The following is a 54,979-nucleotide window of genomic DNA, read 5'->3' as shown; positions in this document are numbered from 1 at the left end:
CCAGCTCGCCGCCCGCACCCACCGATGCAAGGTCCGCTGAAGGAGACCGCCATGGACGTACCGCTCTGGCTCGCCCTGATCGCCGTCGGCTGGCTCGGCGTGAAGCTGATTCGCCCGCCCTGGTGGCTCGTGCTCGTGCTGCTGCTCGGCGGCTACCTCCTCGCCGACAGCCTCCTGACACCCGTGATCGACACCGCCGTCAAGTAACCCCGACTGAAGGGAGAACCGTCATGTTCCGCCCGAGGATCCCCACCAACCCGCTGCCTACAAGAGTCGTTACGGGCACCGCCCGGAGCGACGTCCCCGCCGTGCGCCACGAGACCCCGACCCCAGTGCCGGTCATCGCGGCTCCTGCCCGTCCCACGGTTCAGCTCACGCCGGGTGCCGTCGTCGCCGTCATCGGTGGCGGCACGGCCGTGGTCCTGGTCGTCGGCGCGGTCCTGGTCTCCATGCTCCTCGCGGCCGCCGTCACCGCCGCGTCGCTCGCCATCAGCGCGTTGGTCGTCCGCTCTCTCGTGGCGTCGCAGAACCACCGCTGACCGGCTTCCGGGCGGCCTCGATACCGCCAAGCATCCGCCGCCCGGAAGCCGTGCTCCTGCCCGAACCACAGATCCGGAAGGAAGCACCATCATGACCGACCGCACCGCCCGCCGCCGGGGGAGTGCACGTGCCTGAGTCGCTGCTCGACCGGCTCACCCTCGGCGATCTGTTGAGGGTGGCCTCTGCCCCCGAGTTCCGCCGCTGGGAGGACCAGATCCGCCGTACCGGTGGCTGCTCCAACCCGATCCACCTGACCGGATGGACCCTCACTAAGGACAAGACCACCGGCGAGACCCTTCACCACTACTCGACCGAGACGGAACCCGGCGGACGTCTCCGCCTCGCCTGCGGCAACCGCCGCGCTTCCCGCTGCCCCTCTTGCGCCTGGACGTACGCCGGAGACACCTTCCATCTGATCCGCGCGGGCCTGGCCGGAGACGACCGCCGCGACGTCCCCGCCACCGTGCGGGATCACCCCCGCGTCTTCGCCACCCTCACCGCTCCGTCCTTCGGCCCCGTTCACAACCGTCCCGACCATGGCACCTGCCGCTGCGGTGGCCGGCACTCCGCGGACGCACCCGAACTAGGCACCGCGCTGGATCCCGAGACGTACGACTACGCCGGATCGGTCCTGTTCACCAACCACGCGGGCGACCTCTGGATGCGGTTCACCACACGCCTCCGACGGGAGATCGCTGCCCGCGCCGGACTCACGCAGGCGGAACTGAAGGAGTCGGCCCGACTCTCGTACGGCAAGGTCGCGGAGTTCCAGAAGCGCGGGGCGATCCACTTCCACGCCGTGATGCGGATCGACGGACCCGACGGGCCTGGCACTCCTTCTCCGTCCTGGGCCACCGTTGACCTGCTCACCGACGCAATCCACGCAGCTGCTCGGCACAACTACACCTCGGTGTCCGCTCCCGCCGTCGACGACCAGCCCGCTCGTACCTTCCGCTGGGGCACACAACTCGACGTCCGCCCAGTCACCGCCTTCGGCGACGGCTCCGACATCACCGAACAGGCCGTGGCGTCCTACGTCGCGAAGTACGCCACCAAGGCAGCGGAGAACACAGGCACTCTGGACCGCCGCATCGGTGAACTCTCCGAACTCGATCGCCACGGCGTCCCCGACCACGCCCGCCGCCTCATCGCCGCGTGTCATCTCCTCGATCCGCTCTATCCCGAACGTCGGCTGTGGGCCTGGGCGCACATGCTCGGGTTCCGGGGGCACTTCTCCTCGAAATCCCGCCGCTACTCGACCACCCTCGGCGAGCTCCGCCAGGCCCGCGCCGACTTCCGCGCCGCGCAGGAACGACAGTCCCTTGGCCTGGAGGACCGCGCCCCGGACACCGTGCTCGTTCTGGCCGACTGGCAGTACGCCGGTCACGGCCACTCGCCCGGCGAATCCGTCCTCGCCGCGACCATCGCTCGTGGTCTCCAGCTCAACCGCGAGACCGCCCGTGAAGTCATGGCGGAGCTGGTCGATGAGGGGGAGTGGTGACCATGGCGCATCCTCTGCCGAGCCGCTACCTGACGCCTGACGACCTGGTCGAGATGTTCGAGCTGCCCAGCGTCGAGACGGTCTACCAGTGGCGCCGGAAGCGGACCGGCCCCCGCGGCTTCCGTGTCGGCCGGCACCTCCGCTTCGACCCCGACGACGTACGGGCCTGGGTCGACTCCCGCCGGAGCGAGGCGGCTGCCTGATGGCCGGACACATTCAGGACCGCTGGTTCGTGACCGTGACCGGCCCTGACGGTAAGCCACGCAAGGTGAAGTCGGATCGCTACGGAGTGGGGTCCCGCTACCGCGCGCGCTACGTCGGTCCGGACGGCACGGAGAAGTCCAAGAGCTTTCCGGACCGACAGAAGCGGCTCGCTGATCAGTGGCTTGCCCACACCGAAGCGGACATGGCGCGGGGACAGTACATCGATCCTCGCGCCGCCCGGACCACGTTCCAGCAGTACGCGGAGGGCTGGGTGTCCACACAAGGGGCGGACCCCAACACGCAAGCCTCGATGGAGTCGCAGCTCCGGCTGCACGCGTTCCCGTACCTCGGCACGCGTCCGCTCGGTTCGTTCCAGCCGGCGCACATCCGCGACTGGGTGCAGCAGCTTCAAGCGAACGGGGTCCGTGGCTCGTATGCCCGGACGATCTACTCCAACGTACGGGCGGCTCTCAGCGCGGCCGTGGACGACGGGCACCTTCCACGGAACCCTTGCGCTGCCCGTTCGGTACGGCCGCCGACCGTGGACACGAAGCGCGTCACGCCTTGGACGACGGAACGGCTCTTCGCTGTGCGCGCGGGCATGCCGGAGCGGTATCAGGCGATGGTCGACCTGGGCGGCGGCTGCGGCCTACGCCAAGGCGAGATCCTGGGCATCGCGGTGGACGCGATCGACTTCCCGTCGGACACGTTGCACGTTGTCCAGCAGCTCAAGCTGAGCCGCAGTAAGCCGGTCTTCGCCCCGCCCAAGGGCGGCAAGCTCCGGGACGTACCGCTCCCCGGCCCGGTCGCTGAGGCACTTCGGGCCCACATGAAGCAGTTCCCGCCAGTCAAGATCACGTTGCCGTGGAAGGTCGCGGGCGGACCGCTGGTGACCAAGCGGCTCATCTTCACGGGTCCACGCGGTGGTCATGTCTGGCGCACCTCGCTGAACGAGGAGGCGTGGAAGCCGGCTCTCGCCTCGGCCGGCGTCATCCCGGTCCCGGAGGCTGGAGCTACGCACACCGAGTCACGCGAGAACGGGATGCACGCCATGAGGCACTTCTACGCGTCAGTGCTGCTGGACGCCGGGGAGAACGTCAAGGCGTTGGCCGAGTACCTCGGGCACTCGGACCCCGGCTTGACGTTGCGCGTGTACGCGCACCTGATGCCATCGAGTCAGGAGCGCACCCGCAAGGCGATTGCTGCTGTGTTCGCCTGAGGGGCGGTGCATCGTCGCAGAAACGTTCCGTCCGTTGCCCGGTTTCGGAAGTGCCGCCCCGCAGCATTACGGAAGCTGGTATTTGGAATCACCACACGTGAATGTTCCTCACTCGCAGCATTGCGGAAGCTGGTATTTGGAATCACCACACGTGAATGTTCCTCACTCGCAGCATTGCGGAAGCTGGTATTTGGAATCACCACACGTGAATGTTCGTCGCCCCGCAACGTTTTTCACAGCCCCACTCGCCTTCTGCAGGCCCGTCACCAGGCCTCTTGGCTGGCTTGGTGGTCGCGGTGGATACTGGTTGGGCGGCCTGCTTCCCGTCCGGCGGGGCCACCTACTGTTTCAGTAGGTGGCGTTGACTCGGGTGCCCCGAGGAGCCCCTCGTCACGGTACTCGCTGTGTCGTTGCAAAGCTGGGAGCATACGGCGACTTCGATGTTTTAGGTGCGGATTTGTGAGGTCTCCCATTAGGCCGCTAAAGTCCACTAAGCCGTCGAGAGAACAAGAGGGGCCGCTCACTGGCATGAGCAGCCCCTCGCTCCGTCGGCACACTTATTCGCCAGTGCGATAGGAGAAGTAATGCGCCCTACGGAGAAGCCCATGGTGCCACGACGCGGACTGCGTATCGACCTCATCCCCCGTGAGCTGCCTCTGGTCCTCATTGGCCTCGGTGGCGCGACGCTTGCCGTGTGGGTCGGCGCCGAACCTGTCGCTGTCCTCCCGCTTGCCTTCCTGGTTTCGGTACGAGTGGGGCTCCGCAGCATCTGACCGCGACGGCCCACAGACGGCCCAGCGCACCAAAAAGCCCCCCACCAAGCGGAAAACCAGCAGGTGGGGGGCTAGTTCAGCTCTGCTTACTTCTTCTTGCCCTGGTTCTTCACGGCCTCGATCGCGGCCTTCGCCGCGTCCGGGTCGAGGTAGGTGCCGCCCGGCTTCAGGGGGCGGAAGTCGGCGTCCAGCTCGTAGGCGAGCGGGATGCCGGTCGGGATGTTGAGGCCCGAGATGGCGTCGTCGGAGACGCCGTCCAGGTGCTTCACCAGACCACGCAGGCTGTTGCCGTGGGCGGCGACCAGGACGGTCTTGCCGTCGAGGAGGTCCGGGACGATGCCGTCGTACCAGTACGGCAGCATGCGGATGACGACGTCCTTGAGGCACTCCGTGCGCGGGCGCAGCTCCGACGGGATCGTCGCGTAGCGCGGGTCGGCGCTCTGCGAGAACTCGGTGCCGTCCTCGAGCGCGGGCGGCGGGGTGTCGTACGAACGGCGCCAGAGCATGAACTGCTCCTCGCCGAACTCGGCGAGGGTCTGCGCCTTGTCCTTGCCCTGGAGGGCGCCGTAGTGGCGCTCGTTCAGCCGCCAGGAGCGGTGCACGGGGATCCAGTGACGGTCAGCGGCTTCCAGCCCGAGCTGGGCGGTGCGGATCGCGCGCTTCTGGAGGGAGGTGTGTACGACGTCGGGGAGCAGGCCGGCGTCCTTGAGCAGCTCACCGCCGCGGACCGCCTCCTTCTCGCCCTTGTCGGTGAGGTCCACGTCCACCCAACCGGTGAACAGGTTCTTCGCGTTCCATTCGCTCTCGCCGTGGCGGAGGAGAATCAGCTTGTACGGTGCGTCGGCCATGGGCTCGAGCGTAATCGAAGCCGTGCGGCCTCTGTGCGCCCGGCCGAAGGGCGGACCCGGGGCGAGGACGGGGCGAGGACGGGGTAGGCGCCCGGGTCCGACGATTGACGGGCGACGTCACTCACGCCCCATTCGTACGCGCACGTCCTCGGGGCGGCTCTATGCCTGCCCCGGTCTCAGGAAGGCGGCACCCTCCCGGACCCGGCCGCACCCGCCACGTCCCCCATGCCCGCCACGTCCCCACGCCCGCCGGGTCGGCGGAGGCAGAGCCGGCGGTCCGAGGGGCGCGCGGCCGTGGCGTCCCGCGGCGGACGCGCGTCCGCCGCGGGACGCACCCCGGGTACTGGCCCTGAGCAGCCCTACGCGGACTCAGCCACCGCACTGGCACGGCGCGCCGGACTGGCAGCCGCACCCACAGCCCGAGCCGCAGCCGCAGGCCCCCAGCAGGGGCAGATGCACCACTTCGGGCGGGGTCTCCTGCTGGGGTTCGGTCATGGGGGAATCGGCCATGGTCCCTCCTCAGGGCGTAAGACAGGCTCGCCCCTCTTGCATGCCCAGCCCTGAGGGCGCAGCAACGGCGCACGAGTGCTGGAACGGAAGTACGGCCGCCGTGACCGTTGCGCCCCTACGCTCCCTCCACCGGCGCCGCCGCCTGGATCTCGTCCGCGTGCTCACCCGTGACCAGGTAGACGACACGCTTGGCGACCGACACGGCGTGGTCGGCGAAGCGCTCGTAGTAGCGGCCGAGCAGCGTCACGTCGACGGCCGTCTCGATGCCGTGCTTCCAGCGGTCGTCCATCAGGTGCTGGAACAGCGTGCGGTGCAGCAGGTCCATCTCGTCGTCGTCCTGCTCCAGCTGGAGCGCGAGGTCGACGTCCTTCGTGATGATCACCTCGGCGGCCTTCGCCATGAGCCGCTGGGCGAGCTGCCCCATCTCCAGGATGGTGGCGTGCAGGTCGTGCGGCACCGCCGACTGGGGGAAGCGCAGCCGCGCCAGCTTGGCGACGTGCTGGGCGAGGTCGCCCGAGCGCTCCAGGTCGGCGCTCATCCGCAGCGAGGTGACCACGATCCGCAGATCGGTGGCCACCGGCTGCTGGCGGGCCAGCAGCGCGATGGCGCGGGCCTCCAGGTCGTGCTGTAGGTCGTCGACCTTCTGGTCCGCGGCGATCACGCTCTCGGCGAGCTTGAGATCGGCGTCGAGCATGGACGTCGTGGCCCGTCCGATCGCTGAGCCGACGAGCCGGGCCATCTCGACCAGTCCCTCGCCGATCGAATCGAGTTCCTCGTGATAGGCGTCGCGCATGGAAGTCCCTCTCCAGATCCTTGGACCGACCGGCAGTCGGGGGGCGGCGTCGCCCGCCCTCTCGACTGCCGGTCGGGCATACTGCGGCCGGGGTCTTGGGTCCGACCCCCCACGCTGCCACGGTGCGGGGCCAACGCGTCGGGTTCCGGCCGCCTAAATGAACCACCACTATCCCCTCGGTGAACTCTGGGCGACGAGTGTTCGAGATGGCACCCGGATGGCTGGGAGAGTGTCGGCGCGCCCGCATAACCTTGAAGCATGGACGTGAACGCGGCGGTCGCCGCAGCTGCCGCGATCGCCGGGCTGTGTACCGGTGTGATCGCCATGCTGGCGTTCCGCTGGAGCGAACGAGAGCAGAAGCGGCCCACGCGTACGTCCCTGCGCCCGGACGGCAATGCCGCGCTGCCCCCAGGGGTGGACACGGTCCTGTCCGTGCTCAGCTCGTCAGCCGTCGTGCTCGACGAGAGCGACAGCGTCGTCAAGGCCAGCTCCGCGGCGTATGCGCTGGGCCTGGTCAGGGGCGGGCGCCTGGCGGTCGATCCGATGCTCCACATGGCCAGGGACACACGCCGGGACGGTGAGATACGGCAGGTCGAGCTGGACCTGCCGCGTCGCGGTACGGGCCGGGGCGAGGCGCTCGCGGTCTCGGCCAGGGTCGCCCCGCTGGGCTCCCGGCTGGTCCTGCTGCTGGTCGAGGACCTCACGGAGGCCCGGCGCATAGAAGCGGTGCGGCGCGACTTCGTCGCCAATGTCAGCCATGAGCTGAAGACCCCCACGGGCGCACTGTCGCTGCTCTCCGAGGCCGTCATGGACGCCTCCGACGACCCTGAGGCGGTGCAGCGGTTCGCCGGGCGCATGGAGATCGAGGCGACCCGGCTGACCAACCTCGTACAGGAGCTCATCGACCTCTCCCGGGTGCAGAACGACGACCCGCTCGAGGACGCCGAGCCCGTACGGGTGGAGGAGCTGGTCGTCGAGGCCGTCGACCGGTGCCGGCAGCAGGCAGGCTCGAAGCAGATCACCATGGCCTCGGGCGGCACCGCGGACCTGTTCGTCTGGGGGAACCGGAGCCAGCTCGCGGCAGCCCTCGGCAATCTGGTGGAGAATGCCGTCAACTACAGCCCCGCCCGCACCCGCGTCGGCATCGCCGCACGGAAGATGGCCGCGCCCGGCGGGGATCTGATCGAGATAGCCGTGACCGACCAGGGCATCGGCATCTCCGAGAAGGACCGCGAGCGCGTCTTCGAGCGGTTCTACCGCGTCGACCCGGCCCGCTCACGGGCCACCGGTGGCACCGGTCTCGGCCTCGCCATCGTCAAGCATGTGGCCGCCTCGCACGGCGGGGAGGTCACCGTATGGAGCTCGGAGGGACAGGGCTCCACGTTCACCCTGCGACTGCCCGAGTCGGGCGTCGTACGGGGTCGTACCACCGGCGGACCACTCGTCGTCAACGGTGCTGTTGACGACGACGGGCCGTACGAGACCGATTCCTATGAACCATTTCCTGCCCCGGAGGCCCTTCCGTGACCCGAGTGCTTGTCGTCGAGGATGAGGAATCCTTCAGCGACGCCCTGTCCTACATGCTCCGCAAGGAAGGCTTCGAGGTGGCGATCGCGGCCACCGGCCCGGACGGCCTCGACGAGTTCGAGCGCAATGGCGCCGATCTCGTGCTGCTCGACCTGATGCTGCCGGGCCTGCCCGGTACGGAGGTCTGCCGGCAGCTGCGTGTCCGGTCCAACGTCCCGGTGATCATGGTCACCGCCAAGGACAGCGAGATCGACAAGGTCGTAGGCCTGGAAATAGGAGCTGACGACTATGTGACCAAGCCCTTCTCCTCGCGGGAGCTGGTGGCCCGCATCCGCGCGGTCCTGCGCCGCCGCGGAGAGCCGGAGGAGGTCACCCCCGCTGCCCTGGAGGCCGGCCCGGTCCGGATGGACGTGGACCGTCACGTCGTCACGGTCTCCGGCGGCAAGGTCGACCTCCCGCTCAAGGAGTTCGACCTGCTCGAGATGCTCCTGCGTAACGCGGGACGCGTACTGACGCGCATGCAGCTGATCGACCGTGTCTGGGGCGCGGACTACGTGGGCGACACCAAGACCCTGGACGTCCACGTCAAGCGGCTCCGCGCCAAGATCGAGCCCGACCCCGGGGCGCCGCGTTACCTCGTGACGGTGCGGGGCCTGGGGTACAAGTTCGAGCCGTAAACCGAGGGCTGCGGGCTGCGTGGGGTGTCTCCGCCGGAGACACCCCACGCGCGCGATCAGTGATCGGCGGCCGCGTCGTCCGTTGGCGCGGCCGAGTCGTCCGGCGTGCCCGAAGGGCTCTCGGACTCACCCGGCGCGCCGGAAGCGGAGTCCGTGGGCGTGGGCTCCGCCGACTGCGGTGCGGCCGGGCCGAAATCCTTGTAGGAGCCGGTCGCCGGGACGATGGCGGCGCCGAGCTCGACGTCACCCGTCTCGCTGAACGCGAAGGTGACGGTCTGGACGTTTCCGTCGCGCCCGGCCTGGCGGCCGTTCTCGATCACGGCCGAGGCGTTGTTCTTCCCGCCGATGACGACCCTTCCACCGGCCGGGACCACGAGCGGTCCCTTGCCCTCGGCGGCCTGCAACTTCACCGCGGCGTCGGTGCCCGGCAGAGTGATCTTCTCGACGGTCTCCCGCTTCGTGCCGTCGTTGAACAGGGTCGCGGCGATGACCGCCGGTCCCTCGGCGTCCGGCTCGGGCTGGGTGATGATGTTCAGGTTCTGGATCTTGATGGAGCCGACAGCTGTAGCTGCGTTGTCCGGCCTGACCTGAAGCGTCTGCGCGTCGTTGCCGGCACCGCACGCGGACAGCGCGCCGATCGAGAACACGAGGGCAGTGGCGGCGAGGGCGCCGTGTCGAAGGCTGCGGCTCACGGCGGCGGCAACTCCTTGAACGTTCGGACTGCGGACTTCGGACTCTGCGGACAGGAAGGCCCGAGCGGCCGTCAAGCCGCCCCAAGTGTGTCAGCGGCCTCAGGTTACCGAGTCGCTCTCCCGGGCCCGCACCCGACCCGCCCCACGGGCGGCCCGACCTGTGAACCGGCACCGCCGGCCGTGGCGCGGACACGTCCCGGCCGGGGCGCGGCCGTCTTCCCGGTCATATCGATTCGCACGGTGTTCACAAAGCGCGGGTGATCAGTGCGGTGACCGGCCGATGATCGATTTTCGGGCGGTGGCGCATTTCCCGCGCATAATGCACCCGGCTCCACGCCGTTGATCAATTTCAATGGCCACCGACGCTAAGAGCCGTACGGGTGATCGAGGTCCGAACGGAGTACAGAAAGTTCACCATCCCGAATCCGACAAAACGGGATGTTTGGCCCCTTCTTGAGGTCTTCCGACATCTGTGACGCGTGTGTTTCGGCGTGCCTGCACGCCTGCTCCGACCTGCGAATATCGCCTTCCGGAAGGCTCCCGCAGCACGTTCCTGTCGCAGTTGTCAAGCCCTGAGATATGCCCTGACCTGCGAAAACGCCATTCAGGAGAAGCCGTTCTCGTGTTACTCTGGATAGCCACGGAAGGGGTACCTGTCACATGACGTTCAAGGTTGGCGACACCGTGGTCTATCCCCATCACGGGGCCGCGCTGATCGAGGCTATCGAAACTCGCCAGATCAAAGGCGTGGACAAGACCTACTTGGTGCTCAAGGTCGCCCAGGGCGATCTGACGGTTCGTGTGCCGGCGGACAATGCGGAGTTCGTCGGTGTGCGTGACGTGGTCGGGCAGGAAGGGCTGGACCGGGTCTTCGAGGTGCTGCGCGCGCCGTACGCCGAAGAGCCGACGAACTGGTCCCGACGCTACAAGGCAAATCTCGAGAAGCTCGCCTCCGGCGATGTCATCAAGGTCGCCGAAGTGGTGCGTGACCTGTGGCGTCGCGAGCGCGAGCGTGGGCTCTCCGCCGGCGAGAAGCGCATGCTCGCCAAGGCCCGGCAGATCCTGGTGAGCGAGCTCGCTCTCGCGGAGAACACGAACGAGGACAAGGCCGAGGCCCTGCTCGACGAGGTCCTCGCGTCCTGAACCGGACGACACCGGTGGCCGGGCGACATCGGTGACCGGATGGCGCCGGTGAACTGACGCCGACGTCGAGTAAATGTGCCGCGGTGCCCGCTGACCAGCCGTCTTCACGGTGGGTCGTCGGGCGCTGCGGCATGTTCGGATCCGAAAAGGATCCATCCGGAACCGGAACCGTCCGCGAAACCGGAACCGTCCGGGAAACCGGAACCGTCCGGGAGACCGACCGACTGTTCCCCGGTGCCGTCCCCTCAGCGATTCCACCGACCCTCGCTGTGGCTTGGCCGACCAGGGGTCACGGAAGGGGTCCTGGTCAGGTCAAGGCATCGGGCCCGGCTCTCCCCCAACCTACGGTCGGGGGCACCCCCCAGGCCATACCCATGTCCGCCGTGGAAACAAACCTGCCGAAGCTTCGGAGTGCAACCGATGTCACCGATGTCCCCGACGTCTGATGGACCGAGCCCCTCCCGCACCGCGGCGGTGATCCCCGCAGCGGGCCGCGGCGTCCGGCTCGGCCCCGGTACCCCGAAGGCGCTGCGCGCGCTCGGCGGTACGCCCATGCTCATCCACGCCGTACGGGCCATGGCGGCTTCCCGCGCCGTCACCCTGGTCGTCGTGGTCGCGCCACCGGACGGCGCGCCCGAGGTCAAGAACCTCATCGACGGGCACGCACTGCCCGAGCGCACCGACTACGTCGTCGTCCCCGGCGGGGCGACGCGCCAGGAGTCCGTGAAGCTCGGCCTCGACGCCCTGCCGGACGACGTGTCCGTCGTACTCGTCCATGACGCGGCCAGGCCCCTCGTGCCGGTCGACACCGTGGACGCCGTCATCGAAGCCGTACGGGCCGGAGCTCCCGCCGTCGTTCCCGCGCTTCCTCTCGCCGACACCGTCAAGGAGGTCGAGCCGGGTGAGGCGGGCGCACCGGAGCCGGTCCTCTCGACCCCCGTACGGGCGCGGCTGAGGGCCGTGCAGACGCCCCAGGGCTTCGACCGGAACACGCTCGTCCGGGCGCACGGAAGTGTGGCCGTCGACGGCGAGGGTGCGACCGATGACGCGGGCATGGTCGAACGGCTGGGCTCGCCGGTCGTAGTCGTGCCCGGGCACGAAGAAGCGTTCAAGGTGACCCGGCCCCTGGATCTGGTCCTGGCGGAGGCCGTTCTCGCACGCCGGAGGGCGAACGATGGATTCTGAAGCAGTCAGGCAGCGGCAGCCGGCTCCCGTGATCCCGCGCGTCGGCATCGGGACCGACATCCACGCGTTCGAGGAGGGCCGCGAGCTCTGGTGCGCCGGCCTGCTGTGGGAGGGCGAGGGTCCCGGCCTCGCCGGGCACTCCGACGCTGACGTCGTGGCGCACGCCGCCTGCAACGCCCTGTTCTCGGCTGCCGGACTCGGCGACCTGGGGCAGCACTTCGGCACGGGCCGTCCGGAGTGGTCGGGCGCGTCAGGCGTGACCCTGCTCACGGAGGCGGCCAGGATCGTGCGCGCCGAGGGCTTCGGGATCGGCAACGTGGCCGTGCAGGTCGTCGGCCTCCGGCCGAAGATCGGCAAGCGGCGCGACGAGGCCCAGAAGGTGCTGTCCGACGCGGTCGGCGCCCCCGTCTCGCTGTCCGCCGCCACCTCCGACGGTCTCGGGTTCACCGGCAGGGGCGAGGGAATCGCGGGCATCGCGACCGCCCTGGTCTACCGCGCCGAAGGCTGACCCGCCCGCTGATCCGCCCTGACGGCCGGGCGCGCGGACCGGCCGCCGGGAGCCCCGCCGCCTTATTGCACATCACTTGCACGTAGGCTGGTCCGGCAAGTGACGTGCCGTACGGCCAGGAGCGAGGGGGAGCGTCAGTGGTGAACGCGACCGCCGGGGCGACGAGGGACGCGCGGGCAGGTGCGGACGGATACGTCCTGCGGACCGCCACCGCGCGGGACGTCGGCGGGGCCCGTGCCGTCATGCTGGACACCGTCTACCACGACCTGCGCTCGGGCTACGTACCCCGCTGGCACGCCGACATCATCGATCTCGAGGGCTCCTACCTGCGCCCCGAACGGTGCACCCTCCTGGTCGTCGTACGCGGCGACGAGGTCGTGGCGACGGGCGCCGTGCGGGACCGGGGCCCGCAGGCGCCGCCCAATCCGCAGTGGGTCGCGGACCGTTTTCCCTCCGGCTCGACGGCCCAGCTGTGCCGGATCTACGTACGCCCCGAGCACCGCAGGCACGGCCTGGCCCGCGGGCTCGTCCGGGAGCTCGGGGACTTCGCCGCGCGGGCGGGCGGCTACACGTCGCTCTATCTGCACACCGATCCGGCCGTGCCGGGCGCCGAGCCGTTCTGGCGGTCGCTGGCCCATGAGGTCTGCGACGAACGCACGCTGCCGGGTGGTGGTCACGACGTCATCCATTTCGAGCTGCCGATGCCTGCTCCCAGCGGCCTGAACGCCCCGAACATCTGATGATAATCGTTTTCATATAGGGTCTTTGTCATGCCTCCGTCCCGAAGCCGCCGTTCCCCGCTGCTGGTCGTCGCCGCCTCCGCGGCCCTGCTGTGCCCGCTCGCCGCCTGCTCCTCGTCGAGCGGCTCGGGGCCGTCCGGTGACGCGCAGCGGCTCCGGGTCGTCCTGGCCTTCCCGCCCGCCCAGGCCATGTCCCCGTACGGGGACGACGCGGTCACCCTCAGCCGGCTCGCCGTCATCGAGGGCCTCACCAGCCTGGACAAGAACGGCGCCGCCAAGCCCGCCCTAGCCGCGTCCTGGAAGCAGGACAACCCCACCACCTGGACGTTCACCCTCCGCGACGCCGTCTTCCAGGACGGTGCGAAGGTCGACGCCGACGCGGTCGTCCGCTCCCTCACCGCCGCGAGCGAGGCGTCCCCGCTGCCACGGGTGCTCTCCGACACCACCCTGAAGGCGACCACCGTGAGGGGTGGGGGTGCCGACACCGTGCGGATCGTCACCGAGAAGGCCGACCCGCTGCTGCCGCAACGGCTCGCCAACCCGTCCCTCACGATCCTCTCCGCCGGCGCCTACAAGAACGGCAAGGCGAACCCCGCAGGGCATGCCACCGGCCCGTTCACCCTGACCGACGTCAAGGGCGCGGTCGCCGCCACCCTCGAGCGCAACGACGAGTACTGGGGCGACAAGGCGAAGGCCCCGGGTGTCGACGTCACCTTCGCCGCGGACGGCACCGCCCGCGCCAACGCGCTGCGGACGAAGGCCGTCGACGTCGCCGAATACGTACCGATCTCCCAGGCGTCACTGCTCGGCGACTCCTCCGTCCACGAATTCCCCTCCGCCCGCACCAACGGCCTCTCCCTCAACACCGAGCGTGGCGTCTTCGCCGACCCGGCCATGCGCGCCGCCGCCCGCGAGGCCATCGACTCCGAGGCCCTGGTCGACGGGGTGTACGAGGGCCGCGCCGACTCCGCGCAGGGACTCCTCGGCCCCGGCATCCCCTGGGCCGCCGACAAGCGCACCGCACCCACCGGCCGGACCCCGGCGGCGAGCCGCGGCGAGGTGGCGAAGACGAAGAAGATCGTCCTCGCCACCTACACCAACCGGCCCGAACTCCCCGAGGTCGCGACGCTCGTCCAGCAGCAGCTCGAGAAGCGCGGTTTCACCGTCGAGCAGGTCGTCCGCGACTACGCGCAGATGGAAGCCGACGCGCTCGCGGGGAAGTACGACGCGTTCATCCAGGCGCGCAACACCCTGCTGGACACCGCCGACCCGGTTTCCTACCTCGCCTCGGACTTCACCTGCGACGGCAGCTTCAACATCTCCCAGCTCTGCGACAAGCGCGTCGACGTCGCAGTGGACAAGGCCGCCTCCCTGACCGCCACCGACGACCGCCACGGCGCGGAGATGACCGCCGAGGCCGCCGTCCTCGGCGCCGACGCGCTCGTACCTCTCGTCCACGAGCGCTTCGTCCAGGGCTACGACGACACACGGGTCGAAGGCGTCGCTCTCGACCCGATGGAACGCACCCTCATCACCGCCGACACCCGCGTCGGGTGACCGCGTGAGGTACCTGGCCGGGCGGCTCGGCGCGCTCCTGGCCGTCGTCGCCGTCATCGGCCTGCTGCCCTGGCTGACCCGCACCGATCCCGCGCTGACGATCCTGCACGCCCGCTACGCCGACCGTCCGCCCACACCGGCCGTGCTCGACGCGATCCGCGCCGAGACCGGACTCGACGGCGGCCCGCTGCACGTCCTCGCCGGCTGGGCCTCCGGACTGCTGCGCGGCGACCTGGGGGATTCCTGGGTCTCCGGACAGCCGGTCGGCCCCGACGCGACCTCCGCGCTCGGTGTCTCCCTCACCCTCATGGGCGTCTCGCTCGCCGTCGCCGTCCTCCTGGCGCTCGCCCTCGTCGCAGGAACACTCCGGAGGGGCGCCCGCCGCCGGCTCGTCACCACCCGGGCGGGCGTCGGCGCGGCCGTGCTCGCCGCACTGCCGGAATTCCTCCTCGCCGCGGTCCTGGGCACCGTCCTCGCCGTACAGCTGGGCTGGTTCCCCGCGCTCGGCTGGGGCGGGGCCGACCGGCTCGTGCTGCCCGCCCTCGCCATGGGTGTCCCCGCCGGTGCGCTGCTCGGACGGTTGCTGGACGACGCGCTGCCCGCCGCGTTCGCCGAACCCTGGGCGCGCGCCGCCACCGCCCACGGGATGCCCGCCCGCCGGATCGCGGCCCACGCCCTGCACCGCTCCCTGCCCGCACTGCTGCCTCAGCTCGGCCTCGTCGTCGTAGGACTCACCGGTGGCGCCGTCGCCGTCGAGACGCTCTACGTCATACCCGGGCTCGGCGGCACGGCCCTGGCCGCCGCCCTGGCCCAGGACCTGCCCGTCCTCCAGGCGTGCGTGCTGCTCCTGCTCCTCCTGGGCGTCGCCGCCGGACTCGCGGCCCGGCTCGGCTCCAGGGCCCTGCTCGGTCCCGCCCGGACCGACGGCGCCCTCCCGCCGCTCGTCGCGCCGGCCCTCCCCACCCGCCGCGCCGTGACCCTCGGGGCGGCGGTCCTGGGCGCCCTCCTCGTCGCCGTCGTACTCACCGGCCTGCTGCGGGACCCCCTGTACGCCGATGTCGCCGCCCGCCTCATGTCACCCTCGGCGGCCCATCCGCTGGGCACCGACTCCCTGGGCCGCGACGTACTCGCCCGCCTCGGCCACGGGGCGGCCACGACCGTGCTCACCGCGGTCGCCGTCGGCGCCGTCACACTGCTACTGGGACTGCTCGCCGGGGCAGCCCGCGCAGGTGCCCTCACCGAGACGGCCAACGCGCTGCCCGCGGTCCTGGCCGGTCTCCTCGTCGCGGGGATCGCGGGCCCCGGCGCCTGGGGCGCGGCCGCCGCCGTCGCAGCCGTCGCCTGGGCCCCGCTCGCCGCCCACACCTCCGCGCTGTACGCCCAGGAACGCGCCGCCCCGCACGTCACCGTGGCCCGCGCCCTCGGCGCCGGCCCATGGCACCGGCTGCGCCGCCACATCCTGCCGGGCGTCCTGCCGCCGGTCGTACGACACGCCGTCCTGCGCGTCCCGGCCATCGCCCTGGCGCTCGCCTCGCTCGGCTTCCTCGGCCTCGGGACCCCGGCCCCGGCACCCGAGTGGGGCCGCATGCTCTCCGAGAACATGCCGTACGCCGAACGCGCACCCTGGGCTGTCCTCACCCCCGCCGTCGCCCTCGCCGTCCTCGGCGCGCTCGCGGTGCTGACCTCGGCGGCCGTACGCGGCAGAGGACGTGGATGACGCCGTCCACGGCCGGCACGCCGAGCATCCCGTCCGGCACCGCCCCGGAGCACAGGTCCTACCTCCGGCTCCTGACCGTCACCCAGTTCGCCTTCAACACCGGCTTCTACGCGGTCCTGCCCTACCTCGCCACCCACCTCGGCGACGGGCTCGGCATGGCGGGGTGGCTCGTCGGGCTCGTGCTCGGCCTGCGCACCTTCAGCCAGCAGGGCCTCTTCGTCGTCGGCGGCGCCCTCACCGACCGCTACGGCCCCCGGCCGGTCGTCCTCACCGGCTGCGTCCTGCGCATCGCCGGATTCTGCTGGCTCGCCCAGGCGGGCTCCACCCCCACCGTCATCGGCGCCGTCCTCCTCATCGGCTTCGCCGCGGCCCTCTTCTCACCCGCCGTCGAATCGGAGACCGCCAGGACCGCCGTCGCCCACGAGGCCGGGACCGGGAAGCCGCGCGCCCAGGTGCTGGCCGTGTTCTCCGCCGCCGGCCAGGCCGGGGCCTTCCTCGGCCCCCTGCTCGGCAGCCTGCTGCTGCTCCTGGGCGGCGGATTCCGGACGGCGTGCCTCGCCGGAGCCGTGGTCTTCGTCGGCGTACTCGCCGGGCACGCCCGCCTCATGCCCCGCCGGCCACCCCGCGTCCGGACCGCCCGGGCGGGCGCCTTCCTTCCCCGCCAGGTCTTCGCCAACCGCCCCTTCCTCGTGCTCTGCCTCGCGTACAGCACCTACCTCGTCTCCTACAACCAGCTCTATCTCGCCCTTCCGGCAGAGGTGGAGCGGGCCACCGGCTCCCAGAGCGCGCTCGGCGGGCTCTTCGCGCTCTCCTCCCTGCTCGTCGTCGCCGCCCAACTGCCGCTGACCCGCTGGTCCGCCCGCCGCATCGCGCCCCGGACCGCCCTTGTCGCGGGGCTCGCCGTCGTCGCCGCCGGATTCGCCGCGGTGCCCCTCGCACCGGACGGACCCACCGGGCTGCTCCCCGGTGCCGTGCTCGTCGTCCTGCTCACGCTCGGTCAGATGCTGCTGGTCCCGGCAGCCCGGGGGCTCGTACCCGACCTGGTCGACGACGACCGGCTCGGGCTCGCCACCGGGGCCCTGTCCTCCCTGTCGGGCCTCGCCGTCCTCGTGGGCAGCGCCGCCACCGGAACGCTCCTCGGCACACCCGGCCCCGTCCTGTGGACGGTGCTCGCCACCGTCCCTCTGGCCGGTGCGGCGCTCGCCCTGACCCTGTCCGGAAAAACGCGCACGCCGGAGTCCGGCAGCAACGTCACCGATCAGTTGTGACACGTTTTCCAGAGGGTGCGCCGGGCACGGGCGCGGGCCCACTACCCTTGAGGGGTGACTATTCGCCTGTACGACACCGACGCCCGGCAGATCCGTGATTTCGTCCCGCTCACAGCGGGCTGTGTCTCGATCTACCTCTGTGGCGCGACTGTCCAGGCCGCCCCGCACATCGGGCACATCAGGTCCGGGCTGAACTTCGACATCATGCGCCGCTGGTTCGACCACCGCGGGTACGACGTGACGTTCATCCGGAACGTCACCGACATCGACGACAAGATCATCAGGAAGTCCGCCGACCAGGGCCGCCCCTGGTGGTCCATCGGCTACGAGAACGAGCGCGCGTTCAACGCCGGCTACGACGCCCTGGGCTGCCTCCCGCCCACGTACGAGCCGCGGGCCACCGGCCACATCACCGAGATGGTCGAGATGATGCGCGGCCTCATCGAGCGCGGCCACGCCTACGAGGCCGACGGCAACGTCTACTTCGACGTGCGCTCGTACGAGGGATATCTCGAGCTCTCCAACCAGGACCTCGACGACCTGCGCCAGCCCTCCGGCGACAACGAGACCGGCAAGCGGGACCCGCGCGACTTCGCCATGTGGAAGGCCGCCAAGCCCGGCGAGCCCAGCTGGGAGACCCCGTGGGGCCGCGGCCGTCCCGGCTGGCACCTGGAGTGCTCCGCCATGGCGCACAAGTACCTCGGCACCGCCTTCGACATCCACGGCGGCGGCATCGATCTGATCTTCCCGCACCACGAGAACGAGATCGCCCAGGCCAAGGCCTTCGGCGACGACTTCGCGAAGTACTGGGTGCACAACGGCTGGGTCACCATGTCCGGCGAGAAGATGTCGAAGTCCCTCGGCAACTCCGTGCTTGTCAGCGAGATGGTCAAGGCCTGGCGCCCGATCGTCCTGCGTTACTACCTCGGCACCCCGCACTACCGGTCCATGATCGAGTACAGCGAAGAGGCGCTGCGTGAGGCCGAGTCCGCCTTCGCGCGGATCGAGGGCTTCATCCAGCGCGTGGTGGAGAAGGCCGGGGGGCCGGTCGAGCCCGCCGCCGAGGTGCCGCCCGCCTTCGCCGACGCCATGGACGACGACCTCGGCGTTCCGCAGGCGCTCGCGATCGTCCACACCACCGTCAGGCAGGGCAATTCAGCCCTCGCCGCTGACGACAAGGAAGCCGCCGTCGCCCGCCTCGCCGAAGTGCGCGCGATGCTCGGCGTCCTCGGTCTGGATCCGCTCGACCCCCACTGGGTGGGGGAGAGCGACCGCGGCGAGGATCTGCACGGTGTCGTCGACACCCTCGTACGGCTCGTCCTCGACCAGCGCCAGTCCGCCCGCGAGCGCAAGGACTGGCCCGCCGCCGACGCGATCCGCGACCAGCTCAACCAGTCCGGCCTCGTGATCGAGGACAGCGCCGGCGGACCCCGGTGGACCCTCGGACCGCGCTGAGCGGACCTGCGCACCATGCGTGAGCAGCACAAATGTGCCGCCCGGTCATCCGGGCGGCACACTTTAACTTGACGACGTTTTTCTGAAGCAACGAAACAGGTAGGTCATGGCCGGGAACAGCCAGCGCAGGAACCGCCGCACGTCCAACAAGAAGGGCATGCAGGTCGGCAGCGGCGGTAACCGACGCCGTGCTCTCGAAGGCAAGGGACCGACGCCGCCCGCGTCCGCCCGCAAGGGGCACAAGAAGAACCGGGTGGCGAACGCCCAGGCCAAGCAGGCCGCCGCCCGCCGCCCGGCCCCGCGCCGTGGCGGCGCCAAGGGCACGTCGGAGATGGTCGTCGGCCGCAACCCGGTCTTCGAGGCGCTGCGCGACGGCGTCCCCGCGACCACCCTCTACGTCCAGCAGTACATCGACAACGACGAGCGGGTCCGCGAGGCACTCCAGCTCGCCGGTGAGCGCGGCAACATCCACCTCATGGAGGCCCCGCGCCCCGAGCTCGACCGGATGACGAACGGCCTGAACCACCAGGGCCTCGTCCTCCAGGTCCCGCCGTACGAGTACGCGCACCCGGAGGACCTCACCGCCGCCGCGTACGACAACAACGAGGACCCGCTGATCGTGGCCCTCGACGGCGTCACCGACCCCCGCAACCTCGGCGCGATCGTCCGCTCGGTCTCCGCCTTCGGTGGCCACGGCGTCGTCGTCCCCGAGCGCCGGGCGGCCGGTATGACGGCCGGAGCCTGGAAGTCCTCGGCCGGTACCGCGGCCCGGACCCCCGTCTCCCGCGTCACCAACCTGACGCGCGCCCTGGAGGGCTACCAGAAGGCCGGCCTCACGGTCGTCGGCCTCGCCGCCGACGGCGAGCACACCGTCGAGGACCTGGAGGCCCTGGCGGGCCCCGTCGTCATCGTCATCGGCAGCGAGGGCAAGGGCCTCGGCCGCCTCGTCGGCGAGACCTGCGACTACCGGGTCCGGATCTCCATGCCGGGCGGCGCCGAATCCCTGAACGCCGGCGTCGCCGCGGGCATCGTGCTCTACGAGGTGGCACGCCGCAGGGCGTGACACCCAGGAGCCGCGGGGCCCGGTCCGCCGGGTCCCGCGGGCCGGTCCCGTCACGGGAAGCCGTGCGACGGTCGTCGTCGACGGCAGGAAGAACTCCTCGCTGCCGCCACGCCGTTGCGCCAGGACGTCCTTACGCGCGGGACCCGACAGGTGCGCTACGCCGAACCCGCTACGCCGAAATGCCGTCCGGCCAGGCGCAGTACGTCACCCGTCTGCGAGGCGCCGTACCGGATGCGGCAGTCGATCTCCGCACCGGCTCATCCTCATACGGACGCCCGGGGCGGCACGAAGCGGTATGACTGGACGTCGTCGTCCAGAACACCTCCCTCTCGACTACGGCCCGGGCCACGCCGGCCTGGCGCTCGGAGACGACATCACTTTCCGCCGAGCCGCCATGGCGGACTCGCTGCCTTCCCTCTCTGCGGGCCTCGCGTACCCGGACTCGCCCGGCACCGAAGGCGGTTGACGGGTCTCGGACACTTCGGACGAGTCAAGGCAGTGTCCTAATCACACATCACTCGGTTAGATGAGTGTGGACACCAGAACGCCTCGGTTCGACGACCAACCCGCCCTGAGCATGACGAAGGTGGACAGCGACCCCGCCCAGGTCATCGTCAGCCACGCCAGCTTCCGGGTGCAGCTCGCCCCGGGCCAGCGCACCCGTATGCGCACCGCGGGCTCCGCCGGACCGGTCAGGATTCCCGCCATGGGCGGCGCGGGCGGCCGCAGGCGGGCCCCCGTCGTCTGGAGCGGCAGGTCCGAGCCGGGAGACCCCGGAGCGACCGGTCTCCTGCAGGCCGTACGGAACTCCACCGCCGGCCACCTCGACGCCCGCCCCGGCGGCGACTTCGGCGCCGGCCATGACGACGCGGGCCGTGGCACCCAGGTCATCCCGCGCCTCGACGAGACCCAGCCCAACCCGGTGATCCGGGCCCCCCACCAACCCGGTGGCGGCCGCACCGGACCGCTGCTGCCTCCCATGAGGCAGGCCGTCGGCGCCTACGACACCGTCACCACGCCGTCCCACGACGCGTACGGCTTCACCTACGACGACCGGCCCGACACCGAGGAGCGGGACGGCACCTCCGCCGGGGAACGGCGCCACGCCAACGACACCGTCCGGCACGCCTACTACCCCGGCCGCCGGATGAACCTCGGCGTCGTCCTCCTGCCTCTGCGCGTCATTCTCGGCTTCCTCGCCATCTACAGCGGCATGGGCAAACTCTGCGACCCCGCCTACTTCGACGGCGGCGACCGCGGCTCCATGGTCAAGTGGCTCACCTCGCTGCACCCCTGGACCGCCGCCGAACCCCTGCGCGACTTCGCGCTCTCCCACCCGGTCGCCGCCGGGCTCTCCGTCGCCTTCCTCCAGATCGTCGTCGGCGTCCTCACCGTCCTCGGGCTCTGGCAGCGCGTCGCAGCGGCCTTCGGTGTCCTGCTCTCCGCCGCCATCCTGGTGACGGTCAGCTGGCGCAGCGCCGCCGCATACGACACCCCCGACATCATCCTGCTGGCCGCCTGGAGCCCGCTGGTCATCGCCGGCGCCCCCGTCTACTCCCTCGACGGTCGCCTCGCAGGGGAGGCCTGGCGCACGCTCGGCCCGCGCTCCGAAATCTGGGACCTCCGCCGCCGTGTCCTGCGCCGCGGCTCCGTGGTCGCCACCGTCGTCGTCGGCCTGACCCTGCTGGTCGGCTCCATGCTCGGCGGAGCCGTCCGCTCCACCGAGGTCGTCACCGTGCCGGGCCCCGACAGCCACCCGACCAACCAGCTGCCCGGCTCCCCGCTCCCCGACACCTCCGGGGGCAAGAGGGGCAAGCCCTCCAGGACCCCGGACGGCCGGACCCCCGAGGCGGCTCCCTCCAGCGCCCCCGGTACCCCGTCGGCCGCGGAGTCCACCCAGGGCTCCGACACCACCGGCGACTCCACCCCGACGGCCGGGGCGAGCACGGGCCGGCCCAGCCAGACCCAGGGCACCGGCCAGGTGCCCCCGCAGGAGGCGGCCCCGCAGGCACCCCCGGTCGGCGACGCGGGCCCCAGCTCGTCCGGCTCCGCCGGCTCCGGGGGCTCCGGCGGCACGACCGGCGGCGCGGACGAGGGCGGTTCCACCGGCGGATCCGACAGCGGCTCCTCCGGCGGCGCCGGCCAGAACCCCATCGGCGGACTGCTCGGCTGACATCGGCACCGCACACCACGAGGGCGGTCACCGGGCATCCGGTGACCGCCCTCGCATACGTACGGGTGGCCTCAGCCGCCCGTGTGGGAGCCCAGCTCCCTCGCCGCCTCCGCGAGGTCCTTCGCGGTGTCGATGGCCCGCCAGTACGCCCCGTGCGGAAGCGGGAACCCGGCCAGTCGGCGCTCACGGGCCAGCCGGGGGAAGGTCGTCCGTTCGTGGTCACCGCGGTCCGGCAGCATCCCGGTGAACGCGGGCGCGAAGACGTACACGCCCGCGTTGATCAGATAGGGCGACGGGGGCGACTCGATGAAGTCGGTGATGTGCCCGAACGCGTCCGTCTCCACGGCGCCCCACGGGATCCGCGGACGGGCGAGCGCGAGCGTCGCGGTGGCGTCCCGCTCCGCGTGGAAGGCGGCCATCTCCCGCAGCGAGAAGCGGGTCCAGATGTCGCCGTTCGTCGCGTACCAGGGCTCCGACGGATCGGGGAGCCGGGCCGCGGCGTGCTTGAGACCGCCGCCGCGGCCCAGGGGCTCGGTCTCGACGACGGTGGTGACACGCAACGGAAGAGCGGCCGAGTCCAGCCATTCCTGCAGTACATCGGCAAGATGGCCGCACGAGATCACGGCGTCGGTGACGCCCTCGGCGGCCAGCCAGGACAGCTGATGGCCGATGATCGGGGTCCCGGTCCCCGGGATCTCGACCATCGGCTTGGGGCGGTCATCGGTGTAGGGGCGCAACCGCGAGCCCTGACCACCCGCCAGGATCACGGCCTGCGTCGGATACGTATGCATGCCGGGCACGATATGCCGTGCCCGGACACACCCGGCTCAGCTGAACTGCGCGACGCCCGAGGCGAACGAGGTGTCGCAGACCGGACGGGAGAAGCGGTGGGCGCGCGTCGGGCCGTACTGGTCGACGGCGGCCTTGCCCAGTGCCTTGGCGATCGACATGCAGTGCTTCGCGAGAGAGGGCCGCCCTTCGACGGTGCGCTGGAGGCTCGTCAACGCGACCCCCGGGTCTTCCTCGCGGAGCTCCAGCAGGAGCTTGTCCCGCAGAACGTCGTGGGGGGCCCGGGCCTTCGCCTGCTTGGCTACGGTCTCCGAGGCGGCGGTCAGCAACTGGGTCTCGGTGTCCTGCCCCGACCACTGGACGCGGGTGACCGCGAGGGTCCCGGACAGAACCATGACGACGGGCAGGACGAGAGCTAGGGTTCGGCCGATTCGGCGCGCGGTGTGGGTCACGCAGGCGAGCGTAGCGGGCAGTGATGATCCGGCGACATTTCGTCACCCGCGCGAGGGATGGTTCGAGTGGGCTATTCGAATAAGGCGTTGACGGGCCGGGGCGAATCGGCCGGTGTGCCAAGGAATTCGCCGTCCGCCGGATCCGAAACCCGGTCCGCCCCGCGACACGCGAACGGCCCCGCGTCCTCGGAGGAACGCGGGGCCGTAGCGGCTGGAACGTGAGGATCAGGCGGTCGGACGGATCAGGCGGTCAGGCGCTCACCGGTCGACGTGGCGAAGACGTGCAGCTCGTCCGGGCGCGGCACGACGTGCAGCTCGGTGCCCTTCTCGGGAACGGCGCGGCCGCCGACGCGGACCACCAGGTCCTTGTGCTCGCCACCGACCTGCGCGGCACCGTAGACGAAACCGTCGGCGCCGAGCTCCTCGACGACATTGACGGAGACGGCGAGACCGGCCGGGGCGTCGGCCGAACCCTTGGAGAGGGTCTGCGCGGCGGCGCCGCCGTGCTCGACGATGTCGAAGTGCTCGGGACGGATGCCGACCGTGACGGTCCGGTCACCGCGGTCGGCGGCGGCGGAGAGCGCCGTACGGGAGACCGGGACGACGCTGTTGCCGAACTTCACGCCACCGTCGGTGATCGGGACCTCGATGAGGTTCATCGCCGGGGAGCCGATGAAGCCGGCCACGAAGAGGTTCGCCGGGCGGTCGTACATGTTGCGCGGCGAGTCGACCTGCTGGAGCAGACCGTCCTTGAGGACCGCGACCCGGTCGCCCATGGTGAGGGCCTCGACCTGGTCGTGGGTGACGTACACGGTGGTGATGCCGAGACGGCGCTGCAGCGAGGCGATCTGCGTACGCGTCGACACACGGAGCTTGGCGTCGAGGTTCGACAGCGGCTCGTCCATGAGGAAGACCTGCGGCTCACGCACGATGGCACGGCCCATGGCCACACGCTGACGCTGACCACCGGAGAGCGCCTTGGGCTTCCGGTCCAGGTAGTCGGTGAGGTCCAGCATCTTGGCGGCCTCTTCGACCTTCGCCCGGATCTCCGTCTTGTTGATCCCGGCGATCTTCAGCGCGAAGCCCATGTTGTCCGCGACGGACATGTGCGGGTAGAGCGCGTAGTTCTGGAACACCATGGCGATGTCCCGGTCCTTCGGGGGCAGGTGCGTGACGTCGCGGTCGCCGATGCGAATCGCACCGCCGTTGACGTCCTCGAGGCCCGCGAGCATGCGCAGGGAGGTCGACTTGCCACAACCGGAAGGACCGACGAGGACGAGGAACTCGCCGTCCTCGATGTCGATCTCGAGCTGGTCCACAGCCGGCTTCGTGGAGCCGGGGTAGACGCGGGACGCCTTGTCGAACGTGACACTGGCCATGAAGATTCTTCTCCTCAACCGGCAGGAACGTGCCGGACGATCCGAGTAGGGAGTGGTGTGGTCCACTGGAGTGAACCTGAGGTGACGCTACCTGGCGTTTTCGGATCTGTCAGCAGTCCGAGGCTCCGAATATCGAGCAGGTTCCGGTCCCGGAGTTGGTTACACTGCTTCCGCACGCCTCCTTAGCTCAGTCCGGCCAGAGCAACGCACTTGTAATGCGTAGGTCGTCGGTTCGAATCCGACAGGGGGCTCTGTGAAAAGGCCAGGTCAGACACCATCTGACCTGGCCTTTTCTGTTCATGACGACGGAACATGCCGCCCCGCGCGCGATGCTTTCCGACACGGCGTCCGCCAGGTTGCTCGGGCGCGGAAGCCATGTCTTCTCCGGCACCTTCTTCGCCCAGTCCAACCCCCACGTCGCGAAGATGCTCGCCGAGCGCGCATCGGACGGGGTGCGAGTGCGGCTCTGCTTCGGTGACTCGAACGGCCAGGCAGCAGCCATCCGGGGCCGGGAAGAGGGAATCGGCGACACCCTTGCCGCCAAGATCCACGCCTCCCTCACCTACTACCGGCCCTTACTGTCCGAGGCAGGCTGCGAGGTGAGGCTGCACGACACCAGCCTCTACACCTCCATGTTCCGCTACGACGACAACCACCTGGTCAACCCGCACGTCTGGGGCCAGCCGGCCAGCCGGCCAGCGCGAACCCCCTCCTGCATTTCCGCATAGCTGTAACCGCAGGCTGGTTCGACAACTACGCTCAGATTTTCGAAGCTGTCTGGGCCACCGCACGGCCCTGGACACCAGACCAGGAAGGGCCCTCGTCACATGGGCAGGACTGAGTACTACAACGACCCCAAGGCCCCCAAGGCGAACACGCTCATCCCCGCCAGCAACCTGCTTGTCGTCGACGACGACGGCGCCATACTGCTCCAGCGCCGCAGGGACACCGGCCAGTGGGCCCTGCCGGGCGGTGCCCAGGACATCGGCGAGACAGCGGCGCGATGCGCCGTGCGTGAATGCCTCGAAGAGACCGGAATCATCGCCGAGATCACAGGATTCCTGGGGGTCTACACAGACCCGAACCACATCGTCGCCTACACGGACGGCGAGATCCGCCAGCAGTACGAGGCCACCTACATCGGCCGTCCCGTGGGCGGCAAGCCCACCATCAACGACGAAGCCGACGGCGTTTGCTACGTCCAGCCGAAAGACCTGGACCAGTACGACATCCACCCCAGCATGCGCCAGCAGATCGGTGACCACCTGGCCGGCACGTACCCCTACCTGGGCTGAGTCGCCAACGCCGCCTCCACCCGCTCAACGGCCGCGAGGATGTCTGGCGACGCTCGGCGGATGAAACGTCCCACAAGACCGTCGGCCCCGCACCGACCGGTGATCTCGGCCAACCGAGCGTTCACCGAAGTGATCGCACCCTTGGGGGCGCTCGTCATGTCGCAGTACACAAGGGCGTCCACCAGGCGTTGGGCATCGAGGTGCGGAAACTCCGCTTCCAAGGTCTCGCGCAGTCCCCGCTCTTCGGCTTCCAGCAGCGCAGAGTCCGCAGTCCACTTCAGCCACCTTGCCGAAGACCGCACGCGCGCCCCCGCATTCGTCAGGCAGTGCGCCAGGGGGGCGACGGGGGAGCCGAACAACGCCTGACCTCAGTGCATGCGGGTCCGCAGACGTCCCGTCTCACCGCTCTTCCTTGCCGGAGGCCCCCGCGCGCAGGCCGTCCATGACGAGGTCCAGGAGGCGGGCGGCGCGTGGTTGCCAGTCGCCGTGGGGGTCGAGTTGCCAGAGGCCGGCGATGGCGAGGACGAAGTCGTCCGCGGTCACTCCCGGACGGATGGTGCCGGCCTCCTCGGCGGTACGGAGCAGGAGTTCCGCCGCGGACGTCACCGGGGTGTGGCCCGGCTTGGCCGGGCTGCCCGGTGCGCTGGTGGCCTGGCGGATCGCGTCCGCCAAGCCGGCTTTGGTCATGGCGAAGCGGGCGAGGTGGTCCATCCACTCGCGTAGGGCCCGATCGGGCCCATGGGTCTCGAGGAGCCCGGCCGCGGCGTCGGCGACCTGCTGCATCTCGTGGCGGTAGATCTCGAGGACGAGGGCCTCGCGGCTGGGGAAGTTGCGATAGAGCGTGCCCTGCCCGACGCCCGCCTTCTTGGCGATCACACTGAGCGGGGCGTCCGCGCAGAGCGTCAGCTCCGCCAAGGCCACTTCCAGGATGCGCTCGCGATTCCGCTGCGCATCCGAGCGCAGAGGTGCGTCCTTCTTCTGCTGCACTCGTCCTCCTCGCGGATCCGTGGCTGAATTTCGTCCTTGCCTAAGCGGACAGCTGTCCACTACGTTTTCGGGTGAACGGACAGCTGTCCGGTCAGGTCACCTTAGCGGTGGGCGGCCGGGACGGACAGCTGGCAGTCGGCACCGGCTTTCTCCGATGTGTCCCGCGTGCTCTCGCATGCCTCCGGCCCGCCGGCGCTGCGTGCGGCGTCGTCCTCCCTCTCCGATACAACTCCGCGTCTTCCGTTTCTCTTTTCTGCCGGACCGTCCTCGCGAGGTGGTCCGGGAATGCGAAAGAAGGCTGATTATGGCCCCAACGCCCTCGTCGACGCACAGCGCCATCACGTTGAACATCAATGGCGAGAAGCACACGCTGACCGTCGACCACCGCACCACCCTGCTCGATGCCCTGCGCGAGCGCCTAGATCTGACCGGTACCAAGAAGGGCTGCGATCAGGGGCAGTGCGGTGCCTGTACCGTCCTGGTCGACCGTCGCCGGTCCGTCGCCTGCCTGCAGCTCGCGGTGGCGGCCGAAGGCCGGGAGATCTCCACCGTCGAAGGCCTTGCCGAGGGCGAGCAACTGCACCCCGTGCAGCAGGCGTTCCTCGACCTCGACGGCTATCAGTGCGGTTACTGCACTCCGGGTCAGATCTGTTCGGCCGTCGCGGTGATCGAGGAACACGCCGCCGGCTGGCCGAGCGCCGTCACCGACGACGTCCGCCCCGAGGCGGGGCCACCGCCACTGACGGCCGAGGAGATCCGGGAGCGGATGAGCGGCAACCTGTGCCGCTGCGGCGCGTACGTGTCGATCGTGCAGGCGGTCGAGCGCGCGGCCGGGATCCATGCGCAGACCGCTCGGACCGCGGAGAGCGCGCAGGCCGTGAACGGCGAGGGGGAAGCGGCATGAAGGAGTTCGGATATGAGCGCGCGGTCGACGTCTCCGGCGCCCTCGCGCTGCTCGACGCCGACCCGGACGCCCGGTTTCTCGGCGGCGGTACCAATCTCGTCGACCTGATGAAGACCGGCGTCGAACGGCCCGGCAGGCTCGTCGACGTACGCGAACTCCCGCTGGACCGGATCGAGGTGACCGGGGACGGCGGGCTGCGCATCGGTGCGACCGTCACCAACAGCGACCTCGCGGCGCACCCCGACGTGCGCCGGAGCTACCCGGCGCTGACCCAGGCGGTGCTGGCCGGTGCCTCCGGGCAGCTGCGCAACATGGCCACCGTCGGCGGGAACCTGCTGCAACGCACCCGTTGCGGCTACTTCGGCGACGTGACCAAGCCGTGCAACAAGCGTGTCCCCGGCAGTGGCTGCCCCGCGATCGAGGGTGAACACCACAACCACGCGATCCTGGGCGCCTCCGACCACTGTGTGGCCACCCACCCCTCCGATATGGGAGTGGCGCTGACAGCCTTCGGTGCCGTCGTCTCCTACGAGACAGCCGACGGGCCGGGCCAGTTGCCCCTCACCGAGTTCTACCTCCCGGTGGGCGACACCCCGCACAGGGAGACCGCCCTTCCGCCGGGAGCGCTGATCACCGGCGTCACCCTGCCGTCCGCCCCGGTGGCTGCCAACTCCCGCTACCGCAAGGTGCGTGAGCGGGCCTCGTACGCCTTCGCGATCGGCTCGATCGCCGCCGCGCTCGACGTCCGTGACGGCGTCGTACGCGAGGTGCGGCTGGCCTTCGGGGCGGTCGCCTCCAGGCCGTGGCGGGCACACACGGCAGAACAGGCCCTGACCGGCGGGCCGGCCGATGCCGCGGCCTTCGCGGCTGCCGCCGACGCCGAACTGGCGGCCGCCCGGCCGCTGCCGCACAACGCATACAAGGTGACACTGATGCGCAACCTCGTCGTCGCCGTGCTGAGCGAACTCGCCGAGGAGGCCGCCCGATGACCACCACCACGACCGGGACCAGGGCGACGAAGGCCGTCGGTTCCGCGCACACCCGTGTGGAGGGCCGCGACAAGGTCACCGGGGCGGCCCGCTACGCGGGCGAGATCCCGTTCGCCGAACTCGCGTACGGATGGCTGGTGTTGTCGACCATCACCCGCGGCCGTGTCCGCTCGGTGGAGACCGCCGCGGTCCTGGAGATGCCGGGCGTCCTCAGCGTCCTGCACCACGGGAACGCCCCGCGGGTCGACACCGACTACGTCGGCATGCTCGGAGTGCCGGACCCGACCGTCGCCGTCTTCCAGCACGACCGGGTACCGCACGCGGGCTGGCCGGTCGCGCTGGTCGTCGCGGAGACCTCCGAGCAGGCCAGGGAAGCCGCCGAAGCACTGGTGGTGCACTACGAGGAGGAGCCGCACGATGTCACCTTCTCCGGCGAACACCCCGACGCGTACACGATGCCCGGACCCGGCGGACCGGCAGTGACGGAGAAGGGGGACCTGGAGGCCGAACTGGCCGCGTCCTCCGTGGTCCTGGACGCCGAGTACTCCACGCCGGAGGAGCACCACAACTCGATGGAGCCCCATGCGGCGACGGCCGTGTGGGACGGCGGCCGGCTCGAGGTCGTGGACTCCAACCAGGGCACGGTGTGGATCGCGGGCGAACTCGCGAACCTCTTCTCGCTCGATCCGGCCTCGGTGCGCGTGCGGTCCGAACACATCGGCGGCGGCTTCGGCAGCAAGGGTGTCCGCGCGCACCAGGTGGCCGCGGTGATGGCGGCCACCGTCCTGTCACGCCCGGTCCGGGTCGTCATGACGCGGCGCCAGATGTTCTCGCTCGCCGGCTACCGGAGCCCGACGACGCAGCGGATCCGGCTCGGTGCCGACGCCGAGGGACGGCTGCGCGCACTGGAGCACAGCTGCCTGAGTCTCACCTCGACCGTGTACGAGTTCATCGAGCCGGGCGCCGGACCGGCGCGGGTGATGTACGACGCCCCCGCCCACCACACCGCCAACCGGGTCGTACGGCTCGATGTGCCGAGTCCGACCTTCATGCGTGCGCCCGGGGAGGCGCCCGGGTCGTTCGCGCTGGAGTCGGCGTTCGACGAACTCGCCGAGAAGTGCGGCATCGACCCGATCGAGCTGCGCGCGCGCAACGAGCCCGAGCTGGGCCCGGTCTCCGGGCTGCCGTTCAGCACCCGCAGCCTGCCCGCCTGTTTCCGGGAGGGCGCCCGCAGGTTCGGCTGGGCCGACCGGGACCCACGTCCCGGCCTGCGCCGGGACGGGCGCTGGCTGCTCGGTACCGGGACGGCGGCGGCCTCCTTCTTCGCGGGAGCGATGCCGTCCACGGCGGCCGCGACCGCGGAGGCAGACGGCACCTTCACGGTGCGGATCAGCGCCGCGGACATCGGAACCGGGGCACGGACGGCGCTCACCCTGGTGGCCGCCGACGCCCTTCAGGTGCCGACCGACCGGGTGCGCGTACGGATCGGCGACAGTGACTTCGGCCCGGCGGTGATGGCCGGCGGCTCGATGGGTACCCGGTCGTGGGCCTGGGCGGTCACGGCCGCGGCCGAGGAGCTGCGAGAGCGCCTCGCCCTGAGCGACGGGATTCCGCCGGAAGGCATCACGGTTCGGTCGGACACCACTGCGGCCGTCGGAGCCCTCGCGCAGAAGGAGCGGCACTCCTACGGGGCGCAGTTCGCCGAGGTCGCCGTGGACGTGACCACCGGGGAAGTACGGGTACGCCGCATGCTGGGCATCTTCGCCGCCGGCCGGATCGTCAACCCGCTCACGGCCCGTGGCCAGTTCACCGGCGGGATGATCTGGGGCATCTCCATGGCCCTGCACGAGGAAGCGGTCAGGGACCAGAACTCCGGTGCCCTCTACGGGGCCGACCTCGCGGGCTATCACGTCGCCACGAACGCGGACGTTCCGCTCGTCGAGGCGGACTGGGTCGACGATCCGGACCCGGACGACCCGGTCGGGATCAAGGGCATCGGCGAGATCGGGATCGTGGGGGCGGCGGCGGCGATCGCCAACGCCGTCTGGCATGCGACCGGCGTACGTCACCGCAGCCTGCCCATCCGGCCCGACCGGGTCCTCGCGGCAGGCCCCCATGCTTGACATCGCCGACGAGCTGGCCCGCTGGGCCGAGGAGGGCCGGAGGTTCGCCGTCGCCACGGTCGTGGCCGTCGGCGGCAGCGCGCCGCGCGGCCCGGGTGCGGCCCTCGCCGTCGACAGCGAGGGCACGGCCGTCGGTTCGGTCTCCGGCGGCTGTGTGGAAGGGGCGGTCTACGAGCTGTGCGTCCAGGCACTCGAGGACGGTGAGACCGTCCTCGAACGGTTCGGCTACAGCGATGAGGACGCCTTCGCGGTCGGGCTGACCTGCGGCGGGGTCATCGACGTCATGGTCACTCCGGTCGACGCGCGGACGCCCGCCGGGGAGGTGTTCCGGTCGGCGCTGTCGGCCGCCGCCTCGGGCGCACCCATGGCCCTCGCCCGGGTCGTCCGAGGCCCGGCCGAACTCCTGGGCAGAGCCCTGCTGGTGCACTCCGGCGAGTCGTACGAGGGGTCGTTCGGCGGCGGCTTCCCGGAGCTGGACCGGAGGGCGGCGGCCGAGGCGCGGGCGATGCTGGATGCCGGACGCACCGGTGCACTCGCCCTCGCGGAGGACGGAACACACTGCCCGGGCGGCCTCACTCTCCTCGTGGAGTCGAGCGTGCCACCGCCTCGCATGATCGTGTTCGGTGCGATCGACTTCGCGGAGGCGCTCGTCCGCGCCGGCAAGTTCCTCGGCTACCACGTCACGGTGTGCGACGCCCGTCCCGTCTTCGCCACCAGGGCCCGCTTTCCCGAGGCCGACGACCTCGTCGTCGACTGGCCGCACCGCTATCTGCGGCGTACCGCGACGGACGCGCGCACGGTCCTGTGCGTGCTCACGCACGATGCCAAGTTCGACGTCCCCCTGCTGAAGCAGGCCCTGCGAATGCCGGTCGCGTTCGTCGGGGCGATGGGCTCGCGCCGGACCCACGCGGACCGTGACCGGAAGTTGCGGGAAGCCGGTCTGCGCGAAGCCGAGCTGGCCCGGCTCAGGTCGCCGATCGGCCTCGACCTCGGCGCCCGTACGCCCGAGGAGACCGCCTTGTCCATCGCAGCGGAGATCGTCGCGGCCCGGCGCGGTGGAACGGGCGCCCCCCTCACGGGTTCGGCGACGCCGATCCACCGCGACGGGAGACAGCGGGACGAGGTGGGGACGGCGGAGGCCGCCTGAAGGCCCGGAAGGCGGGGGCGCGCCGGCGCGGATGCGGACGGATCGGTCAGTGCCGGCCCGCGATGCGGTCCGCCGCCTTCGCGATGCGGTCCGTGCCGAGGCTCGGGGAGGCGGATTCGCGGCGGTCGGCGGTGCGGTAGGCGGCGTAGAGGGTGTGGACGCCGAGCCAGCGGAAGGGTTCGGGTTCCCAGCGGCGGACCTTGTGGTTGACCCAGGGGAGCGCGGTCAGGTCGGTGGGGCCGGCCTGGCCGGAGTCCTGCTGGATCAGGTCGCGCAGGGTGCGGGCCGCGAGGTTGGCGGTGGCGACGCCGGAGCCGACGTAGCCGCCGGCCCAGCCGAGGCCGGTGCTGCGGTCCAGGGCGACGGTGGCGCACCAGTCCCGGGGGACGCCGAGTACGCCGGACCAGGCGTGGTCGATGCGGGTGCCCGCGGTGGTGGGGAAGAAGCGGACGAGCAGGTCGCGCAGCGCGTCGATGGTGGCGGGCTGGGTGCGGGCTGTTCCGTTGACGTTGGCGGCGGCCGAGCCGTAGCGGTAGGGGACGCCGCGGCCGCCGAGGGCGATGCGGTCGTCGGCGGTGCGCTGGGCGTACATGTAGGCGTGGGCCATGTCGCCGAGGGCTTCGCGGCCGTCCCAGCCGATGGTGTCCCAGAGGGACTTGGGGAGGGGCGCGGTGACGATCATGGACGAGTTCATGGGCAGCCAGGTGCGGCGGTGGCCCTTGAGGCCCGCGGTGAAGCCCTCGGTGCAGCGCAGGACGTAGGGAGCGCGGACCGTGCCGTACGGGGTGACCGCGTGCTTGGGCTTGATCTCGGTGACGGGTGTCGACTCGTAGATCGTGACGCCGAGGGCTTGCACGGTGTCGGCGAGGCCCTTGACCAGCTTTGCGGGGTGCAGGCGCGCGCCGTGCGGGGTCCAACTGGAGCCGACGGCTCCGGAGACGCGGATGCGCTCGGCGGTCTCGCGGGCGCCGCGCAGGACGCGGTCGGTCTCGCCGAAGGCGATCTCGACGGAGTGGAAGTCCTTGAGGCGGGCGAGCTGGGAGGGGGTGTGGGCGACCTCGAGGACGCCGCCGTGGTGGATGTCGGCGTCGATGTTCTCGTCGCCGGCGATGCGGATGACCTCGCCGACGGTGTCGTTCATGGCCCGCTGGAGGCGGACCGCGGCGTCGTGGCCGTGCAGTTCGGCGTAACGGTCGCGGCCCGCGATGCCGTTGTAGAGCCAGCCGCCGTTGCGGCCGGAGGCGCCGTATCCGCAGAACTTGGCTTCCAGGACGGTGATGTTGAGGAAGGGGACGGTCTTCTTGAGGTAGTACGCCGTCCAGAGTCCGGTGTATCCGCCGCCGACGATGCAGACGTCGGCGCTGGTGTCGCCGGGCAGGGGTTCGCGTGGGGCGGGGGTGCCTTCGTTCGCGTACCAGAACGATATGCCGCCGTTGACGGTGCTGACGGTGCTCATGTTTCCCCTGCTTGTCCGTGTGCAGCCCAATCGCTGGAGGGACGTTACCTCTACACTTGCGGTGTGATCGACGTTCCGGAAGCCCTGGTCGTGAATCTGTGCGCTCACAACGGTGCGGCGGGGCGGGCTTTCGGTGACGCGTTGCCCGGGCTGGCGGCAAGGTTCCTGGAGGAGTGGGGGCTGCGGCGCGACGGGGCCGTGATGCACGGGATGTGCGCGCTGGTGCTTCCGGTGGTGCGGCAGGCGGACGGCCGCCTTGCGGCACTGAAGCTTCAGATGGTGGATGCGGAGACGGTGGGGGAACCGGTCGCGCTACGGGTGTGGGGCGAGGCGGGCGCGAGCGTGGCGGGCCTGCTGGAGCATGACGCCGCGACGGGGGCGATGCTGCTCGAACGGCTCGACGAGCGGCGCCCGTTGACCGGGGTGGCGGATGCGCGGGCGGCAGTGCGGGTGCTCGCGGAGTTGTCGGCCCGGTTGGTGCGTGTGCCGGCTCCGCCGGGGATGCGGCGGCTGGAGGACGCGGCCGCGCGGATGCTGGAGGCGGCGCCCGGGGCGGTGGCCGGGTTGGCGGACGAGGGCGAGCGGCGGTTGGTGCTGGACTGCGTGGCAGCGGTGCGGGAGGTTGCGGGGGAACCGGGGGACCGCCTGCTGCACTGGGACCTGCACTACGACAACATCCTGGCCGGCCGCGCGGAGGAGGGCCGGGCGGGGGAGTGGGTCGCGCTGGATCCGAAGCCCCTCGCCGGCGATCCCGGTTTCGAGCTGTTCCCGGCGCTGGACAACAGGTTCGACGCGTCCGAGGTGCTGTGGCGGTTCGATCTGCTGTCCGGAGCGCTGGAGTTGGACCGGGAACGTGCGCGGGCGTGGACGCTGGGCCGGGCGCTGCAGAACGCGCTGTGGGGAATCCGGCGCGGGAAGCCGCGGCTGTGGCCGGACCATGCGGAGATTGCACGGCAGTTGCTGGGCCGGCACTGAGGGGCACGGGGGCTGCCTGCCTGTTTAGGCTGCGCCCATGATTCGTACTGCCACTTCTGAAGACGTCCCTGCGATCCATGCCATGGTGCGGGAGCTCGCCGATTACGAGAAGGCGCTGGACGAGGCGAAGGCCACCGAGGAGCAGCTGCGCGAGGCCCTGTTCGGCGAGCGGCCCGCCGCGTACGCGCATGTCGCGGTGTCGGACGACGACGGCGCCGTGGTCGGGTTCGCGCTGTGGTTCCTCAACTTCTCGACGTGGCGCGGGGTGCACGGTGTGTATCTGGAGGATCTGTACGTGCGTCCCGAGCGGCGCGGCGGCGGGTACGGCAAGGCGCTGCTGAGGGAGCTGGCACGGATCTGTGTGGAGCGCGGGTACGGGTGCCTGGAGTGGTCGGTGCTGGACTGGAACGCCCCGTCCATCGCGTTCTACGAGTCGCTGGGTGCGCGGCCGCAGGACGAGTGGACGGTGTACCGGCTGACGGACGGGGCGCTGGCGGAGCTCGGGACGTCCTGAGGTCACGCACGGTACGAGGACGACTTCGCCGTTCGTGGACGGAATTCTCGGCGGGACCGCAGGCGGGGAGGCGGATGGCGTACACGGCGGGGTTCCCCGGGTGCTGGTGAGTGGCTGCTGCCTCCGCCCTTCGGCCCCGGGATGCGCTTGAGGTCAAGGAGTACCTGCCGGGCGGGGAACGTCCTGCGCGGTCCCGCCGAGGAGTTTCACCGCCAGGACCGCCGCTTCGATGCCGCTGTTGAACGCGACCTCGCTGAGGAGTCCCGGGGCGGCGACCTGGTCGCCCGCGAGCAGGATCCCGTCGCCGCGGTCGACGGCGGGCCGGTCGCGCCAGGTGGTGCCGGGCTTGTCGACGGCGCCGGTGCGGCCGGACGCGAGCGCTTCGCGGCGCCAGGTGGTGCGGTCGCGCCAGCCGGGGAAGCCGAGGTCGAGCAGGTCCTCGGCGCGGCGGACGGCGTCGGCGCGCGGGGCGCCGGGGGCGAGGGGGATCTGGGCCTGGATGAGCTGTTCGCCCGTCGGGGCGAGGGTCGGGTCCTGGGCGGTGAACCGCTCGATCCAGCCGGGGGTGTCGAGGTCGGAGACGATGAACGGGTCGCCGCGCCGGGTCCGCAGGGCCAGGTCGAGCAGGGCGGTCCTGCCGCTGTCCCAGGTCAGGGCGGGGTCCTCCAGAAGGGTGCGGGCGGAGTCCAGATGGGTGGCGACGATCACCGGTCCGCTGCGCCGGAGGCCGGCCAGGTCGCCGGGGCCGACGCGTGCGTCGGTCTCGACGCGTACGCCGAGATTCCGGGCCCGTGTGGCCATCCGGTCGACGAGCCGCGCCCAGCCGCCGACGGGGTAGTGGGCCTCGGGCGGCAGTGCGGCGGCGCGGCGGAGCCGTTCCTGGACGAAGGCGGCGGAGAGCGAACCGGGGTCGTGGTGGAAGAGGGCCACGCCCATGTAGTGCGCCGCCGCACGGGCGCCCTCTTCGCCTACCTGGCCGGTGGCCCAGCGGAGGAAGTCGGTGTCGACGGGGGCCCGGCGGGCGCTGCGGCGGGTGAGGCGCAGCATGGCGAGCGGCGGGGTCCTGCGCAGGGCGCCGCCCCGGCGGAAGAGGAAGCGGGTGCCTTCGAGGGGCGGAACGGAGGCGAACGGGCCGAGAAGCCCGCGCTGTTCGAGCCAGCCCCAGTGCGGTCCGCGGCGGTACAGGGCATGCGGTCCCTCGTTGGTGCGGTAGGGGCCGTCCGAGGTCCTGGCCCGTCCGCCGAGGGTGTGGTGGGCCTCGTGGAGGGTGACCTGGGCCCGGGATTCGGCGGCGGTGATGGCGGCGGTCAGTCCGGCGAGACCGCCGCCGACGATGTGGATGCTCTGCATGGCTGGGTCTCCTTGCGGTGGGCGCTTCTGCACGGAGGACGGTTCGGCCGACTGTTTCTGTGACACCGGGCCGGGCCGATGTCAGTGGTGTGCGCCACGATGGGGGGCATGGCACCAACAGGCAACAGGAGCAGCAGAGGCGCGGGAACGAAGGGCGGGGTGACGGTGGCGCGGCGGCCGGAGGTCAGGCTGCCGTCCCTCGTGGAGTACGACGGGGAGGGTCTGGAGCCCGACGGTGACTACGACGGTGTGCGGTTCGGGGAGACGGACCTGGCCGACGCGTCGGGTCCTGGAGCGCGGTTCATGGACTGCGAGCTGCGCGGCTGTGCCCTGGACCGTGCGGAGCTGGTGAGGGCCAGGTTCATCGACTCCGTGCTGACGGGGGTACGGGGTGTGGGCACCGATCTCGCGGGGGCGTCGCTGCGGGATGTGGAGGTCCTGGACGCGCGGCTGGGCGGGGTGCAGCTGCATGGCGCGGTGCTGGAGCGGGTGCTCGTGCGGGGCGGGAAGATCGATTACCTGAATCTGCGCAAGGCACGGCTGAAGGACGTCGTGTTCGAGGGGTGTGTGCTGTCGGAGCCGGATTTCGGGGAGGCGCAGCTGGTGCGGGTCGAGTTCCGGGACTGCGTGCTGAAGAGGGCCGATTTCAGTTCTGTGCGGATGGAGTCCGTCGATCTGCGGACGGTCGCCGAGCTCGACATCGCGCGGGGTGTGGAGCGGTTGGCGGGGGCGGTGATCAGCCCGTCCCAGCTGATGGAGCTGGCTCCGGCGTTCGCGGCGCAGATCGGGGTGCGGGTGGAGGCGTAGACGCGGCGGCTCCGGGTGCCGTCAGAGGCGGGGGAAGCGGGCCTGGAGGTCCCAGATGACGGGGTTGTCGGCGAGGCCTTCGTGCATGTCGGCGAGGTCGGCGACCAGGTCGTGCAGGAAGTCGCGGGCCTCGCGGCGCAGCAGGGAGTGGCTGAAGGTGAGCGGGGGCTCGTCGCCGGGCATCCAGTCGGCCTCGACGTCCACCCAGCCGAAGCGGCGCTCGAAGAGCATGCGGTCGGACGATTCGGTGAAGTCGAGCTCGGCGTACTGCTGGCGGTGCGAGCGGTTGCCCCGGGGATCCCGGTCGATCTGCTCGACGATGTCGCAGAGTGCCCACGCGAAGTCGAGTACGGGGACCCATCCCCAGGCTGTGGATACTTCGCGGTCGGCCTTGGTGTCGGCGAGGTAGACGTCCCCGGAGAACAGGTCGTGCCGCAGGGCGTGGACGTCCGCGCGGCGGTAGTCGGTCTGCGGGGGGTCCGGGAAGCGCCGGGAGAGGGAGTAGCCGATGTCGAGCACGGTCCGATGGTGTCATGCCGCGTGAGTGCCCTGCGCCGAGCTGTGCGGGGTCCGGCGCCTGGGTGGCGCATGCGGCTGCGGGAGCAGCCGTTGGGACCGGCGCCCTGCCTGCCGAAGCGCCGGGCGTCCTGAGGAGCGGCGCGTGTCGCTGGGAGCGCCGCCTGTCCCTGGGAGCGGCGGCGTGGATCAGCCGGAGACGCCAGCGGCACGCCGCACCGCGCCCGTCGCCGTCCTGCTGCTGGCCGCGCTCACCCCGGTCAGGGGCTGCAGTGCGGATATCGGCGGGAGCGTGGGGACGCCGGGTGCGGCCGGGGCGAGCGATGCACGTGCCCGCTGTGTGACGCGGACCCACGGGAGCCCCCGTCCGACCGGGGTCGGACGGGGGCTCCCGTGGAGAAGTCGGTACGTCAGAGGTTGACGCCGAAGTCCTGGGCGATGCCGCGCAGGCCCGAGGCGTAGCCCTGGCCGACCGCGCGGAACTTCCACTCGGCGCCGTTGCGGTAGAGCTCGCCGAAGACCATGGCGGTCTCGGTGGCGGCGTCCTCGCTCAGGTCGTAGCGGGCGATCTCGGTGCCGCCGGCCTGGTTGATGATGCGGATGAAGGCGTTCCGCACCTGGCCGAAGTTCTGGCTGCGTGCCTCGGCGTCGTAGATGGAGACCGGGAAGACGATCTTGTCGATGTCCGCCGGGAGGCCCGCGAGGTTGACGTTGATCTGCTCGTCGTCGCCCTCGCCCTGACCTGTGATGTTGTCACCGGTGTGGACGATGGTCTGGTCCGGCGTCGCCTTGTTGTTGAAGAAGACGAAGTGTCCGTCGGAGTAGACCTTGCCGGCCGGGTTGACCGCGATCGCCGAGGCGTCGAGGTCGAAGTCGGTGCCGGTGGTGGTGCGGACGTCCCAGCCGAGGCCGACCGTGACGGCGGTCAGGCCCGGGGCCTCCTTGGTGAGCGAGACGTTGCCGCCCTTGGACAGGCTTACAGCCATGGGAAGTCCCTTTCCTCGTCATGTGCGGGCTTCGTGCCATCACGAAAGCTACCGTCACCCGTCCTAACGCAGACGGGAGACCACGAGGTTCCTGCTCGCTTTACTTTCTTTGCCGAACTTCTGGCCGAACGCTCGCAAAACAAGGTGACGAACGGGTGGTGGGCCGGGGAACATGGGTGTCATGTCCGGGCCTCATGTCATCCGCGGTTCGGTCTCCCTGCCGGAGGCCGAGCTCATGTGGCGTTTCTCGCGGTCCTCGGGGCCCGGCGGGCAGCACGTCAACACGAGCGACTCCCAGGTGGAGCTCCGCTTCGACCTCGCGGCGACCGATTCCCTGCCCGAGGTGTGGAAGGCCCGGGCCCTGGAGCGGCTGGCATCCCGGCTGGTCGGCGGTGTCGTGTCCGTACGCGCCTCGGAGCACCGCTCCCAGTGGCGCAACCGTGAGACGGCCGCCGTGCGGCTCGCCGCGCTCCTGGCGGAAGCCACGGCGCCGCCGCCCAGGCCGCGCCTCAAGAAGAAGATTCCGCGCGGTATCAACGAGCGCCGGCTGCGGGAGAAGAAGCAGCGGGGAGACACGAAGCGCGGGCGCTCCGGCCGCGACTGGTAGGAGCGCGTCGAGCCCGGCAGGGACCGCGCCGGTCAGCCCAGCTGCCGGTAGCGGCCCCTGAAGTACGTCAGGGGTTCGCCGTCCGCGCTCGGCAGTGACGCCGTCAGTACCCGGCCGATGACCAGCGTGTGATCGCCTGCCAGGACGCGCTGCTCCGTACGGCACTCCAGGGTGGCCAGAGCTCCGCCGACCAGTTGCGAACCCGTGATCTCGCCCCGTGTGCAGGGGATGTCCGCGAACAGCAGCCGGTCACTGATGCGGCCCTTCATGGCGAACCTGCCGGCGATCTGCCGCTGGCCCTCCGTCAGCACCGACACCGCCCACAGGGGCTGCTCGGCCAGCAGGTCGTCCATCCGTGAGTCGTTGCGCAGGCTCACCATGACCAGCGGCGGATCGAGGGAGACCGACATGAAGGCGGTCGCCGTCATCCCGACGTCCTCGCCCCGGCCGTGCTCGTCGAGCGGCGGCTCCTGGGCGGTGACCAGCACCACGCCGGCGGCCAGGCGGGACAGGGCGGCGCGGAATTCGTCGTTGCTCACCCCTTCAGCATGAGGGACGGCGTGGGGGGCGTTTTCCGGGCCCGGGGCGGGAGGAGTCTTCTGCAGCACACCGCGGACGCTAGTGCCGCACGGTACGGCGCCGCATCGGGCCGGAGGACCAGCCGGGTCCTACGACTCCGGAACCATGTGCGCCGATTTGCGTTCGTAAGCCACACAAGCCCCTGGAGGGGCCGTGAGTAACTCTCACCTTCTGTTGTGACTTGAATCACAGAGAGCGATAATTGTTGACCCTGTGTACCGGGTGCACAGCTCACTGTGATTCAGTGGCCGTGACAGTGCAACAAGTACGTCGATATGAAACCTGGAGTTGCTGTCGAGGTCTCAGGGAGTGCGAGCAATGGAGGCCGAGTCGGAGCCGTACGTACGTCTTGCGACCATGCGGCAGCTGCACCAAGCCGTCGCTGATCTCAACACGGCGCGGAGTCTGGCGGACACGCTGCAGTCCGTGGCCGACGGCATCGTCACCGGTCTCGGTTACGCACTGGGCTGCGTCAACCTCGTCCGCCCCGACGGCGATCTCGTGGTCGCCGCGCTCGCCGGCAACAGCGCCGCGGAAGCCCTGATCACCGGCCGGGTCGGCTCCCGGGAGGCCTGGGAGCGCAGGCTGTCCATGGGCGAGGCCTGGGACGAGCTCCGGTTCATACCCCACACCGAGGGCTGGATGCTCCTCGACGACGACGTACCGCAGTGGCACACCGAGGGCCCGGAGCCCCGCTTCGAGGACGAGTGGCACCCCCTGGACCGCCTCTACGCCCCCATGTACGCCTCCGGCGGAGGTATGGACCTCCTGGGCGTCATCTCGGTCGACGGTCCGCGCAACGGCCGCCGCCCCGGCGCCTGGGGCCGTGAGGCCCTCCAGATGTACGCCTCCCAGGCCGCCATTGCGATCAGTAACGCGCGCCTCCGAGCAAACATGCAGCGCGCCCTGGTCAGGCTCGAGCGCGAACAGCAGGCGCTGCGAGCCAGTGAGGAATCCTTCCGCCAGGCGTTCGAGTACGCGCCCAGCGGCATGGCCATCGCCGAAATGGGCGGTGACCAGCACGGCAGGCTGCTCCGCACCAATGACGCCCTCTGCCGGCTCCTGGGGCGGCCCGCCTCCGTCCTGCGCCGCTACTCCTTCGCCGACCTCGTCCACCCCGAGGACATAGGCACCCTGCTCCGCACGTCCGCCGAGGGAGGGCGGGCGGAACTGCGGCTCGGGCGCAGGGACGGCACGTATCTCTGGGTCTCGCTGCGCAACTCCGTCGTCGTCGACACCACCGACGGCCCGCGTTTCCTGCTCACCCACGTCGAGGACATCGAGGAGCGCAAGCGCAACGAGCTGCATCTCGCGCACCGCGCCTCCCACGACGCGCTCACCGGTCTGCCCAACAGCGCCGAGCTGCGCTCCCGGCTCGGCGCCCGGCTGTGTGAGAGGCCTCACTCGGTCACCTCCACCGCCATCGAGGCGCTGGACGCGGCGTACGGCGACGTCGAAGCCTCGGCGCACGGCTACCGTGCGGACGGCTACGAGGGAGAGGTCGCGCCGGGCGTCGGCCCCTACGACCACCATGTGCACATCGTGGCGCCCGACGCGGAGCGCGACGACGGGACCAAGGGGCTCGCGGTGCTCTTCTGCGACCTGGACGGCTTCAAGTCCATCAACGACCGTTTCGGCCACCACGCGGGTGACGCGGTTCTCATCGAGGTCGCCCGCCGCCTCACGACCTGCGTACGGGACGGTGACACCGTCGCACGGCTCGGGGGTGACGAATTCGTCGTCCTCGCGGACGGTCTCGGGGCGGCAGATGCCGCGGATCTGGCCGTACGCTTGCGTAACGCCATCATTCCGCCCATCCGGGTGGACGGCCGGGCAGTCAGGGTCGGGGCGAGTTTCGGTATCGGCTGGGCTGAGTGCGGCATGACCGAGGAAGAGGTCCTGCACTCCGCCGACCAGCTGATGTATGTGGAAAAGCGGTCCCGATCGAAGGTTCACCGCAGAGCCGGCTGACGTTCACGCCCTGGCTTTCCCCGTATACTGCCCGGTTTTCCGGGGACCGAGGCCAATTCGACGCGTGCTCCGTTCGGGGTAGGCTCGGCCGGTCGGCGACGGCTGGCGACATGGTGAGGAGTGACCCAGGGATGACGGCCGGAAACAACGGCGCGAGCAAGCCCGAGGACGACGATCCGTTCGGCTATCTGTACGAGGACGGGCGGGCGGCAGGCGCACAGCCGCCCGGACAGAGTGGTTACGGCTACCCCGGCCCGGCCGCGCAGCCCGGTGTGCCCAGAACGTCGTACAACCAGGTGCGGACGGTCGGCGAGCGCCAGTACGGGCAGGTCCCGCAGCAGCAGGCCTACGGCCAGCAGCCCCAGCAGTACGGCCAGCCGAACCCCCAGTACGCGGCGCCGGAGACCTACCCCGGCGGTGCGCCCACCGCGCAGAGCCAGTCCGCGGGGTACGGCGGAGGCGGCAGGGACGCGGGTTCCGGCCGCGGCGGCCCCAACACGAAGGCGCTGCTGATCGCGGCCGTCGCCGTCGTCGCGGTGGTGCTGATCGGCATCGGTGCCGCGCTGATGACGGGTGAGGACAACGAGGGAAAGAAAGCCGAGGCCGGTTCGTCAGAGGGCCCGGCCGACGAGGTCGAGGATTCCCCGCAGCCGGAGAAGTCCTCGACGTCGTCCCAGAAGCCCGTCGATCTGCCCGAGCAGGACGCGGCGACGCTGACGCTCGGCGGTACGGCCTCCCTGGACAACACCGTCAAGGGTGCCAAGAGCGCCAACGGCCAATACATCAGCCTCAACGAGGTCGGCCGGTCGGCGACCTGGACGGTCGATGTGCCGGAGAGCGGCCCGTACACGCTGTATGTGACGTACGGCGTGCCGGGGAAGGACGCCAAGACGTCCCTCACGGTGAACGACGGGGACCCCCGCTCCATCAACATGAAGAACTTCGCGCACGCCGCGGAGGGCGACCTGGAGAAGGGCTGGACGACGACGTACGCGTACGTCCAGCTCGAGAAGGGGTCGAACAAGCTCATGCTGTCGTGCAACGAGGGCGACTCGTGCGACGCCAACCTCGACCAGCTGTCGCTGAAGTCGGGTCAGGTCAAGAGCTGACACGCCGCTCAATCCAGCACCACCGTCGTCCCGGTCATCGCCCAGCGAGCCGGGACGCGGTGTTTTCCGGTCGTCGCCGGGCCGGCTCAGGCGGCCGGTTCCTGCTGGTGGACGGTGACGCGGACCAGCAGGTCCTCGTAGGCCACGCGGTCGAACTCGCCGGCCGCCGGGGCCAGCACGGTCGCCGTCGACAGGGCCACCGCGCGTGCCAGCCGGTCCTGCCAGCCCAGTCCTTCGGCGAGGGCCGACAGCAGTCCGGCCACGGCGGAGTCGCCGGCGCCCGTCGGGTTGCCCCGCACGGGGCACGGGGGCGCAGCCCGCCAGATGCCGTCGGGGGTGACGGCGAGGAGCCCGTCCGCGCCGAGGGACGCGACGACGCTGCGCGCGCCCCGGCGGCGGGCGTCGCGGGTGGCGCGCAGGGGTTCGCGGGCCCCGGTGAGCTGGGCGAGCTCGTCGGCGTTCGGCTTGAGGAGGTCGGGGCGGGCGGCGATGCCGCGGCGCAGGGGTTCGCCGTCGGTGTCGAGGAGGACGGGTACGCCGGCTGTGCGGGCGATGCGGATCAGTTCCGCGTACGCTCCGACGTGGATGCCGGGCGGCAGACTGCCGCACAGGGCGACGGCCTCGGCTCCGGGGAGCAGCTCCCCGTACGTCCCCAGGAATTGCGCCCATTCGCCGGCGCCTATGTGCGGGCCGGGTTCGTTGAGCTGGGTGGTGTCGCCGGTGGTGCGGTCGACGACGGCAACGGTGCGGCGGGTGTTCCCCCCGACCGTGACGAGCGCGTCGGCGGGGCCGTGGGGGAGTGCGCCGAGCAGGTCGCGCAGGACGGCACCGGTGGAGCCGCCCGCGAAGCCGGTGACCACCGTGTCGTGGCCCAGCGCGGCCAGTACCCGGGCCACGTTGATGCCCTTGCCGCCGGGGCGTTCGGTCACTTCGCCGACGCGGTGGCTGGTGTGCGGGACGAGGGCGGGGACGGCGTACGTCAGATCGAGCGCGGTGTTCAGCGTGACGGTCAGTATCACCCGCACCGGCCCCCGGTTCCTTGGTAGTCCGCTCCCGCGCGCCGTCTCCCCGCGGCGCTGTCCTGGCGATCATGCCAAAGCGACGGTGGTCGTCCCAGGCTTCCGGGACAACCGCCGTCTCTTCGTTACGTGTTCATCGAGCCGTTTGCCGGGCGCGGCCCGTCAGCCGAGGTGGGGCCCCACGATCCACTCGCCGCGGCGCATGACGCCCTTGAGGACGAAGTCCGCGTCCAGGACCACCAGGTCGGCGTCCTTGCCCGGTTCCAGCGAGCCGACCCTGTCGTACAGGCCGAGGAGCCGGGCCGGGTTGGCGGAGATGGACCGGACGACGTCCTCGACGGGAATCCTGTCGACTGTCACGGCCCGGCGGAACGCGGTGTCCAGGGTGAGGGTGGAGCCGGCGATCGAGCCGCCCTCCACCAGGCGTGCGACACCGTCCTTGACCTCGACGGCGAGCGGGCCGAGCTCGTAGAAGCCGTCGTTCGCACCGGCCGCGTCCATGGCGTCGGTGATCAGCGCGACCCGGCCGGCGCCCGCGTGGTGGTAGGCGAGCTCCAGGGCGGCGGGGTGCAGATGCGTACCGTCGTTGATCAGCTCGACGGTGACCCGCTCGTCCTCCAGGAGGGCCGCGATCGGGCCCGGGGCGCGGTGGCCGAGGGCGGGCATCGCGTTGAAGAGGTGCGTCGCGACGGTGGCGCCCGCGTCGATCGCCTCGACGGTCTGCTCGTACGTCGCGTCCGTGTGGCCGACGGCGGCGATCACCCCGTGCTCGGCGAGCAGCCGTACCGACTCGATGCCGCCCGGGAGTTCGGTGGCGAGGGTGACCATCTTCGCGGTGCCGCGGGCCGCGTCGAGCAGCTTGCGGACCTCGGCGGGGTCGGGGTCGCGGAGCAGGCCCTCGCTGTGGGCGCCCTTGCGGCACGGGGAGATGAAGGGGCCCTCGAAGTGGATCCCGGCGAGCTCCCCCTGCTCGACCAGCTCGGAGAGCAGACCGGCCTGGCGGGCCAGGAAGTCCATCTCGCCGGTGACGGTGGAGGCGACGACGGTCGTCGTGCCGTGTTCGCGGTGCGTCCGTGCTCCGGTCAGGACGTCCTCGGCGGTGCCGGTGGCGAAGGACGCGCCGCCGCCTCCGTGGTTGTGCACGTCCACGAATCCGGGGACCAGCCAGTGGCCCGAGAGGTCGACGGTCCGGGCGCCCTCCGACGTGCTGCCGGCGATCCGGGTGCCCTCGACGATCACCCGGCCGTCCTCGACGGTCCCGGTGGGAAGCACCACCCGGGCACCTGCGAGAACAGTGCTGTCTGCGCGTCCGGCCATCAGGCGGAAACCTCCGTGGAGAGTAGATCCCAGGCGAGCAGCCCTGCGCCCAGGCATCCGGCGGTGTCCCCGAGGGCCGCCGGGACGATGTGAGGCAGCTTCTGGAACGTGACCCGTTCCTCGACAGCCGCACGCAGTGGTGTGAACAAGGTTTCCCCCGCCTCGGCAAGACCGCCACCGATGATGAGTGTGCGGGGGTCCAGCAGAGTGAGCGCGGTGACCAGTCCGGCGGCGAGCGCGTCGACGGCGTCCTGCCACACGCGCAGGGCCGCCGGGTCGCCCGACGCCACTGCTTTCGCGCAGTCGGCGGCGTCCGCGCCGGGGTCGCCGGACGCGGCGGCCCAGGCCCTGGACACCGCGGCGGCCGAGGCGAGGGTCTCCAGGCAGCCGCGCTGACCGCAGCCGCAGTCCGGGCCGTCGGGCCGGACCACGACGTGGCCGATCTCGCCCGCGTATCCGTGGGCGCCCGCCTCGATGGTCCCCGCTATGCCGATGGCGCCGGCGATCCCGGTGCCCAGCGGCACGAACAGGAACCGGTCCGTGCCCTTGCCCGCGCCGACGCGGCCCTCGGCGAGTCCACCGGTGCGGACGTCGTGGCCGAGCGCGACCGGTATGCCGCCGAGCCGTTCGCCGATCAGCTTCCGCAGGGGAACGTCACGCCAGCCCAGGTTGGCGGCGTAGACGGCGATCCCGCGTTCCGCGTCGACGATGCCGGGCACGGCGACCCCCGCGGCGACGGCTCCTTCGCCCAGGTGTTCTTCGCCGAACGTGTGCAGATCCGTGGCGAAGCCCAGGATCGTCTCCACGACAGCCTCGGCACCGCGGTCCCTGCCGGTGGCCCGGCGCGCCTCGTGAAGCAGGGTGCCGTCGGCCCCGACCAGAGCGGCCTTCATTCCTGTGCCGCCCACATCGAGGGCGATGACGTGTCTCACGGGAAACAGTTTCGCCCGACGACCCCTAAAAGGTCTAGTCCACTAGCGAGGTTTGCTGAGCACCCGTACAAAGCGGCCCTGCTAGATTGCCGAGTTGATACACCGGTGGTGTAGACCTCCTCGCGGAGGTGGAGCAGGATCGCGGACCCGTCGCCCGAGCGGTGGCGCCCGCGTCGATCGATCTAGGGATGGACAGGGCTGTGCAGCGGCGCTTTGTGGGTTTGACCGCGGTAGTGGCCGCACTCGGTATGACGGCAACGTTGTCGGGGTGCGGTTCGGAGACCGGAGGCGGCGACGTCACCCTGAGACTGGTCGCGGCCGACTACGGCACCGGTGCGGAGAACAGCTCCGAGAAGTACTGGGACGACGTCGCCGGGAAGTTCGAGAAGCAGAACCCCGGCATCGAGGTCGAGGTCAGCGTCTACTCCTGGAAGGACGTCGACCGCGAGGTCGCTGAGATGGTGAAGGCCGGCGAGGCGCCCGACATCGCGCAGATCGGGGCGTTCGCCGATTACGCCAAGGCCGACAAGCTCTACAGCGCCAACGAGATGCTCGCCATCCGCACCGGGGCCAACTTCCTGCCCTCGCTCACCGACGCCGGCGAGCTCGAGGGCAATCTGTACGGCCTCCCCTTCGTGGCCAGCACCCGGCTCCTCTTCTACAACAAGGGCCTGTTCGCCGAGGCCGGCCTCGGGGCCCCGCAGACCTGGGACGACATCCAGAGCGACGCCGCCGCGCTCGAGCGGCGCGGCGTGAAGTACCCCTTCGCGCTGCCGCTCGGCCGGGAGGAGTCCCAGGCCGAGACCCTGATGTGGCTGCTCAGCGGCGGAGGCGGCTACACGGACGAGGTCGGCAACTACGACATCGACTCCCAGGCCAACATAGCGACCCTCCGGTGGCTGAAGGACGACCTCGTCGGCAAGGGGCTCACCGGCCCCGTCGCCCCCGGAAAGCTCGACCGGGCGAAGGCCTTCGACGCGTTCACCAAGGGCGAGGTGGGCATGCTCAACGGCCACCCCACGCTGATGCAGGAGGCCGAGAAGAAGGGCGTCAAGGTCGGCATGGTTCCGCTGCCCGGGATCGACGGACCGACCAAGGGTTCGATGGGCGTGGCCGACTGGATGATGGGCTTCAAGCAGAACGGCCACCGGGTGGAGATCGGCAAGTTCCTCGACTTCGCCTACCAGGACGCCAACGTGCTGGCCTTCGCCGACCAGTACGACCTGCTGCCCGTGACCATGAGCGCGTCCGCCGCCATGGAGACCGACAGCAAGCACAAGCCGCTGCGCCCGTTCCTGTCGGCGCTGCCGAATTCGCAGCTGTACCCGTTCGGCAAGACCTCGTGGGCGCAGGCCAGCGAGATGATCAAGAAGAAGATCGGCTCGGCGGTCGAGCCCGGCGGCAGCCCGGAGAACGTGCTCGTGGAGATCGCGTCCCAGGCCCGGCAGGCGGAGAGCGCGGAGTAGGTAGGTTGGACGGTATGACCGCCCCGTCCGCCGACTCCGCCGACTCCGCCGACTCCGCTGTCCCGCTCTCCGACCGGGAACGCGCGGTGCTGGCCCTGGAGCGGCGCTCATGGACGGGCCCCGGCGCGAAGGAGCGGGCGATCCGGGAGGAGCTGGGCATCGCACCGGTCCGCTACTACCAGCTGCTCAACGCACTCCTGGACGACCGCCGCGCCCTGGAGGCGGACCCGGTCACGGTGAACCGCCTGCGCCGGGTCCGCGAGGCGAGGCGCGGCCGCCGCTGACCCGGGCCCGTCGGCTCCGCCGGGCGCCGGGCGGGGTCGAAAGCCGGGAGCGGAAGCAGGTGCCGAAAGCAGGGGCCGAGAGCAGGGGCGGAATCCAGCCTCGCCGGCCTTCGAGGACGAGGGGCTCGGGGGCGGAGCTCCGCCACGAACCCCCGGTCGCCGATAGGCTCGGGCCATGGGTAACCCGGCGCATCCCCTCCCGACCCCGTCCACCCAGGCCGGCCGCGAAGGCCTGGCCGCACTCCTCGCCCGCCCCTCCCGCGCGGTCGTCGCGCTCGACTTCGACGGCACGCTCGCCGACATCGTCCCGGACCCGGAACAGTCCCGCGCCCACCCCGCCGTCGTCCCGGCCCTCTCCGCGCTGGCGCCCCAGGTCGCCGCCGTCGCCGTGATCACCGGTCGCCCGGCCGACACCGCCGTGCGGTACGGCGGCTTCGCCGGGGCGCCGGGCCTGGACCACCTCGTCGTCCTCGGGCACTACGGCGCCGAACGCTGGGACGCGGCCACCGCCACCGTGCGCGCCCCCGCCCCGGACCCCGGCGTGGAAGCCGTCCGGGCGGAGCTCCCCGCAGTGCTGGAGGAGGCGGGTACCGGCACGGACAGCGGCATCTGGGTCGAGGAGAAGGGCGGCCGCGCTCTCGCCGTGCACACCCGCCGTGCCGCCGACCCGCAGGCCGCCTTCGAGGCCCTGCGCGCCCCGCTGATCGGCCTCGCCGCCCGTCATGGTCTGATCGTCGAACCGGGCCGTCTCGTCCTGGAGTTGCGCCCACCGGGCATGGACAAGGGCGTGGCGCTGGAGGAGTACGTGGAGGAGACCGGCGCCGAGGCGGTGCTGTACGCCGGCGACGACCTCGGCGACCTGGCCGCGTACGCCGCCGTGGAGAAGCTCCGCACCCGGGGCACCGCCGGGCTGCTGGTGTGCAGCGGCACCGAGGTCCCCGAACTCGCCGAGCGCGCCGATCTGTCGCTGCCGGGCCCGGCGGCGGTGGCGGAGCTGCTCCACTCGCTGGCCCGGCAGATCAACCGGAGCTAACCCCGCAGCGCTTCCAGCTGGTCCAGGAACCACTGCTGCGGCGGCAGCGCGGTCGCGGCGGCGGCCAGGCGCTTCGAGCGCGCCTCCCGCTCACCGGGGTCCATCGTGAGCGCCTCGTGCAGTGCCGCCGCCGTGGCCGACACGTCGTACGGGTTGACCACGATCGCGTGCTCGCCCAGCTCCTCGTACGCACCGGCCTCCCGGGAGAGCACCAGGGCGCAGCCGTGGTCCGAGACGACCGGGACCTCCTTGGCGACCAGGTTCATGCCGTCGCGGATGGGGTTGACCAGGGCCACGTCCGCCAGCCGGTACGCCGCCAGGGAGCGGGCGAAGTCGTCGTCGACGTGGAGCAGGACCGGGGTCCAGTCCTCCGTGCCGTAGTCCGCGTTGACGGCGTCGGCGACCCGCTGGACCTCCGCCGTGTAGTCGCGGTAGACCGAGAGGTCCTGCCGCGAGGGGTAGGCGAACGCGACGTGGACCACGCGCTCGCGCCACTCGGGGCGCTCCTCCAGCAGTGCCCGGTAGGCGTGCAGTCCGCGGACGATGTTCTTGGAGAGCTCCGTGCGGTCCACCCGCACGATCGTGCGGCGGTCCGCTCCCACCTGCTCCCGCAGGATCTCCATGCGCGCGTCGACGTCCGCCTCGCGGGAGCGGCGGCGCAGGAAGTCCGCGTCGGCGCCCAGCCCGTGCACCCCGATCCGGGTGTGGCCGGTGCCACCGAGGACTTCCGTGCAGCAGCCGATGAAGGCGTCCGCCCATCGACGGGTCAGGAACGCGGCGCGGTCTGCGCCCAGGATGCCCTTGAGCAGTTGCTCGCCGATGTCGTCGGGCAGCAGCCGGAAGTAGTCGACGGGCGCCCAGGGGGTGTGCGAGAAGTGCCCGATCCGCAGGTCGGGACGGAGTTCGCGCAGTATGCCGGGGACCAGCGAGAGGTGGTAGTCCTGCACCAGGACCGCGGCACCCTCCCCCGCCTCCTCGGCGAGTGCCTCCGCGAAGGCCTGGTTGTACGCCTCGTAGGAGGCCCACTGCCGGCGGAACTCCGCGTCGAACACGGGCTCCAGCGGCGTCTGGTAGATCATGTGGTGGACGAACCAGAGCACCGAATTCGCGATGCCGTTGTACGCGTCGGCGTGGACCCGTGCGTCGATGTCGAGCATCCGGACGCCGGACTCGGACACCCCGCGCCGGACCGCCTCGCGGTCGCCGTCGCTGAGGGCGGCGCACACCCACAGCTTGTCGTCGACCGCGCTCAGGCCGGAGACGAGTCCGCCCCCGCCCCGCTTCGCGTCGAGCGTGCCGTCCTCCCGCAGGGCGTACGACACCGGGCCGCGGTTGGACGCGACGAGGACCTGGGCGGAGTGCTCGGAGACCATGTACCCGAACCTAGCCCGTCAGGGAAGGCTCCAAACGTGAGGTGACTGCGGAGACTGCGCGTGAGGAATCGTTACGCCGCGTTTCGTGACGCGTACTCCGCGATGTCCCGCATCGGCGGTCGTTCCTCGGTGTCCACCGCATGGGTGCGGGGCACGAAGCCGTCGGGGCCCCGCTCGAACTGGGTGATCTCGGGACGTACGAGCGCTCCACGGGAGAGCCGCAGCTGCGCGGTGCGGTAGATCGTGGCAGCCATCCGGCCGAGGGCCTGGCCGTCCTGGTGGCGGTGTCTGCGGACGCCGACGTCGACCTGTGCCAGCGCGTCCAGGCCGACCGTGTGCAGTGCGTCGACGAGGAGACCCAGCTCCACTCCGTAGCCGACCGGGAAGGGGAGCCGCTCCAGCAGGGAGCGCCGTGCCGCGTATTCACCGCCCAGCGGCTGAACGAAACCGGCCAGTCGCGGCCAGTGCAGATTGAGTAGCGGGCGGGCCACGAGCTCGGTCACCCGGCCGCCCTGGCCTGCGGTTTCGCCCAGCGGTCGGTCGTACATGGCCTTGACGAAATGCACCGAGGGGTCGGTCAGCAGCGGGCCGACGGTTCCGGACACGAAGTCCGCGGAGAAGTCCTTGAGGTCCGCGTCGACGAAGCAGACGATCTCCCCGCTGGTCACCAGGAGTGATCGCCACAGGACCTCGCCCTTGCCGGGGAGGGCGGGGATCCGGGGCAGGATCGCGTCCCGGTGCACGACCCGGGCGCCGGCCCGTCTCGCCTCCTCGGCGGTGGCGTCGGTGGATCCGGAGTCGATCACCACCAGCTCGTCGACGAGCTGGACCTTCTCCATCAGCTCGCGCCGGATCTCAGCGACGATCGCGCCGACCGTCGCCTCCTCGTTCAGCGCCGGCAGCACGACGCTCACGCGCGAGCGGTGCGGATCTCTCAGCCGTGCGGCCGTGAGCCGGTCGAGCGGGCGGTCGGCAGCTGACCAGGAACGCCTGGTCAGCCAGCGTTCCACCTCTTCCAGCACGGTCGATACTCCCTGTATGTGATCCATCTCGCGGTTCGGACGACTATCTCAACCGTCCGGTGCTTCGGTTACAGTCTTGAACAACGCGGATGACCCTCGTATGTCGGGGTCGGTCCGCGAATAAACGCCCGGATCCATGGTCCGGTGCCACAGCGCTCATCCAGAGGGACTGAGGGAACGGCCCGTTGAAGTCCCGGCAACCCTCCTGCCGACCGCGAGGTCACGGTGGGGAAGGTGCCAATTCCGTCTTGTGGCGAAATACGTCGCAAGGAAGATGAGGAGAAAGGGCCTCCGCCATCATGGCCGTGCAGACAGTTGCACCGAACACCAATTCTTCCCCCGTGGACCTCGGTCCCGCCGTGGCGCTCTCCTGCCGCGAATGCGGCGAGCGTTTCGAGCTGGGCCCCCTTTTCGCCTGCGCGTCCTGTTTCGGGCCGCTCGAAGTGGCGTACGACCTGCCGAGCGGCTCCCCCGAAGAGCTGAAGAAGCGCATCGCCGAGGGGCCGAACAACATCTGGCGCTATGCGCCGCTGCTGCCGGTCCCCTCCGATGTCGCGGACAAGCCCAACATCAACCCCGGTTTCACGAAGCTGGTCAAGGCCGACAACCTCGCCCGTGAGCTGGGCGTGACCGGCGGGCTGTACGTCAAGGACGACTCCGGCAACCCGACGCACTCCTTCAAGGACCGTGTGGTCGCCATCGCCGTCGAGGCCGCCCGCGCCTTCGGATTCACCACTCTCTCCTGCTCCTCCACCGGCAACCTCGCCGGTGCGGTGGGTGCCGCCGCGGCCCGCGCAGGCTTCCGCTCGTGTGTGTTCATCCCGCACGACCTGGAGCAGGGCAAGGTCGTCATGGCTGCGGTGTACGGCGGCGAGCTGGTCGGTATCGAGGGCAATTACGACGACGTCAACCGCTTCTGCTCGGAGCTCATCGGCGACCCGCTCGGTGAGGGCTGGGGCTTCGTCAACGTCAACCTGCGGCCGTACTACGGCGAGGGCTCCAAGACCCTGGCGTACGAGATCTGCGAGCAGCTCGGCTGGCAGCTGCCCGACCAGCTCGTCATCCCGATCGCGTCCGGCTCGCAGCTCACGAAGATCGACAAGGGCCTGCAGGAGCTGATCAAGCTCGGTCTCGTCGAGGACAAGCCGTACAAGATCTTCGGTGCCCAGGCCGAGGGCTGCTCCCCGGTCTCCACGGCCTTCAAGGCCGGCCACGACGTCGTGCGCCCGCAGAAGCCGAACACCATCGCCAAGTCCCTGGCAATCGGTAACCCGGCCGACGGCCCGTACGTCCTGGACATCGCCCGTCGCACCGGTGGTGCCGTGGAGGACGTCAACGACGAGCAGGTCGTCGACGCGATCAAGCTGCTGGCCCGTACCGAGGGCATCTTCGCCGAGACGGCGGGCGGGGTGACGGTCGGCGTGACGAAGAAGCTGATCGACGCCGGTCTGCTCGATCCGACGCTGACCACCGTCGTCCTGAACACCGGCGACGGGCTGAAGACGCTCGACGCGGTCGCCCCGACGACCGGCCTGTCGGCGACGATCCGGCCCAGCCTGGACGCGTTCCGCGACGCCGGCCTCGCCGCCGCCAACTGACCACCCGAGAGACCGAGGAAGGCACCCACATGAGCGTCAAGGTCCGTATCCCCACCATCCTCCGCACCTACACGGGCGGTCAGGCCGAGGTCCCGGCCGAGGGCGCGACCCTCTCCGAGGTCCTCGCGTCCCTGGAGCAGAACCACCCGGGCATCGGCGCCCGCGTCCTGGACGACCAGGGCAAGCTGCGCCGCTTCGTCAACGTGTACGTCAACGACGACGACGTGCGTTTCGAGGGGGGCCTGGACGCGGCGACACCGGACGGCGCCGGCGTCTCGATCATCCCGGCCGTCGCCGGAGGCTGACCGAGGCCCAGGCGCCCGATCGGCTGACCGACCGCACGGTGTCAAGCGGAATGGCCTCCCCCGCGGAGAAGCGGAGGGGGCCATTCTGTATGGTTGAGCACGGTAGAGTTGGGGAAGTCCCCGCAGCTGCCCGCGCCGCCCGCATATGAGAATGCGCCCGGCCGCGACAAGAAGCAGCCAAAGTACGCGAGCCCTATGTGGCATAAGTGGCCTTTGTCGGGCCCGACTTGCCCTGGATTCTTACACATTCCCCCCATGTGCGCTGTCACGTGTGCCCGGATTTCTCGTCCGATTGACCTGTTGCAGAGGGCAGTTGGACAGATACATTCGGCCGCGGTCGACGCGTTCCGGCGCACGCCACCCTCTCCTGTCGGAGGGTGAGTTCTGACCCGGGTCCGCGAAGTGCGGTCCCGTGTAAGGGCCAGTAATAGGGGAGTTAGGCATGGCTCAGGGCACCGTCAAGTGGTTCAACGCGGAGAAGGGGTACGGCTTCATCGCGGTCGACGGTGGTGCGGATGTTTTCGTCCACTACAGCGCGATCCAGATGGACGGGTACCGCACCCTCGAAGAGGGTCAGCGAGTTGAATTCGAGATCTCGCAGGGCCAGAAGGGGCCGCAGGCGGACATGGTCAAGCTCGCCGTCGGCTGAGCTCGGCGCGGTCGGCCAACGACGCTACTCACGCACGCGGGGCCCGTACCTCCCACCAGGGGTACGGGCCTCACGTGCGTCCTTTTCCGCCCTCGGGCCGCCTGCATCCCGAGGGGGACGCCTGCTCCCACCCGTCGCCCGACCACCGCGCCCCCAGCGAGCCTTCTTCGAAGGCGCTTGCACTCTATGGGGTCGAGTGCTAATCATTGGGCGTTAGCACTCTCGAGGTGAGAGTGACAGAAACTTGGACCGGGCCGGTGAGGCCCGCAGGCTCAGTGGGGCAAGGAACCACTGAGCACGCTGGCCGTCCGTCGCGGGCGCCACTCGGTCCGGAGAAATCCTTCCCCAAGCTCTCAACTGCGTTCGAGCAGGGGAGACCCCATTAGTCCGGGAGGACCACTTCACATGGCCAAGATCATCGCGTTCGACGAGGAGGCACGGCGCGGTCTCGAGCGCGGGATGAACCAGCTCGCCGACGCCGTCAAGGTCACCCTCGGCCCCAAGGGCCGTAACGTCGTCCTCGAGAAGAAGTGGGGCGCGCCCACGATCACCAACGATGGTGTTTCCATCGCCAAGGAGATCGAGCTCGAGGACCCGTACGAGAAGATCGGTGCGGAGCTGGTCAAGGAGGTCGCCAAGAAGACGGACGACGTCGCCGGCGACGGTACGACCACCGCCACCGTTCTCGCTCAGGCTCTCGTCCGCGAGGGTCTGCGCAACGTCGCCGCGGGTGCCAACCCGATGGCTCTGAAGCGTGGCATCGAGAAGGCCGTCGAGGCCGTCTCCGCCGCTCTGCTGGAGCAGGCGAAGGACGTGGAGACCAAGGAGCAGATCGCTTCGACCGCCTCCATCTCCGCTGCTGACACCGAGATCGGCGCCAAGATCGCCGAGGCTATGGACAAGGTCGGCAAGGAAGGCGTCATCACCGTCGAGGAGTCCCAGACCTTCGGTCT

At 70.7% G+C, this 54,979-nt stretch carries 55 protein-coding genes, 1 tRNA gene, 2 pseudogenes and 1 riboswitch (2 of these 59 running past the window's edge); of the genes and pseudogenes, 39 read left to right on the top strand and 19 right to left on the bottom strand.

The annotated features are described in order from the left end of the window. The 7 genes from ACWD04_RS09430 to ACWD04_RS09400 form a co-directional block, all read left to right on the top strand. On the top strand, positions 1-40 hold the final stretch of the coding sequence (locus ACWD04_RS09430; protein ID WP_329208681.1) for a mobile element transfer protein. The gene continues 152 nt to the left of window position 1, outside the view; the window shows 40 of its 192 coding nt (coding positions 153-192); its start codon lies beyond the left edge, outside the window; its stop codon occupies positions 38-40. A gap of 11 nt (positions 41-51) precedes the next feature. Next, a complete protein-coding gene (locus ACWD04_RS09425; RefSeq protein WP_014047489.1) occupies positions 52-207 on the top strand; it encodes a hypothetical protein in 156 nt (51 codons plus the stop codon). Between the two features lie 23 nt (positions 208-230). Further along, complete coding sequence (locus tag ACWD04_RS09420; protein WP_451129787.1) at positions 231-539, top strand: SpdD-like protein; 309 nt, start codon at positions 231-233, stop codon at positions 537-539. A gap of 128 nt (positions 540-667) precedes the next feature. Beyond that, on the top strand, positions 668-2,041 hold the full coding sequence (gene repSA, locus ACWD04_RS09415) for a replication initiator protein RepSA (protein WP_451129785.1): 1,374 nt from the start codon (positions 668-670) through the stop codon (positions 2,039-2,041). Between the two features lie 2 nt (positions 2,042-2,043). Then, positions 2,044-2,244, top strand: coding sequence for a helix-turn-helix transcriptional regulator (locus tag ACWD04_RS09410; protein ID WP_381759137.1), 201 nt, complete (start codon positions 2,044-2,046; stop codon positions 2,242-2,244). Beyond that, positions 2,244-3,464: a tyrosine-type recombinase/integrase gene (locus tag ACWD04_RS09405; RefSeq protein ID WP_451129782.1), complete on the top strand. Its 1,221-nt coding sequence runs from the start codon at positions 2,244-2,246 to the stop codon at positions 3,462-3,464. Before ACWD04_RS09410 ends, ACWD04_RS09405 begins: the two co-directional genes overlap by 1 nt. A 605-nt stretch (positions 3,465-4,069) precedes the next feature. Beyond that, positions 4,070-4,237 (top strand): hypothetical protein, encoded by a 168-nt coding sequence (locus tag ACWD04_RS09400; protein ID WP_451129780.1) that lies wholly within the window; start codon positions 4,070-4,072, stop codon positions 4,235-4,237. 86 nt (positions 4,238-4,323) lie between these two features. On the opposite strand, the gene ACWD04_RS09395 is transcribed toward ACWD04_RS09400, so the two are convergent. The 3 genes from ACWD04_RS09395 to phoU form a co-directional block, all read right to left on the bottom strand. After that, positions 4,324-5,085 (bottom strand): phosphoglyceromutase, encoded by a 762-nt coding sequence (locus tag ACWD04_RS09395; protein WP_451129778.1) that lies wholly within the window; start codon positions 5,083-5,085, stop codon positions 4,324-4,326. 369 nt (positions 5,086-5,454) lie between these two features. After that, positions 5,455-5,595, bottom strand: coding sequence for a hypothetical protein (locus ACWD04_RS09390; RefSeq protein ID WP_451129776.1), 141 nt, complete (start codon positions 5,593-5,595; stop codon positions 5,455-5,457). Positions 5,596-5,710: 115 nt separating this feature from the next. Next, complete coding sequence (phoU, locus tag ACWD04_RS09385) at positions 5,711-6,388, bottom strand: phosphate signaling complex protein PhoU (RefSeq protein WP_033248220.1); 678 nt, start codon at positions 6,386-6,388, stop codon at positions 5,711-5,713. A 258-nt stretch (positions 6,389-6,646) separates the two neighbouring features. On the opposite strand from phoU, the gene ACWD04_RS09380 reads away from it, so the two are divergent. Both ACWD04_RS09380 and ACWD04_RS09375 read left to right on the top strand, forming a co-directional pair. Next, positions 6,647-7,915: a sensor histidine kinase gene (locus ACWD04_RS09380; RefSeq protein WP_451129774.1), complete on the top strand. Its 1,269-nt coding sequence runs from the start codon at positions 6,647-6,649 to the stop codon at positions 7,913-7,915. Then, a complete protein-coding gene (locus ACWD04_RS09375; protein WP_014047499.1) occupies positions 7,912-8,592 on the top strand; it encodes a response regulator transcription factor in 681 nt (226 codons plus the stop codon). The genes ACWD04_RS09380 and ACWD04_RS09375 overlap by 4 nt, the downstream gene beginning before the upstream one ends. A gap of 56 nt (positions 8,593-8,648) precedes the next feature. Here ACWD04_RS09375 and ACWD04_RS09370 read toward each other — a convergent pair whose 3' ends face one another. Then, positions 8,649-9,284, bottom strand: coding sequence for a DUF461 domain-containing protein (locus ACWD04_RS09370; RefSeq protein WP_451129772.1), 636 nt, complete (start codon positions 9,282-9,284; stop codon positions 8,649-8,651). Between the two features lie 660 nt (positions 9,285-9,944). Here ACWD04_RS09370 and ACWD04_RS09365 point away from each other — a divergent pair. From ACWD04_RS09365 to ACWD04_RS09320, 10 genes are all read left to right on the top strand, one after another. Then, a complete protein-coding gene (locus ACWD04_RS09365; RefSeq protein WP_006380568.1) occupies positions 9,945-10,427 on the top strand; it encodes a CarD family transcriptional regulator in 483 nt (160 codons plus the stop codon). Positions 10,428-10,847: 420 nt separating this feature from the next. Further along, positions 10,848-11,612: a 2-C-methyl-D-erythritol 4-phosphate cytidylyltransferase gene (gene ispD, locus ACWD04_RS09360; RefSeq protein ID WP_451129770.1), complete on the top strand. Its 765-nt coding sequence runs from the start codon at positions 10,848-10,850 to the stop codon at positions 11,610-11,612. Continuing rightward, entirely contained in the window at positions 11,602-12,120 is a 519-nt protein-coding gene (ispF, locus tag ACWD04_RS09355) for a 2-C-methyl-D-erythritol 2,4-cyclodiphosphate synthase (protein WP_451129768.1), read from the top strand. Before ispD ends, ispF begins: the two co-directional genes overlap by 11 nt. A 137-nt stretch (positions 12,121-12,257) precedes the next feature. Further along, positions 12,258-12,860: a GNAT family N-acetyltransferase gene (locus ACWD04_RS09350; protein WP_451129766.1), complete on the top strand. Its 603-nt coding sequence runs from the start codon at positions 12,258-12,260 to the stop codon at positions 12,858-12,860. A 30-nt stretch (positions 12,861-12,890) separates the two neighbouring features. Next, on the top strand, positions 12,891-14,417 hold the full coding sequence (locus tag ACWD04_RS09345; RefSeq protein ID WP_451129764.1) for an ABC transporter substrate-binding protein: 1,527 nt from the start codon (positions 12,891-12,893) through the stop codon (positions 14,415-14,417). Positions 14,418-14,421: 4 nt separating this feature from the next. Further along, positions 14,422-16,134, top strand: a complete 1,713-nt coding sequence (locus ACWD04_RS09340) for an ABC transporter permease subunit (protein WP_451129762.1) — start codon at positions 14,422-14,424, stop codon at positions 16,132-16,134. Continuing rightward, positions 16,131-17,402, top strand: a complete 1,272-nt coding sequence (locus ACWD04_RS09335; protein WP_451129760.1) for an MFS transporter — start codon at positions 16,131-16,133, stop codon at positions 17,400-17,402. Before ACWD04_RS09340 ends, ACWD04_RS09335 begins: the two co-directional genes overlap by 4 nt. 54 nt (positions 17,403-17,456) lie before the next feature. Next, positions 17,457-18,857, top strand: a complete 1,401-nt coding sequence (gene cysS / locus ACWD04_RS09330; protein ID WP_451129758.1) for a cysteine--tRNA ligase — start codon at positions 17,457-17,459, stop codon at positions 18,855-18,857. 106 nt (positions 18,858-18,963) lie between these two features. Beyond that, positions 18,964-19,920 (top strand): 23S rRNA (guanosine(2251)-2'-O)-methyltransferase RlmB, encoded by a 957-nt coding sequence (gene rlmB / locus ACWD04_RS09325; protein WP_351272895.1) that lies wholly within the window; start codon positions 18,964-18,966, stop codon positions 19,918-19,920. Between the two features lie 526 nt (positions 19,921-20,446). After that, entirely contained in the window at positions 20,447-22,093 is a 1,647-nt protein-coding gene (locus tag ACWD04_RS09320; protein WP_451129756.1) for a DoxX family membrane protein, read from the top strand. Positions 22,094-22,164: 71 nt separating this feature from the next. Here the strand turns inward: ACWD04_RS09320 and ACWD04_RS09315 are convergent, their stop codons facing one another. The 3 genes from ACWD04_RS09315 to ACWD04_RS09305 form a co-directional block, all read right to left on the bottom strand. Further along, positions 22,165-22,884, bottom strand: coding sequence for a nucleotidyltransferase family protein (locus ACWD04_RS09315; RefSeq protein ID WP_451129754.1), 720 nt, complete (start codon positions 22,882-22,884; stop codon positions 22,165-22,167). A 36-nt stretch (positions 22,885-22,920) separates the two neighbouring features. Then, the gene (locus ACWD04_RS09310; RefSeq protein WP_451129752.1) at positions 22,921-23,334 is read right to left on the bottom strand and encodes a hypothetical protein; all 414 of its coding nucleotides are present in this window, start codon (positions 23,332-23,334) and stop codon (positions 22,921-22,923) included. 242 nt (positions 23,335-23,576) lie between these two features. Beyond that, a complete protein-coding gene (locus tag ACWD04_RS09305; protein ID WP_451129750.1) occupies positions 23,577-24,713 on the bottom strand; it encodes an ABC transporter ATP-binding protein in 1,137 nt (378 codons plus the stop codon). A gap of 176 nt (positions 24,714-24,889) precedes the next feature. On the opposite strand from ACWD04_RS09305, the gene ACWD04_RS09300 reads away from it, so the two are divergent. From ACWD04_RS09300 to ACWD04_RS09290, 3 genes and pseudogenes are all read left to right on the top strand, one after another. Further along, positions 24,890-24,964 (top strand) — tRNA-Thr (locus tag ACWD04_RS09300). Between the two features lie 126 nt (positions 24,965-25,090). Beyond that, a pseudogene (locus ACWD04_RS09295) lies at positions 25,091-25,554 on the top strand (XRE family transcriptional regulator); the annotation flags it as partial. Then, a complete protein-coding gene (locus tag ACWD04_RS09290; protein ID WP_451129748.1) occupies positions 25,541-26,008 on the top strand; it encodes an NUDIX hydrolase in 468 nt (155 codons plus the stop codon). The pseudogene ACWD04_RS09295 and the gene ACWD04_RS09290, both read left to right, overlap by 14 nt. Here ACWD04_RS09290 and ACWD04_RS09285 read toward each other — a convergent pair. Both ACWD04_RS09285 and ACWD04_RS09280 read right to left on the bottom strand, forming a co-directional pair. Further along, positions 25,996-26,268, bottom strand: a pseudogene (locus ACWD04_RS09285) (phosphohydrolase); the annotation flags it as partial. The gene ACWD04_RS09290 and the pseudogene ACWD04_RS09285 sit on opposite strands and share 13 nt — an antisense overlap. 139 nt (positions 26,269-26,407) lie before the next feature. After that, a complete protein-coding gene (locus ACWD04_RS09280; protein WP_451129746.1) occupies positions 26,408-26,995 on the bottom strand; it encodes a TetR/AcrR family transcriptional regulator in 588 nt (195 codons plus the stop codon). A 304-nt stretch (positions 26,996-27,299) separates the two neighbouring features. Here ACWD04_RS09280 and ACWD04_RS09275 point away from each other — a divergent pair, with 304 nt between their 5' ends. The 4 genes from ACWD04_RS09275 to ACWD04_RS09260 are packed head-to-tail and all read left to right on the top strand — an operon-like array spanning position 27,300 to position 32,158. After that, positions 27,300-27,899 carry a 2Fe-2S iron-sulfur cluster-binding protein gene (locus ACWD04_RS09275; protein WP_451129744.1) on the top strand — a complete coding sequence of 200 codons (600 nt, stop codon included), beginning with the start codon at positions 27,300-27,302 and terminating at the stop codon, positions 27,897-27,899. After that, entirely contained in the window at positions 27,896-28,888 is a 993-nt protein-coding gene (locus ACWD04_RS09270; RefSeq protein ID WP_451129742.1) for an FAD binding domain-containing protein, read from the top strand. The genes ACWD04_RS09275 and ACWD04_RS09270 overlap by 4 nt, the downstream gene beginning before the upstream one ends. Beyond that, positions 28,885-31,011, top strand: coding sequence for a xanthine dehydrogenase family protein molybdopterin-binding subunit (locus ACWD04_RS09265; protein ID WP_451129740.1), 2,127 nt, complete (start codon positions 28,885-28,887; stop codon positions 31,009-31,011). The genes ACWD04_RS09270 and ACWD04_RS09265 overlap by 4 nt, the downstream gene beginning before the upstream one ends. Beyond that, positions 31,004-32,158 (top strand): XdhC family protein, encoded by a 1,155-nt coding sequence (locus ACWD04_RS09260; protein WP_451129738.1) that lies wholly within the window; start codon positions 31,004-31,006, stop codon positions 32,156-32,158. Before ACWD04_RS09265 ends, ACWD04_RS09260 begins: the two co-directional genes overlap by 8 nt. Before the next feature lie 46 nt (positions 32,159-32,204). Here ACWD04_RS09260 and ACWD04_RS09255 read toward each other — a convergent pair whose 3' ends face one another. Next, complete coding sequence (locus ACWD04_RS09255) at positions 32,205-33,614, bottom strand: NAD(P)/FAD-dependent oxidoreductase (protein ID WP_451129736.1); 1,410 nt, start codon at positions 33,612-33,614, stop codon at positions 32,205-32,207. 63 nt (positions 33,615-33,677) lie between these two features. Here ACWD04_RS09255 and ACWD04_RS09250 point away from each other — a divergent pair, with 63 nt between their 5' ends. After that, the gene (locus ACWD04_RS09250) at positions 33,678-34,589 is read left to right on the top strand and encodes an aminoglycoside phosphotransferase family protein (protein WP_451129734.1); all 912 of its coding nucleotides are present in this window, start codon (positions 33,678-33,680) and stop codon (positions 34,587-34,589) included. A gap of 37 nt (positions 34,590-34,626) precedes the next feature. Further along, positions 34,627-35,103, top strand: a complete 477-nt coding sequence (locus ACWD04_RS09245; RefSeq protein ID WP_451129732.1) for an N-acetyltransferase family protein — start codon at positions 34,627-34,629, stop codon at positions 35,101-35,103. A 153-nt stretch (positions 35,104-35,256) separates the two neighbouring features. Here the strand turns inward: ACWD04_RS09245 and ACWD04_RS09240 are convergent, their stop codons facing one another. Further along, entirely contained in the window at positions 35,257-36,453 is a 1,197-nt protein-coding gene (locus ACWD04_RS09240) for an NAD(P)-binding protein (RefSeq protein ID WP_451129730.1), read from the bottom strand. Between the two features lie 108 nt (positions 36,454-36,561). Between ACWD04_RS09240 and ACWD04_RS09235 the strand changes: the two genes are divergently transcribed. Further along, the gene (locus ACWD04_RS09235) at positions 36,562-37,260 is read left to right on the top strand and encodes a pentapeptide repeat-containing protein (protein ID WP_451129728.1); all 699 of its coding nucleotides are present in this window, start codon (positions 36,562-36,564) and stop codon (positions 37,258-37,260) included. 21 nt (positions 37,261-37,281) lie between these two features. Here ACWD04_RS09235 and ACWD04_RS09230 read toward each other — a convergent pair whose 3' ends face one another. After that, on the bottom strand, positions 37,282-37,779 hold the full coding sequence (locus tag ACWD04_RS09230; protein WP_451129726.1) for a hypothetical protein: 498 nt from the start codon (positions 37,777-37,779) through the stop codon (positions 37,282-37,284). Positions 37,780-38,186: 407 nt separating this feature from the next. Continuing rightward, the gene (locus ACWD04_RS09225; RefSeq protein WP_359479039.1) at positions 38,187-38,762 is read right to left on the bottom strand and encodes a TerD family protein; all 576 of its coding nucleotides are present in this window, start codon (positions 38,760-38,762) and stop codon (positions 38,187-38,189) included. Positions 38,763-38,943: 181 nt separating this feature from the next. Between ACWD04_RS09225 and arfB the strand changes: the two genes are divergently transcribed. Further along, on the top strand, positions 38,944-39,369 hold the full coding sequence (arfB, locus tag ACWD04_RS09220) for an alternative ribosome rescue aminoacyl-tRNA hydrolase ArfB (protein ID WP_451129724.1): 426 nt from the start codon (positions 38,944-38,946) through the stop codon (positions 39,367-39,369). 32 nt (positions 39,370-39,401) lie between these two features. Here arfB and ACWD04_RS09215 read toward each other — a convergent pair whose 3' ends face one another. Then, on the bottom strand, positions 39,402-39,908 hold the full coding sequence (locus ACWD04_RS09215) for a flavin reductase family protein (protein WP_451129723.1): 507 nt from the start codon (positions 39,906-39,908) through the stop codon (positions 39,402-39,404). A 358-nt stretch (positions 39,909-40,266) separates the two neighbouring features. Here ACWD04_RS09215 and cdgB point away from each other — a divergent pair, with 358 nt between their 5' ends. Together cdgB and ACWD04_RS09205 are read left to right on the top strand one after the other, a co-directional pair. After that, positions 40,267-41,919, top strand: coding sequence for a diguanylate cyclase CdgB (cdgB, locus tag ACWD04_RS09210; RefSeq protein WP_451129721.1), 1,653 nt, complete (start codon positions 40,267-40,269; stop codon positions 41,917-41,919). A 131-nt stretch (positions 41,920-42,050) separates the two neighbouring features. Next, positions 42,051-43,028: a carbohydrate-binding protein gene (locus tag ACWD04_RS09205; protein WP_451129719.1), complete on the top strand. Its 978-nt coding sequence runs from the start codon at positions 42,051-42,053 to the stop codon at positions 43,026-43,028. An 86-nt stretch (positions 43,029-43,114) separates the two neighbouring features. Here ACWD04_RS09205 and ACWD04_RS09200 read toward each other — a convergent pair whose 3' ends face one another. The 3 genes from ACWD04_RS09200 to ACWD04_RS09190 all read right to left on the bottom strand — a co-directional run bounded on the left by ACWD04_RS09200 (position 43,115) and on the right by ACWD04_RS09190 (position 46,257). Further along, positions 43,115-44,047, bottom strand: coding sequence for a 1-phosphofructokinase family hexose kinase (locus tag ACWD04_RS09200; protein WP_451130011.1), 933 nt, complete (start codon positions 44,045-44,047; stop codon positions 43,115-43,117). Positions 44,048-44,209: 162 nt separating this feature from the next. Continuing rightward, entirely contained in the window at positions 44,210-45,364 is a 1,155-nt protein-coding gene (nagA, locus tag ACWD04_RS09195) for an N-acetylglucosamine-6-phosphate deacetylase (protein WP_451129717.1), read from the bottom strand. Further along, positions 45,364-46,257: an ROK family protein gene (locus ACWD04_RS09190; RefSeq protein ID WP_451130009.1), complete on the bottom strand. Its 894-nt coding sequence runs from the start codon at positions 46,255-46,257 to the stop codon at positions 45,364-45,366. Before ACWD04_RS09190 ends, nagA begins: the two co-directional genes overlap by 1 nt. A 227-nt stretch (positions 46,258-46,484) precedes the next feature. Here ACWD04_RS09190 and ACWD04_RS09185 point away from each other — a divergent pair, with 227 nt between their 5' ends. The 3 genes from ACWD04_RS09185 to otsB all read left to right on the top strand — a co-directional run bounded on the left by ACWD04_RS09185 (position 46,485) and on the right by otsB (position 49,079). Beyond that, entirely contained in the window at positions 46,485-47,762 is a 1,278-nt protein-coding gene (locus ACWD04_RS09185) for an ABC transporter substrate-binding protein (RefSeq protein ID WP_451129715.1), read from the top strand. A 14-nt stretch (positions 47,763-47,776) separates the two neighbouring features. Then, positions 47,777-48,046, top strand: a complete 270-nt coding sequence (locus ACWD04_RS09180; protein ID WP_451129713.1) for a DUF3263 domain-containing protein — start codon at positions 47,777-47,779, stop codon at positions 48,044-48,046. Positions 48,047-48,221: 175 nt separating this feature from the next. Beyond that, a complete protein-coding gene (gene otsB, locus ACWD04_RS09175) occupies positions 48,222-49,079 on the top strand; it encodes a trehalose-phosphatase (protein ID WP_451129711.1) in 858 nt (285 codons plus the stop codon). Here the strand turns inward: otsB and ACWD04_RS09170 are convergent. Both ACWD04_RS09170 and ACWD04_RS09165 read right to left on the bottom strand, forming a co-directional pair. Then, positions 49,076-50,452 (bottom strand): alpha,alpha-trehalose-phosphate synthase (UDP-forming), encoded by a 1,377-nt coding sequence (locus ACWD04_RS09170; protein WP_451129709.1) that lies wholly within the window; start codon positions 50,450-50,452, stop codon positions 49,076-49,078. The genes otsB and ACWD04_RS09170 overlap by 4 nt on opposite strands. 71 nt (positions 50,453-50,523) lie before the next feature. After that, a complete protein-coding gene (locus tag ACWD04_RS09165; RefSeq protein ID WP_451130007.1) occupies positions 50,524-51,474 on the bottom strand; it encodes a glucosyl-3-phosphoglycerate synthase in 951 nt (316 codons plus the stop codon). A gap of 153 nt (positions 51,475-51,627) precedes the next feature. Beyond that, positions 51,628-51,755, top strand: a riboswitch (SAM riboswitch). A gap of 18 nt (positions 51,756-51,773) precedes the next feature. On the opposite strand from ACWD04_RS09165, the gene thrC reads away from it, so the two are divergent. The 4 genes from thrC to groL all read left to right on the top strand — a co-directional run. Next, on the top strand, positions 51,774-53,072 hold the full coding sequence (thrC, locus tag ACWD04_RS09160; protein WP_451129707.1) for a threonine synthase: 1,299 nt from the start codon (positions 51,774-51,776) through the stop codon (positions 53,070-53,072). Positions 53,073-53,101: 29 nt separating this feature from the next. Next, complete coding sequence (locus ACWD04_RS09155) at positions 53,102-53,377, top strand: MoaD/ThiS family protein (protein WP_359465597.1); 276 nt, start codon at positions 53,102-53,104, stop codon at positions 53,375-53,377. Positions 53,378-53,819: 442 nt separating this feature from the next. Then, a complete protein-coding gene (locus ACWD04_RS09150) occupies positions 53,820-54,026 on the top strand; it encodes a cold-shock protein (RefSeq protein WP_003967346.1) in 207 nt (68 codons plus the stop codon). 405 nt (positions 54,027-54,431) lie between these two features. After that, a protein-coding gene (gene groL / locus ACWD04_RS09145) for a chaperonin GroEL (protein ID WP_359465595.1) crosses the window boundary here: on the top strand, positions 54,432-54,979 show its beginning. Its footprint extends 1,075 nt past the window's final position; only the first 548 of its 1,623 coding nucleotides appear in the window; the start codon lies at positions 54,432-54,434; its stop codon lies off the right edge, out of view.

This window comes from Streptomyces sp. NPDC002911 (assembly GCF_053591835.1).
The sequence above is the reverse complement of the archived record's forward strand: the minus strand, read 5'-3'. Positions and strand labels throughout refer to the sequence as shown.

Excerpts from the sequence above, each read along its gene's own strand:
- ispD (WP_451129770.1), top strand. The coding sequence starts at position 10,848 with ATGTCACCGATGTCCCCGACGTCTGATGGACCGAGCCCCTCCCGCACC.
- phoU (WP_033248220.1), bottom strand. The coding sequence starts at position 6,388 with ATGCGCGACGCCTATCACGAGGAACTCGATTCGATCGGCGAGGGACTG.
- ACWD04_RS09420 (WP_451129787.1), top strand. The coding sequence starts at position 231 with ATGTTCCGCCCGAGGATCCCCACCAACCCGCTGCCTACAAGAGTCGTT.
- ispF (WP_451129768.1), top strand. The coding sequence starts at position 11,602 with ATGGATTCTGAAGCAGTCAGGCAGCGGCAGCCGGCTCCCGTGATCCCG.
- ACWD04_RS09225 (WP_359479039.1), bottom strand. The coding sequence starts at position 38,762 with ATGGCTGTAAGCCTGTCCAAGGGCGGCAACGTCTCGCTCACCAAGGAG.
- ACWD04_RS09265 (WP_451129740.1), top strand. The coding sequence starts at position 28,885 with ATGACCACCACCACGACCGGGACCAGGGCGACGAAGGCCGTCGGTTCC.
- thrC (WP_451129707.1), top strand. The coding sequence starts at position 51,774 with ATGGCCGTGCAGACAGTTGCACCGAACACCAATTCTTCCCCCGTGGAC.
- ACWD04_RS09190 (WP_451130009.1), bottom strand. The coding sequence starts at position 46,257 with ATGAAGGCCGCTCTGGTCGGGGCCGACGGCACCCTGCTTCACGAGGCG.
- ACWD04_RS09240 (WP_451129730.1), bottom strand. The coding sequence starts at position 36,453 with ATGCAGAGCATCCACATCGTCGGCGGCGGTCTCGCCGGACTGACCGCC.
- ACWD04_RS09170 (WP_451129709.1), bottom strand. The coding sequence starts at position 50,452 with ATGGTCTCCGAGCACTCCGCCCAGGTCCTCGTCGCGTCCAACCGCGGC.
- ACWD04_RS09335 (WP_451129760.1), top strand. The coding sequence starts at position 16,131 with ATGACGCCGTCCACGGCCGGCACGCCGAGCATCCCGTCCGGCACCGCC.
- otsB (WP_451129711.1), top strand. The coding sequence starts at position 48,222 with ATGGGTAACCCGGCGCATCCCCTCCCGACCCCGTCCACCCAGGCCGGC.
- ACWD04_RS09305 (WP_451129750.1), bottom strand. The coding sequence starts at position 24,713 with ATGGCCAGTGTCACGTTCGACAAGGCGTCCCGCGTCTACCCCGGCTCC.
- ACWD04_RS09155 (WP_359465597.1), top strand. The coding sequence starts at position 53,102 with ATGAGCGTCAAGGTCCGTATCCCCACCATCCTCCGCACCTACACGGGC.
- ACWD04_RS09390 (WP_451129776.1), bottom strand. The coding sequence starts at position 5,595 with ATGGCCGATTCCCCCATGACCGAACCCCAGCAGGAGACCCCGCCCGAA.
- cdgB (WP_451129721.1), top strand. The coding sequence starts at position 40,267 with ATGGAGGCCGAGTCGGAGCCGTACGTACGTCTTGCGACCATGCGGCAG.
- ACWD04_RS09315 (WP_451129754.1), bottom strand. The coding sequence starts at position 22,884 with ATGCATACGTATCCGACGCAGGCCGTGATCCTGGCGGGTGGTCAGGGC.
- ACWD04_RS09185 (WP_451129715.1), top strand. The coding sequence starts at position 46,485 with ATGGACAGGGCTGTGCAGCGGCGCTTTGTGGGTTTGACCGCGGTAGTG.
- ACWD04_RS09290 (WP_451129748.1), top strand. The coding sequence starts at position 25,541 with ATGGGCAGGACTGAGTACTACAACGACCCCAAGGCCCCCAAGGCGAAC.
- ACWD04_RS09205 (WP_451129719.1), top strand. The coding sequence starts at position 42,051 with ATGACGGCCGGAAACAACGGCGCGAGCAAGCCCGAGGACGACGATCCG.
- ACWD04_RS09380 (WP_451129774.1), top strand. The coding sequence starts at position 6,647 with ATGGACGTGAACGCGGCGGTCGCCGCAGCTGCCGCGATCGCCGGGCTG.
- ACWD04_RS09405 (WP_451129782.1), top strand. The coding sequence starts at position 2,244 with ATGGCCGGACACATTCAGGACCGCTGGTTCGTGACCGTGACCGGCCCT.
- nagA (WP_451129717.1), bottom strand. The coding sequence starts at position 45,364 with ATGGCCGGACGCGCAGACAGCACTGTTCTCGCAGGTGCCCGGGTGGTG.
- ACWD04_RS09410 (WP_381759137.1), top strand. The coding sequence starts at position 2,044 with ATGGCGCATCCTCTGCCGAGCCGCTACCTGACGCCTGACGACCTGGTC.
- ACWD04_RS09180 (WP_451129713.1), top strand. The coding sequence starts at position 47,777 with ATGACCGCCCCGTCCGCCGACTCCGCCGACTCCGCCGACTCCGCTGTC.
- ACWD04_RS09260 (WP_451129738.1), top strand. The coding sequence starts at position 31,004 with ATGCTTGACATCGCCGACGAGCTGGCCCGCTGGGCCGAGGAGGGCCGG.
- ACWD04_RS09365 (WP_006380568.1), top strand. The coding sequence starts at position 9,945 with ATGACGTTCAAGGTTGGCGACACCGTGGTCTATCCCCATCACGGGGCC.
- ACWD04_RS09245 (WP_451129732.1), top strand. The coding sequence starts at position 34,627 with ATGATTCGTACTGCCACTTCTGAAGACGTCCCTGCGATCCATGCCATG.
- rlmB (WP_351272895.1), top strand. The coding sequence starts at position 18,964 with ATGGCCGGGAACAGCCAGCGCAGGAACCGCCGCACGTCCAACAAGAAG.
- ACWD04_RS09270 (WP_451129742.1), top strand. The coding sequence starts at position 27,896 with ATGAAGGAGTTCGGATATGAGCGCGCGGTCGACGTCTCCGGCGCCCTC.
- ACWD04_RS09425 (WP_014047489.1), top strand. The coding sequence starts at position 52 with ATGGACGTACCGCTCTGGCTCGCCCTGATCGCCGTCGGCTGGCTCGGC.
- ACWD04_RS09320 (WP_451129756.1), top strand. The coding sequence starts at position 20,447 with ATGAGTGTGGACACCAGAACGCCTCGGTTCGACGACCAACCCGCCCTG.
- ACWD04_RS09255 (WP_451129736.1), bottom strand. The coding sequence starts at position 33,614 with ATGAGCACCGTCAGCACCGTCAACGGCGGCATATCGTTCTGGTACGCG.
- arfB (WP_451129724.1), top strand. The coding sequence starts at position 38,944 with ATGTCCGGGCCTCATGTCATCCGCGGTTCGGTCTCCCTGCCGGAGGCC.
- ACWD04_RS09400 (WP_451129780.1), top strand. The coding sequence starts at position 4,070 with ATGGTGCCACGACGCGGACTGCGTATCGACCTCATCCCCCGTGAGCTG.
- ACWD04_RS09235 (WP_451129728.1), top strand. The coding sequence starts at position 36,562 with ATGGCACCAACAGGCAACAGGAGCAGCAGAGGCGCGGGAACGAAGGGC.
- ACWD04_RS09345 (WP_451129764.1), top strand. The coding sequence starts at position 12,891 with ATGCCTCCGTCCCGAAGCCGCCGTTCCCCGCTGCTGGTCGTCGCCGCC.
- ACWD04_RS09275 (WP_451129744.1), top strand. The coding sequence starts at position 27,300 with ATGGCCCCAACGCCCTCGTCGACGCACAGCGCCATCACGTTGAACATC.
- ACWD04_RS09150 (WP_003967346.1), top strand. The coding sequence starts at position 53,820 with ATGGCTCAGGGCACCGTCAAGTGGTTCAACGCGGAGAAGGGGTACGGC.
- ACWD04_RS09395 (WP_451129778.1), bottom strand. The coding sequence starts at position 5,085 with ATGGCCGACGCACCGTACAAGCTGATTCTCCTCCGCCACGGCGAGAGC.